This window comes from Klenkia marina (assembly GCF_900101025.1).
Lineage (GTDB): Bacteria > Actinomycetota > Actinomycetes > Mycobacteriales > Geodermatophilaceae > Klenkia > Klenkia marina.
Map to the genome: position 1 here is coordinate 226,442 of NZ_FMUH01000006.1, position 57,671 is coordinate 284,112.

Consider the following 57,671-nt stretch of genomic DNA (forward strand, 5'->3'; position numbering starts at 1 on the left):
GGAGGCCTACACCCGGCTGCGCCGCACCGCCCTCGGCCAGCGGCTGGAGCCCGTGTGGTCGCAGATGGCCCTGCACCGCCCGGCAGAGTTCAACCGCTCGCACATCCCGGCGTTCCTGGCCGACGAGGAGCCGCGCGCCTACGTGTGCGTCTACCCGTTCGTGCGCTCCTACGAGTGGTACCTGCTGCCCGACGAGGAGCGCCGCGACATGCTCAAGGAGCACGGCATGCAGGCCCGGCCCTACCCCGACGTCCGGGCCAACACCGTGGCCTCGTTCGGGCTGGGCGACTACGAGTGGATGCTCGCCTTCGAGGCCGACGAGCTGCACCGCATCGTCGACCTCATGCGTGACCTGCGCGCCTCGCGGGCCCGGCGCCACGTGCGCGAGGAGATCCCGTTCTACACCGGCGCCCGCCGGTCGGCCTCGGAGCTGGTGGCCGGCCTGGCCTGAGGTCCGGCCTAGCGCCCGACGCGGTCGGGGTGGTCGGCCGCGCCCCGGTGCCGGCCCACGACCAGCCGGTCCAGCAGCCGGCAGGTGCCCCAACCCACCAGCAGCGGCACTGCGACGCACAGCACCAGGCCGACGGAGCAGATGACCACCGCTCCCCAGTCGGTCGGGCCCGGCTCGCCCGTGCCGAGGTCGGTGCCCGAGAAGCCGGCCATGAGGCCGATGAGCATCCAGGGCCCGACGGCGAGCGCGGGCAGCGCGGTCACCCCGCCGGCGAGCACCCCCAGGACGACGGCCGGGCCGGGACGACGGCGTGCAGGATCGCTGGACATGGGTCACAGGATGCGCGACCCGTGGACGGGCGCACCTGAGCAGGACTGCTCAGGTGCGCCCGGGGATGCGGCTCAGCCCTCGGCAGGGGCCAGGGTGATGGAGACCGAGTTGATGCAGTACCGGTCACCGGTGGGGGTCTGCGGGGCGTCGTCGAAGACGTGGCCCAGGTGGCTGTGGCAGCTGCCGCACAGCACCTCCGTGCGCACCATGCCCAGCGACCGGTCGCTCTTCAGCACCACGTTGTCCGCGCTCGTCGGCTCGTAGAACGACGGCCAGCCGCAGTGCGAGTCGAACTTGGTCTCCGACCGGAACAGCTCGGCCCCGCAGGCCCGGCAGTGGTAGACGCCGACGGTCTTCGTGTCCGTGTACTCACCGATCCAGGGCCGCTCGGTGCCGGCCTGCCGGAGCACCGCGTACTCCTCGGGGGTGAGCTGGGCGCGCCACTCCTCGTCGGTCTTCACGACGCTGGGCTGCCGGTCCACGTGCTGGGTCATGCACCCGACGATACGACCGGCCCGCCACCCCGCACGCCGGAGCGCGGGGTGACGGGCCGGTGCGGGGTGGCTCAGCCGAACAGGCGGAGGAACCGGTCGACCAGCTCCTGGAAGAACGACCGCAGCGTGATCGTGGTGGTCGCGGTCTCGCCGGAGCCCCCGGTCAGGACGACCGGCTGCTCGCCCGCGCCCAGGACCACCGGCACCCGCGGCCGCAGCACGACCTGCCCGGCGTCGTCCGCCGTCCCCGACCCGGACGGGCGGCCGGCGACGGTGACCGTGACCCGCTCACCGGGGGCGAAGCCCGTGCCCGTGACGGTGACGCGGTCGCCGCGGAACGGCCGGGTCTCGTCGACGGCAGCCGTGGCCGGCTGGTCGACCGGTGCCAGCGAGACGCCGAGCACGGTCGGGTTGTGGTCGCTGGCCCGGTAGGGGTCCGGGGCGAAGAACGGGCCGTAGCCGTCGTACTGGTAGGCGTAGGACTCGACCGCGTTGGTCTGCCACACCGTCAGCCCGGTCAGCCGCTGCGCCATCGACGGCGAGGCGAACACGTGGTCCAGCGACCCGGACCCGCCGTCGAAGACGTAGCTGTACTGGTCGGGGGCCAGCACCGGGCCCATGTCCTGGTAACCGGCGGCGCGGACGACGTCCAGCGGGTCCTCGTAGCGGTAGCTGTTGAAGTCACCGGTGAGCAGGACGTCGGGGTCGCCGGTGCTGGCCTCCAGCTGCTGGGCGAAGGCCACCAGTGCGGTGGCCTGCTCGACCCGGTCGGCGTTCGAGGCGCCCTGGCCGTCGCCGGTGTCGGTGTTGCCGGCGCCGCTGCCCGAGCCCTTGGACTTGAAGTGGTTGGCGACCACGGTGAACACCTCGCCCCGTGCGGCGAAGGTCTGCGCGATCGGGCTGCGGGCGTTGTCGAAGGCGGTCAGGTCGGCCGGCACCTGCGGGTCGCCGACCGCGGTCACCGCGTCGGTGCGGTAGACGATCGCGTTGGTGATCACGTCGGTGTCCTCGTGGGCCCGCACGAACTCCCAGTCCTGCCCGTCGGCTGCCTCGATCGCGGCGACCAGGGTCTCGACCGCCCGGTAGGGGGTGGCCGGGGTGGTCACCGCGGAGTTCTCGATCTCGTGCAGGGTGATGACGTCGGCGTCCAGGGCGGTGATCCCGGCGACGATCTTGGCCTGCTGGCGGGCGAGCTCCTCGGCGTTCCCCGCCCCGCGGGACTGGCCGCCGAACGTGACGAAGTAGTTGAGCACGTTGTAGTCGGCGATGCGCAGGTCGCCGCCCACCGGCGCGGGGGCATCGGTGCGCGGGTTCGTGGCGGTGAAGGTGGTGCCGTCGGCTGTGCCGTCGGCGGGCTGCAGCCGGTACGCGTCGAAGCCGTACCCCAGCACCGAGGGCTGCAGGGCGGCCACGGTGTCACCGACCCGCACCGGGTCGGTGGCGGTCAGGTACGGCGGGGCCGCGCCGCTGGTGGACAGGTTCGCGCTGACGGCGTCGTCGACCGTGATCGACCGCTGCGCGTTCTCCGCCGCCACGGCGCGGGCGGCGTCCCCGGGCTCGACGGCCTCGGTGGGGGAGAGCAACCGGCCGCCGGAGGACACCTGCAGCTCGCCGAAGGTGTTCAGGGCGTAGACCTCGGTGACGGTGAGGTCGGCGGGGAGGGTGACGAGCATGCCCTCGAGCGCCTCGCGCTGCTCGGTGGTCGAGGGCAGCGGCAGTTCGGCGGGCTCGGGCAGCGCTCCGGTGCCGCAGACCGTGAAGGCGGGGGAGGTCAGCTGGGTGGCGGTGCCGGGCAGCTCGTCCCTCGCTGCCTTGTACTCAGCGACGGTGCCGGTCACGGTGACGACGTCGCCCAGGGCCACGTCGCGCCCGCCCGGTGCGTAGACGAACACGCCGTCGGAGGTGGCGGGGTCGCCGTCCCCGGCGTCCTGCACGTGGAAGCCGCCCAGGCCGCCGGCCTGCAGGTCGCCGACCACCGTGCCGCGCACGGTGACCCGGGTGCCGGCGACGGGGCTGGTGGCGCCGTTGCCCTGCACCGACCCGATGGTCTGCGCAGGCGCGGTGCACGCCGGCCCCGCCGGCTCGGGCTCGGGCTCCGGCTCGGGCTCGGGGGTCGTGCCCCCGGAGCCGGTCGGGGTGGGGGCCCCGACCGAGAAGTCGGCCGCGTTGGAGTCGGTGTCCGGCCCGGCGCCGCGGGAGGCCGACGTCGTCGAGCTCAGCGTGCCCGTGGGTGCGGACTCGCGAACGGCGGCGTTGCCGTAGCCGAGCAGGTCGCGCACCCTGCCGTCGGCGGCGCAGTCGGCAGCGGTGAGGCAGGTCAGCGGGGCCGTGCCCTGGACCACCGCGACCGTCCCCGAGGCGGCGGCCATCGCGGTCGTGCCCGTGGCGTCGGCGGTGGGGAGGGGGGTGGTCCCCCCGGTGCCGGCCGCCTGCTGCACGAGGTAGTTGCCGCCCGGGGCGATGCTGCCGGTCAGTGCGGTGACCTGCCAGCGGCTGGTCGCCGTCGGCGAGGCGGACAGGTACTGCACCGACCAGGTCGACAGGTCGACCGCCGTCGGGCCGTCGTTGCGCAGTTCGACGAAGTCGTTGGTCAGGGTGGCGCCGCTGTTGCCGCCACCTCCGTAGGCCTCGCCGACGACGACGTCGGGGGACACGGCGGCGGCCGGGGCGGCCGTGGCCAGCCCGGAGGCCACCAGGGCGGTGACGGCGACGCCGAGGACCGGCGCCCTTCTGCTCGTGGACACGGTTCTCCTCGCAGCTGGCCGGTGGGCCGTGGCAGGTCGGGGGTCCGCTCGATCCTGTCAGCGGGCTGTGCGCAGGTCCATGAACAACAGGTGACGACTTTTCGCACCGCTCATGAGCCCAGCTCAGGACCGGGCACCGCGTAGCGTGGCCCGGTGCCCGAGCTGCTGCCCGATTCCTGGTTCACCCGCGACCTGCCCGTGCTGCGGGCGATCGCCCGGCTGGTCGACAGCCCCGAGCACGGGGGTGCGCCGTACCTGGGCCAGGTCGTCCCGGCCAGCGGGCTGCCCCGGCCGCAGGTGGTCGCCGCCGTGCGGGGCCTGGTCGACACCGGCTACGTGGCGGCGCTGACCAACGTGGCCGGCGACGTCGTCCGGATCACGGGCATCTCCGGCGAGGCCCGCCGGCTGACCGGCCTCTGGCCCACGCCGCAGTCGGAGTGGGAGCGGCTGGGCGAGCAGCTGGCCACCCGGGCGGCGAACGCGCCCACCGACGTCGAGCGGGCCCGCTGGCAGGCCCTCGCCGACGCCGCGACCGCGGTGGGCGAGCACGACGGCGCCCTGCTCATGAGCGCCCTCATCGGCGGCTACGTCCCCCGGGCGCACTGAGGCCGGACGCAGCAGCGCCCCCCGACCCGGAGGTCGAGGGGCGCTGCTGGTGGTTCAGGTGGCTGAGGTCAGCCCCCGGTCAGGAGATCAGACCGGGTTGACGTTCGCAGCCTGCGGGCCCTTCTGGCCCTGCTCGACGTCGAACGAGATGCGCTGACCCTCGTCGAGCGAGCGGTACCCGCTGGTCTGGATCGCCGAGTAGTGGACGAAGACGTCCGGGCCGCCGCCGTCAGGGGTGGCGAAGCCGAACCCCTTCTCCGCGTTGAACCACTTCACAGTTCCTTCGGGCATTGCTCGCTCCTTGCTGAGGTCGTGCGTCGGGGTCCTGCCACTTACAGAGCCTTCCCGACGACACGAGCCTAACCACACGTGTCCAGCCCCGTCTGCACCGCACCCCCCACCGGGGTGTCCGGCGCGTCATCGGGCGGCCACCGCCACCGCCACCAGCCCGAGCACGTTGGTGGCCAGGTGCGCCGCCACGGGGGCCAGCAGGCTGCCGCTGCGCAGCCGCAACCAGGCGAACAGCGCACCCGCCACCGCCGTGGCCACGACCGTCCCGAGGACGGCCAGCGTCGTCGCCGGCGCACCGTCGACTGCGTCGGGGGTGCGGGCGGTGGACACGTGCCACAGACCGAACACGACCGAGCACCAGACCACCGCCCAGCGCACCGGCAGCCGGCGCAGCGCCATCCCGAGCAGCACGCCGCGGAAGGCCAGCTCCTCGGCCAGCACGGTGCCCAGCGGGATGAACACCAGCAGCCGCAGCAGCAGCTCGGCGGTGGTCCCGAGCTCGGCTGCGGCGTCGAGCAGCGCGTGCACCGGGGGCACGGCGAGCGCCACGAGGTAGCCGGTACCGACCACGGCCAGCACGAGGCCACCCCACCGCAGGCCCGGTCGGACGTGCCCGCGGGCCAGGCCGAGCTCGGCGCGGGGGAGCCGGGTCAGCGCCAGCAGCGCCGCCACCGCGAGGAGGTTGGCCGCCGTGCGCGCGCCGGGCCCCTCGGGCAGCAGCGGCACGACGAGCACACCCCACAGCAGCAGGGCGCCCGAGACGACGGTCAGGGGCAGGAACCGCACGCCCGGAGTCTGCCCGGCCGCTCAGCGCACGGGCTCCGGGTGCCCGAGGAGCCGCGGCTGGGTGGCTGCGGGCCTCAGTCCTCGACGCGGTTGCCGGCGTCGTCCCAGTGCGCGGCCACCTTCTTGCTGGGCTGCACGCGCGGGGGCTCGCCGGGCATCTTGGGGTAGTCGGGCGGGAAGTTCAGCTCGCCGCCGGGCAGGGTCTCCCACAGCTGCAGCAGCGGGGCCAGGTCGTGGGCGTCGTCGTCCATGCCGGCCCACGGGTCGCCGTCGGCCAGCCGCTCGGGCACGGTGTGCAGGTTCAGCGCCGCCGGGTCGTCGACCTCGGCCAGCTGCGCCCAGGTCAGCGGGGTGCTGACCGGTGCCCCGGGGCGGGCCCGCAGGCTCCAGGCGCCGGCGATCGTGCGGTCGCGGTTGTTCTGGTTGAAGTCGACGAAGACGCGCTCGCCGCGCTCCTCCTTCCACCACGCGGTGGTGACGCCGTCGTCCCGGCGCTCCAGCTCGCGGCCCAGCCCGATCGCGGCGTGCCGCACGTCCTCGAAGGAGTGCTCGGGACGGATCCGCACGTAGACGTGCACGCCGCGGTTGCCGCTGGTCTTGGCGAAGCCGCGCAGGCCCAGCTCGGCGAGCAGTTCGCGGGTGGTGTCGGCAACCCGGCGGACGTCGGCGAACGTCGTCCCCGGCTGGGGGTCCAGGTCGATGCGCAGCTCGTCGGGGTGGTCGACGTCGGGGCGGCGGACCGGCCACGGGTGGAAGGTGAGCGTGCCCATCTGCGCGGCCCACACCAGGTGGCCGGCCTCGGTGGGGCACAGCTCGTCGGCGGTGCGGCCGCTGGGGAAGGTGATCCGGGCCGTGCTGATCCAGTCGGGAGCGCCCTTGGGCAGCCGCTTCTGGTAGAAGCCGTCGGCGTCCGGGTCACGGGGGCCGGTGGCCAGCCGCATGCCCTCGTGCCACCCGTCGGGCCAGCGCTCCATGGCGGTCGGGCGGTCGTGCAGCGCGGCCAGCATGGGGCCGGCGAGCGCGGCCACGTACTCGCAGACCTGCAGCTTGGTCACCTGCGGGGTGGTCTCCGTCGCGTCGTACACGACGCGACCCGGGCTGGAGACCCGGACCTCCCGGTCGCCGACCTCGAGCACCACCGCGTCCTTGCTGCTGGCCACGGGTCGACCCTAGGCGGGCCGGGCGGGTCCGGTCAGGCGGGGCAGGTCACGTCGGCGGCCGGCGCGGTGCCGTCGACGAGGTAGGCGTCCACCGTGTCGACCACGCACTGGTTCTTCGGGTAGGCGGTGTGGCCGCTGCCCTGCCAGGTGAGCAGCACGCCGGACTCGAGGTCGGCAGCCATGTCGACGGCGCCGGGGAGCGGGGTCACCGGGTCGCCCTGGGTGCCGATGACCAGGATCGGCGCGGCGCCCTCGGCGGTCCGCTCGGGCAGCGGGGTGCGGGGGGCGTCCCACGGCGTGCAGGTGTAGAGCGACAGCGCGGCATCGGCCCCGAAGAGGGGGTACTGCGTGCCCCACGCGGCCACCAGTGCGCGGACGTCGGACTGCGAGTACGACTCCTCGGTGTCCGAGCAGCTGATGGTGATGTTGGCGTCGATGGTGTTGGTGTAGGTGCCGTCGTCGGCCCGCCCGGTGAACGTGTCAGCCAGGGTGAGCACGCCGGCGGAGTCCCCTGCCTGGGCGGACGCCAGCGACTGCGCCAGCTGCGGCCAGGCAGCGGGGTTGTACAGCGCCGAGCGCACCGCGGCCAGCACGAGGCCGGGGGTGGCCTGCCGGGTCTCACCGGCGCGGCTGCTCGGGATGGGGGTCGTCGCCGACTGCGTCAGCAGGTCGCCGACGAAGGTGCGGGGGTCGGCGCCGACGGGGCAGCCGCCCACCAGCGAGGTGCAGTTGGCGGCGAACGCGTCGAAGGCGGCCTCGAAGCCCTGCGCCTGGGCCTCGGCGGCCTCCTGGCGGTCGGCGTCGGGGTCGACCGCGCCGTCGAGGACCAGCGCACGCACGTTCTGCGGGAACAGCTCGGCGTAGGTCGACCCGAGGGTGGTGCCGTAGCTGTAGCCCAGGTAGGTCAGCTGGGTGTCGCCGACGGCCTGCCGCACCCGGTCGAGGTCACGGGCGGAGTCGACGGTGGAGAACGCGCCCAGGCCGGCGCCGTACTGGTCGACGCAGCCCTCGGCGACGTCGTCGGCGAGGGCGAAGGCTGTGTCGAGCTGGTCGGCGCTGGTGGGCCGCGGGTCGGCGGCCGTGAGCTGGTCCTTGGTGTCGGCCGGGATGCACTCGACCGGCTGGGACAGCCCGACGCCGCGGGGGTCGACGCCCACGACGTCGAAGCGGCCGAGCACGCCGTCGGGCAGGGTGAGTGCGGACTGCACGGCGGCGTCGGTGGCCGACAGCCCCGGCCCGCCCGGGTTGACCACCAGCGAGCCGATGCGGTCGGCCTGCGTGGCCGACACGGCGCGGACGGCGAACAGCGACAGCGTCGGCCCGGTCGGGTCGTCGTAGGACAGCGGCACCTCGATCTGCCCGCAGCCGAAGGTCAGCGCCCGGTCGGAGCCGGGGCGGCCGGCGATGATCGGGGCGATGTCGGCGGTGCAGTCTGTCCACTCGACCGCCTCGACCGGCAGCTCGGTCGGGGTGGTCTCAGCAGCCGACGAGCTGGTCGCGGCCGGCTCGGTGGTGTCGCCCGACGAGCACGCCGAGACGACGACGAGCAGCACGGCGAGCAGGGCCACCAGGACGGCGGGACGGCGAGGAGCGGCAGTCACGGTCGTCCACCCTAGGAGGGTCTCGTCCGTCGCGCCCGTTCCACGGGCCACAGGTGGTCAGCCTCTCAACTTCCCTGCTGCCCGCCGAGCACCTCCGCCAGGTCGTACCGCACCGGCACGTCGAGCTGGTCGTAGGTGCAGTCGGCGGCGTCCTTGTCCGGTCGCCAGCGCTGGAACTGGCCGGTGTGGCGCAACCGCTCGCCCTCGAGCTGGTCGTACCGGATCTCGACGACCAGCTCGGGCCGCAGCGGCACCCAGGAGAGGTCCTTGCCGGCGTTCCAGCGGCTCTGCGCCCCGGGCATGCGTTGCTCGCCCGTGGCCTCGACCTGCGCGTTCGCCCAGTCCTGCCACGGGTGGCCGGAGACCGCGTCGGCCCGGTACGGCTCGAGCTCGGAGACCAGCTCGGCGCGGCGCTTGGTGGTGAAGGAGGCCGCCACCCCGATGTGCTGGAGGTGGTCGCCGCGCCACAGGCCCAGCAGCAGCGAGCCGACGAGGGGGTTCTCCGGCGTGGAGGTCTTGTGCCAGCGGAAACCGGCCACCACGACGTCCGCGGTGCGGACGTGCTTGACCTTGGTCATCGTGCGCTGGTCGGGGGAGTAGGGGGCGTCGGCGGGCTTGGCGACGACGCCGTCGAGCCCGGCGCCCTCGAACTCCTCGAACCACCGGCGGGCCACCGCGGGGTCGGTGGTCAGGGTGGTGACGTGCACCGGGGCCCGGGCCCCGGCCAGCGCCTGGCGCATGCGCGCCTGGCGCTCGCGGAAGGGCAGCTCCAGCAGCGACTCGTCCCCGAGGGCCAGGACGTCGAAGGCGACGAAGGAGGCGGGGGTCTCGGCGGCGAGCTTGTCCACCCGTGACTTGGCCGGGTGGATGCGCTGCAGCAGCGACTCGAAGTGCAGGCGGTCCCCGCGCGGCACCACGATCTCGCCGTCGAGCACGCACCTCTCGGGCAGCTGGGCCTTCACCGCCTCCACCACCTCGGGGAAGTAGCGGGTGAGGGGTCGCTCGTTGCGGCTGCCGAGCTCGACCTCGTCGCCGTCGCGGAAGACGATGCAGCGGAAGCCGTCCCACTTGGGCTCGTAGAAGAAGTCGCCCTCGGGGACCTTCGTGGCCGCCTTGGCGAGCATCGGCTTGACCGGGGGCATCACGGGCAGGTCCACGGCTGCAGTCAAGCAGTGCCGAGCGGGTCAGACGAGACGGAGCCGTGCGGGCTCGGTCAGGGCTGGCTCTTCGACCGGGTCGGGCTCGACCGGTCGGCGGCCCGGCGAGAGCGCGATGACGGCACAGGTCAGCAGCACCAGGGCCCCGAACCCCTTGGGGCTGTGCACGACGCTGGCCCAGCGGCCCAGCTCGGGCACGACCCAGCGGGGGGCGCCGACGACGGAGGCCGCGGGCACCGGATCCAGGTCGTCGACGTCGTTCGCGTCGCCCCGGGTGGTGAAGGCCGGGGACCCCGAGGTGGTGTCGACGGCCACGACGCGGTGGGTGACCAACTCGCCCTGCCCACCGGGCCGCACGAAGGTGATGACGTCCCCCGGCCCGAGGGTGGCCGGGTCGACCCGCTCGGTGAAGACCATGGCGCCCACCTCCATGCCCGGTCGCATGCTGCCGCTGAGCACCGCGAGCGCCTGCCCGTCGGTGACCCGCGGGTAGAGGGCCACGAGCAGCGCGACGGAGGTCACGGCCAGCAGCACCGTGCCCAGGACGACGGTGAGCACCTGGCGGGCGAGCCGGACGGCGGAGGTCACACGCCGATGCTCACCACCCGAGGCCTCGTGCGCATCGTCTGTTTCGACGATGCGCGCCCGCGCGTGGGCATCCGAGCATGGTGCCCGTGCCCCGACGACCCCTGGCCCTGCGGGCCTGCGCGGTGACGGCCGCCGTGGCGGCGCTGGTGGTGGTCCCCGCCGGCTGGGCGAGTGCTGGGCCGCTGCTGCCCGGCGGGCAGTGGGCGACCACCGTGGACCTCCCCGACGCCTGGGCCGACCGGGCTGACCAGCTCGGGGTGACGGTCGCGCAGCTGCGGCAGCAGGAGCACAGCTGCACCCCGCCCGAGGTGCGGGCCGGCGACGACACCTGCGGGGACGACGAGGGTGAGCTCGCCGAGCAGGTGGTGGCCTCCGTGGCCGCGGGGCGCTACACCGGCGGGGACTGCGAGCCGACGACGGCGGCGCAGCCCCTGGACCTGTTCGGCGCCACCACCAGCCGGCTGACGGTGACCGGCCCCGAGTGCCTGCTGGTCGTGCTCGACTTCCCCGACGGCGAGGACGACGACCTGGCCCAGTCCGACGCCCTGGGGTTCACCCTGTCCCTCGTGGCCGGTGGGCCGGGTGGCGGCCTCACCGGCGGCGGGACGACGGGACCCACGACGTCCACCAACGGCGGGACCTCCTCCGGCGGCACCACCTCGGGCGGCACGGGCTCGGGCGGCTCCGGCTCGGGCGGCACGGGCTCGGGCGGTACCGGCTCGGTCGGCTCCGGTCCGGGCTCGGCGACCGACGGGTCCCGGGCCGGAGGAGTGGCCGCGGGCCAGCGCCCCGGCGGACCCACCGGGGGCCAGCGCGTCGACCCCCGCAGCGACCAGACCTCCTCGGCGGGCGGTGCCGTACGCGGCGGCACCGTGCGGGGCGACGTCGGCTCGACCACCGCCGACGTCGAGGTGGGCGCCGAGACCACCGAGACCGGCTCCACCCGCACGGTGCTGGACGTCCCGCTGGCCCTGGGTGCGCTGCTGCTCGGCCTGACCGCGCTGTTCTGGGTGCTCTTCCTGGTGCTGCGCCGACGTCGGAGGGAGCAGTCGTGAGCATGAGGACCACGATCGGCGGGCTGGTGCTCGGCGGGGCGCTGGCCGCTGCAGCCCTGGCGCCGACGAGCGGGACGATGGCGCTGCTCAGCGACCAGGCCACCGTCGAGTCCTCGGCCGGCGCCGGGTCCCTGGGCGTCGAGGCGGTGGCGGTGGCACCCGGTCTGGTGCTCGCCATGGGCGACCGCGGCACCGTGCAGGTCACCACGGCCGGAGACCTGGCGTGGTCGCTCCGCATCGAGTCCGTCGACAGCTCCGGCACGCCGGACTGCGGTGTCGCGGGCCAACTCCGCATCACCTCCGATCTCGGAACGCCGTCGACGCCAGCAGCGGGGGAGTGCCCGGTGCTGGTCCGGGAAGGCAGCGGGGCCACGACGGGTGCGCTGACGATCCAGCGCGACGGCGCTCCCCAGCCGCGGGTGTGGACCGGCGCGCTGCGCGTGACCCTCCAGCAGCTCCCCGGTGGGTTCAGCGACGTCGTCGACCTCCCCCTCGAGCTCGTGGCTCCCGGTGGGAGCGGCTCGGCGTCCGGCCCGCCGGCGTCCGGCGGTCCCGGCGCGCCGAGCAACGGCACGGGCCCGGGGAACGGCGCGGGCAACGGCCCCCGGCCGGGGACCGGGCCGGGCAACGGAGGCGGCGCGGGCAACGGCGGTGGCAGCGGCGGCGGGTCCCCGACGGCGGGTCGGCCGGGGGCAGCCGGTCCGCCGTCGGCCTCCGCGGGTCTGGACGGCTCGACGGCCGGTGCGGCGCCGCAGGCCGGGACGCAGAGCCAGGCGCCCGAGTCGACGGGCACGGTGCCGCCGCCGTCGGCCCCGGTCGACGAGGGAGCGCCGGAGGCCGACGCAGGCGCTGGCGTACCCGCCGAGCAGACCGCGGACGGCGGGGTCGCACCGGGGGAGCCGGCAGCCGAGGGCTGAGCCCGGTCAGGGCTCGAGGTCCAGCCACCCCGCTCGTCGGGCCAGGGCGACCGCCTGCAGCTGCGACTGCACCTCGAGCTTGCTGAGCACGGCGCGGATCTGGGTGCGCACGGTGGCCTCGCTGACGTGGGCAGCCCGAGCGATGCCGGCGGCGGCCTGGCCCGCGGCCAGCAGGCGGAGCACCTCGGCCTCGCGCGGGCTGAGCTGCTCGAAGGGCGCCAACCGGGCCACGCGCTCGTCCCGGGCTCGTCGGGCGGCAGCGAGCAGCTCGTGCCGTCGTCCGGGGTCGAGGACCTCCTCGTCGGCCTGCACCCGGGCGACCGTCGCGACGAGCACGTCGAGGTCGACGTCCTTGGGCAGCACGGCACGGGCGCCGCGCTCCACGGCGGTGCCCCACACGTCGTCGCCGCGCTCGCCGGTGAGCACCAGCACGCGGCAGTCGGCCGCCACGAGCGGTCCGACGAGGTCCAGCCCGCTCAGCGAGGGCTCGTCCCCGGCCGGCCCGAGCCGGAGGTCCAGCAGCACGGTGGCCGGCGCCGCGTCCCGCGCGGCCCGCAGGACCTCGGCGGCCGACGTCGGCGCGACGATCTGCACGACCGCGCCCGTGGACTCCAGGGCGAGCGCCACCGACTGTGCGAACAGGACGTGGTCGTCGACCACCAGGACAGGCCCGTTCACCCCGCGAGCCGCAGGCCGGGCAGGTCGGCGAGGTCGCCGGTGCCGGGGACGGGGTGCACCGGCTCGACGGCGGCGTGCAGCGGCAGGGTCAGCCGGAAGACGGCTCCGGTCGTCGACGGGCGGGCGACCAGGTCGCCGCCGTGCCGGCGGGCCAGGTCGCGCGACACGGCCAGCCCGATGCCCTCCCCGGGGCTCCCGTCGCGCCGTGCGCCGGCCTCGAAGACGCCGAGGCGTTGCAGGTCGGTCAGGCCGGGGCCGTCGTCGCCGACGGTGATGGTGAGCCCGTCGGCGACCCGGACGTCGACGGTGACCAGGGCACCCGGGGCGTGCACGAGGGCGTTGCCGAGCAGGTTGCCGACGATCACCGCGACGGCGTCGCCGTCGGCCTGCACGGAGGGGCAGTCACCCGACCGGCGCACCCGCAGCCCGCGTTCCCGGTGCACGACGACCAGGCTGCCCAGCAGGGCGTCGAGGTCGACCTCCGTGACGTGCGGCGTGCGGTCGGGCATGCGCAGCATCCGCTGGAGGCGGTGCATCTCGTCGACGGCGGCGCGCTCGAGCTGCTGGCGGCGGCGGGGGTCCGACAGCACGGCCGGGTGGTGGGTGGCCGAGGTCGCGGCCTGGATCCCGGCCAGGGCCGACCGGGCGTCGTGCAGGCAGCCACGGGTCTGCTGGAGCACGAGCTCGTGGTGGGCGAGCTGCTCGACGAGGGCGGCGACGTAGCGCTCCTGGCCGTCGAGGGCGTCCCCGATGCGGCGCAGCGCGCTGACGACGGCGACCAGCCCGGCCACGAGCATGAGGACGTCGACGAGCACCCGCACGAGGTGGCCCGGGGTGACCACCGCGGCCACGCCGGTGCACGCGGTGCCCACGGCGACGGCCGCAGCGACCAACGCGATGGCCTGGGAGGATGACCGGCCGCTGTCGCCGAGCGGGTCGACCCGGTCGGCGACCACGGCGACGGCGGCCCACAGCAGCGCCGTCCCCAGGTACCCGGCGGCGAGCACACCCTGGACGACGGCGCGGTCGGGGGAGGCCAGCAGCCCGAGGAGGACCACGGCCACCGAGACCACGCCGGCGACGAAGCCCTGCCGCACGAGGGGGCGCACCATGGGGACCAGCCCGCGCAGGGCCCAGACGGCGGCGGCGGCGATGACCGCGGCCTCGACGCCCTGGGCCAGGACGGTGCCGTCCTCGTCCAGCAGCACCCGGACGGCGAAACCGGCGGGCAGGTGCAGGCCCAGGGCGACCAGCGCGAGTCCGATCTGCCGGTTGGTGGCGTTGCCGGTGAGCCGGCTGCGCAGCAGGTGCGCGGCACCGGCGGCGAGGAACGCGAGGGCGGCGGCCACGGCGAGCAGCTGGTGCTGGTCGTCGCCGGGAGCGACGGCGAGCAGCACGAGGGCGCCGACCACGAGCGCTCCGCCCGGGCGCAGCAGCACCCGTTCGACGACCTGCCCTGCATGCGCACCGTTGCGCGCACCCCTACCGACTCGCATCGCACGACCCCCCCGTGGTCGTTGCGAACGACATCACACGTTCGGGGGACAGTCCATCAGCTGAGAGTGAGCACTGTTGATCACTGCGTCACGACGCTCGGCGAGCTCGCTGAGACGTCCACAGAACTGACGATGTGCCGCCTGTGCGCCCCGAGCCAGTCTCGATCCGTTCGCCGAGCGCAGGCCGGCGAGGAGGCGTCGCAGAGCGACGAACACGTCAGGAGAACCACCGTGAAGAAGATCGTCCTCGCGTCGGCCGCCATGGGCGGCGCTGCCCTCGTCGCCTTCGGCGCTGCCGGCACCTTCGCCGCCTTCAGCGACCAGGACCAGTTCCAGTCTCAGGTGGCCGAGGCCGGCACGCTGTTCTTGGAGCTCGACGACACCGTCCAGACGTCCGGGTTCGATGCCACCAACCTGGCCCCGGGCCAGAGCGTCACCTACACCAGCTACCTGGAGAACGGCGGCTCGCTGCCCGGGACCCTCCGCGCCTCCTACGACCTGACCAACAACGACGAGACCGGTTGCAACCGAGCTGAGGCTGCGGTCGACACGACCTGCGGCACGGCTGGCGTCGGATTCGGCGAGCTGGCCAAGGCCACCCAGATGACCGTCTACTACGGCCCCGTCGCCGACGCGGCCACCTGCGACGCCGGTGCTCGCCCAGGAGGCGTCGCGGGCCCCTTCAACGTGGCGGACCTGAACGGCAACACCATCTACGCGGACCAGCCGGTGGCGGAGGGGCAGGGCATCTGCACGGTGTACGTCTTGAACATCCCCTTGACGAACGAGAACCAGAACCAGATCCAGAGCGACAACCTGGTGTTCCGGGGGATCTTCGTCCTGAACCAGGCGACGGTCTGATCCGACGATCGGGGGTACGGCGCACACCGCACCCCCGATCGCAGGCCGGCCGGAGCAGGCGACATCGCCCCCTGGTCCGGTCGGTTCAGTCGTGGCGGGCCCGCCCAGTTCGTCGAGCCCCGAGCCTCAGTGCGTCGTCAGCACAGCGGCCGACCGAGCAGGGACCCTGACTGACCGGGCGTCGACGGTGGGGACTTCGCCGGTGCCGAACAGCACCTCGCCGGCCGCGCGGTCGAGATGGAGTTCGCGAGCCTCGCCGGCGAGGTTGGCCACCACGCGGAGCGACCCTCGGTGGACGACCAGCCAGCGCTGTTCCTCGTCGTAGGAGACCTGCACCCGGCGGAGGTCGGCGTCGGCGAGCTCGGGGTGGGTGCGGCGCAGAGCGAGCAGTTCGCGGTGCACCCGCAGCAGCCCGGCGTGGTTCGCCTGCTCCAGCTCGGACCAGTCGAGCTTCGAGCGCGTGAAGGTCTCGGGGTCCTGCGGGTCGGGCACCTCGTCGGCGTCCCAGCCGTGCTCGGCGAACTCGCCGATCCGGCCCTCGGCCGTCGCCTTCCCGAGCTCGGGCTCGGGGTGGCTGGTGAAGAACTGCCACGGCGTGCTGGCCCCCCACTCCTCGCCCATGAAGAGCATGGGGGTGAAGGGGCTGGTCAGCGTGATCGTGGCGCCCACCGCCAGCAGCTCGGGCCCGAGGGTGGCCGAGATGCGGTCGCCGGTGGCCCGGTTGCCGATCTGGTCGTGGTCCTGCAGGTAGGCCAGGAACTTCCAGCCCGGCAGGGCCGCGGTGTCCACCGGCCTGCCGTGGTGCCGCTTGCGGAACGACGACCAGTCGTCGGCGTGGAAGAAGGCCCCGGTGAGGATCTTCGCCAACCCGGCGAGCCCTGCGTCGGCGAAGTCGCGGTAGTACCCCTGGCCCTCGCCGGTCAGCACCGTGTGCAGGCTGTGGTGGAAGTCGTCGCTCCACTGCGCGGTCAGCCCCAGCCCGCCCGACGTCCGCGGGGTGACCATCCGCGGATCGTTGAGGTCGCTCTCGGCGATGAGGGTCAGCGGCCGTCCGAGCGCGACGCTCAGCGCGTCGACCTCGGCGGCCATCTGCTCCAGCACATGGGTGGCTCGCTCGTCGACCAGTGCGTGGACGGCGTCCAGGCGCAGGCCGTCGACGTGCATGTCACGCAGCCACATCAGTGCGTTGTCGACGACGTAGCGCCGCACCTCGTCGGAGTGCGGACCCGACAGGTTCACCGAGTCGCCCCAGGTGTTGGCGCCGCCCTCGCTGAACACGGGGAAGAACTCGGGCAGGTAGTTGCCCGACGGGCCCAGGTGGTTGTAGACGACGTCCTGGATCACCCCGAGCCCGCGCTGGTGGCAGGCGTCGACGAACCGCTGGTAGGCCGCCGGCCCGCCGTAGGTCTCCTGCACCGCGTACCAGGCGACGCCGTCGTAGCCCCAGTTGTGGGTGCCGTTGAACCCGTTCACCGGCAGCAGCTCGACGAAGCCGACGCCCAGGTCGACGAGGTGGTCGAGCTTGGCGGCCGCCGCGTCGAAGGTCCCCTCGGTGGTGAAGGTGCCCACGTGCAGCTCGTAGACCGACGACCCGGCGAGCTGGCGGCCGGTCCACGCGCCGTCGCCCCACGCGTGCGCGGCCGGGTCGAAGCGCCGGGACAGCCCGTGCACCCCCTCGGGCTGCCGGCGCGACCGCGGGTCGGGCCGCGCCGGGGTGGTGTCGTCGAGCAGGAACCCGTAGTCCGCCTCGGCGGCCGCGGGCACCGTGGTCCGCCACCAGCCGTCGTCGTCCCGGACCATGTCGTGGACGTCGCCGTCGACCTGCAGACGGACGCGCTCGGGCAACGGGGCCCAGACGGCGAACTCGGTGGGCTGGGTGCTCATGCTGGTGGTGGCCTTCAGTCTCGGACGAGCAGGGCGACGGGCAAGTGCTGGAGGAGCTCGGCGACGGCGGCACCGCCGACGTCGCTGACCACCCGGGTGCCGGTGAGCAGGTCACGCCAGCCACCGGCCGGCAGGGGGAGCGCGGTGTCCCGCCAGCCGCCGGCGGCGGCCAGCCGCACGGGCAGCCGGGTGGCGACGGCGACGACCCCGCCGCGGTCGAAGGCCACGACGTGGTCCGCCGCTGCGCCCGTGGCCTCGACCGGCGCGTAGCCGGCGAACGCCTCGGCGGCGTCACGGCGGTGCCGGAGCACCCGCGACACCACCAGCAGCTTCGCCGCCCCGGTCGCGTCGACCGCCGGCAGGGTGCCGGCGTCCAGGTCGGCCAGCAGCCGGCGGCGCTCGGCGTAGTCGACCGGACGACGGTTGTCGGGGTCGACGAGCGAGAGGTCCCACAGCTCGGAGCCCTGGTAGACGTCGGGCACCCCGGCGACGGTCAGCTGCAGCAGCTTCTGGGCCAGGGAGTTCGACCGGCCGGACAGCGCGATGCGCTCGACGAACGCCTCGATCTCCGCCTGGGTGGTCGGGTCGTCGAACGCGGCGTCGACCATCGACCGCAGCGAGGCCTCGAACTCCTCGTCGACGGCGGTGTAGGTGGTCGACGTCCCGGCCTCCCGGGCGGCCTTCTCGGCGTAGGCCTGCGCCCGCTCGCGGGAGATCGGCCACGCGCCGACCAGGTTCTGCCAGACCTGGTGGGCCACCGGGCGGTCACTCAGCGGGTGACGCGCCAGCCAGCCGCGCACCAGCGTCGTCCACTCCTCGGGCAGTTCGGCGAGCACGGCCAGGCGGGCCCGCACGTCCTCGCTGCGCTTGGTGTCGTGGGTGGACAGCGTGGTCATCGACGCCGACCGGTGCGTCGCCCGAGCCTGCTGGGCTGCGTGGAAGTCGGCGACCGACGTCCCGAAACGGGTCGGGTCGCCGCCCACCTCGTTCAGCATCACGAACCGCGACCAGCGGTAGTAGGCGCTGTCCTCCACGCCCTTGGCCATGACCGGGCCCGAGGTCTGCTCGAAGCGGGTGGCCAGCTCGGTGCCCGGGGTGGACAGCAGCGGGTGCAGCCCGTCGACCGCAGGGGTCAGGTCGGGACGGCGCCCGCGCACCGCCGCCACGGTCGCGTCGAGGTGCGCGCGGCCGTCGGGCAGGTAGGTGCGGTAGACGTCGAAGGTGGCCAGGAGATCGGCCAGCGCCTCGCGCACCTCGCCGTCGGGCACCCCGGGCAGGTCACCGACCAGCCGGGCCAACCGCGAGACCTCCGAGCCGAGGATGCCGTCGGTGACCTCGCGCTTGGCGGTGTGCACCAGCTCCGCGTAGTCGACCGGGTGGCCGGCGACCTCGGCGTCCAGGGCGGTGAAAGCGGCCTCGCCGGCCGGGTCGACCAGCACGCCGTCGACCTCGGCCAGGGCGTCGTAGCCCGTCGTGCCGGCGGTGGCCCAGCTCTCGGGCAGGTCCTCCCCGGGCTCCAGGATCTTCTCGACCACGGTCCACCGGTGGTCCGACAGCTCGGCCAGCCGGTCGAGGTAGCCGCGGGGGTCCGCGAGGCCGTCGGGGTGGTCGATGCGCAGGCCGTCGACGTACCCGGCCTGCAGCAGCTCGCGCACCAGGGCGTGCGTGGCGTCGAAGACCCGCTCGTCCTCGACCCGCAGCCCGGCCAGGGTGTTGATGGCGAAGAAGCGGCGGTAGTTCAGGTCGCCGTCGGCGCGCCGCCAGTCGACCAGCTCGTAGTGCTGACGGTCGTGCACCTCCTGCGGGGTGCCGTCCCCGGTGCCGGGGGCGATGGGGAAGCGGTGGTCGTAGTAGCGCAGCTCGCCGTCCTCGACGCGCAGCTCGGCCAGGTCGTCGGCCGAGCCGAGCACGGGCAGCCGCACCCGACCGCCGCCGGCGGCCCAGTCGACGTCGAAGGCGTGCGCGTGCGGGCTGTCCTGGCCCAGCTCGAGCAGGGACCACCACCACGCCGAGGCGTGCGCGTCCTCGACGCCCATGTGGTTGGGCACCAGGTCGAGCACGAGCCCCAAGCCGTGCTCGTGCAGCGCGGCCACGAACCGGTCCAGGCCCGCACGACCGCCACGCGCCTCGTCGACGTGGGCGTGGTCGGTCGTGTCGTAGCCGTGGTTGGAGCCCTCGGCCGACCGCAGCAGCGGCGAGGCGTAGGCGTGGCTCACCCCGAGGTCAGCCAGGTAACCGGCCAGCTCAGCGCCCTGGTCGAGGGTGAATTCGGCATGGAACTGCAGGCGGTAGGTGCCGGTGGGCGGTGCTCCCGTCACGAGACGCTGCGCAGGACGACCATGGCCCGGCCCTTGACGGTGATCAGGTCGCCGGCCTGGCTCTCGTTGGGCTCGACCGGGCCGAACTCGGCGGTGTCCACCACGACCGTCCAGGCCTGCGCGTACTCGGCGCTGGGCAGGGTGAACTCGATGTCCTCGTGCCAGGCGTTGAAGGCGAGGATGAAGCAGTCGTCGACCACGTCCTCGCCCCGCTCGTCGGTCGACCGGATGCCGTGGCCGTTGAGGTAGACCGCGATGCTCTTGGCGTAGTGGGCGTCCCAGTCGTCCTCGGTCATCAGCTCGCCGGCCGGGGTCAGCCACGCGATGTCGGGCACCGGGTCGCCCTCGGCCCGACGGACCGGGCGGCCGTTGAAGAACCGGCGGCGGCGGAAGGTCGGGTGGTCGTGGCGCAGGTGGGTGACCAGCTTGGTGAACTCGACCAGGCCCTCGTCGACGGAGGACCAGTCGATCCAGGTCAGCTCGGAGTCCTGGCAGTAGCCGTTGTTGTTCCCGCCCTGGCTGCGGCCGAGCTCGTCGCCGTGCAGCAGCATCGGCACGCCCTGGCTGAGCATGAGCGTGGCGATGAAGTTGCGGCGCTGCTGGGCGCGCAGCGCGAGGACCTCGGGGTCGTCGGTCTCGCCCTCGACCCCGCAGTTCCAGCTGCGGTTGTGGCTCTCGCCGTCGTTGTTGTCCTCGCCGTTGGCCTCGTTGTGCTTCTCGTTGTAGGAGACGAGGTCGTTGATCGTGAAGCCGTCGTGCGCGGTGACGAAGTTGATGCTGGCCACCGGGCGGCGCCCGGAGTGCTGGTAGAGGTCGGCCGAGCCGGTGATCCGGCTGGCGAACTCACCGACCGTGGCGTCCTCCCCGCGCCAGAAGTCGCGGACGGTGTCGCGGTACTTGCCGTTCCACTCGGTCCACAGCGACGGGAAGTTGCCCACCTGGTACCCGCCGTCGCCGATGTCCCAGGGCTCGGCGATGAGCTTGACCTGACTGACGACCGGGTCCTGGTGGACGAGGTCGAAGAACGCCGACAGGCGGTCGACCTCGTGGAACTGCCGGGCCAGCGTCGAGGCGAGGTCGAAGCGGAAGCCGTCGACGTGCATCTCGGTGACCCAGTAGCGCAGCGAGTCCATGATCAGCTGCAGCGACTGCGGGGTCGCGACGTTCAGCGAGTTCCCGGTGCCGGTGGTGTCCATGTAGAACTGCTTGTCGTCGGCCACCAGGCGGTAGTAGGCCTGGTTGTCGATGCCCTTGAACGACAGGGTCGGGCCCAGGTGGTTGCCCTCGGCCGTGTGGTTGTAGACCACGTCGAGGATGACCTCGATGCCGGCGTCGTGCAGCGTGCGCACCATGCCCTTGAACTCCTGCACGGCCATGCCGGGGCTCTGGTTGCTGGCGTACTCGTGGTGCGGGGCGAAGAAGCCGATGGAGTTGTAGCCCCAGTAGTTGCGCAGGCCCTTCTGCTGCAAGGTGTCGTCCTGCACGAACTCGTGCACCGGCATGAGCTCGATCGCGGTGATGCCGAGGTCCTGCAGGTGCTCGATGACGGCGGGGTGGGCGATGCCGGCGTAGGTGCCGCGCAGCTCCTCGGGCACCCGCGGGTGGGTCATCGTCAGGCCCTTGACGTGGGCCTCGTAGATGACCGACTTGTGGTACGGCGTGCGGGGGAGGCGGTCGCTGCCCCAGTCGAAGTAGGGGTTGATGACGACGGACTTCGGCATGTGGGCCGCGGAGTCGTCGTCGTTGCGCTCCTTGGTCTCGAAGTCGTAGCCGAAGACCGAGGGGTCCCAGTCGATGCCGCCGTCGACGGCCTTGGCGTAGGGGTCCATCAGCAACTTGTTCGGGTTGCAGCGCTGGCCCTGCTCGGGGTCGTAGGGCCCGTGCACGCGGAAGCCGTAGCGCTGACCGGGCTGGACGCCCGGGAGGAAGGCGTGCCAGACGAAGGCGTCCATCTCGGGAAGGCGGATGCGCTCCTCGTTGCCCTCGTCGTCGAAGAGGCACAGCTCGACCTTCTCGGCCACCTCGCTGAAGATCGCGAAGTTCGTGCCGGTGCCGTCGTACGTCGCCCCCAGGGGGTAGGCGGTACCGGGCCAGACCTGGGTCGTCATGTGGTGGCGTTCCTCCTGCGCTGGGCGGCCCCGGGACGTCCGGGACCGTGGGCGGTGCTGGTGCGGCGGCGCTGCGGATGCCATGACCTGCCGGGGCGGCGGTGCCCCGGGCCGGGGAGGCGTACACGCCTCGCCGGTGACGATCCGGTCACGGCGGTCGACGGCAGTCTGCCGTGCCCGGCGCCGGTCCGCCGGGTGTGCGGGGCGCAACCGTGGTCGCCGGCCCGCGGACGACGACGCCCCTCGCGGCCGGGGCCGGAGGGGCGTCGTGGACGGCGAGGACGCCGCACCTGCAGGTACGGGGCGACCGGCCGTGCCCGGGTGTGCCGGGCGGTACCGGTGGTCCCCGCTGGCCTGCACGCGCCACGGTAAGGACCCCGTCGCGCGGGCACAAGACCGCAGATCACATCCGTGTAGTTCTCCCTCACCCGGTTCTTGTCGTACCCCCGTCCTACATTCGGGGACGTGAGCACGCAGACCAGCCTCCGGCCGACCCGCGGCACCTTCCAGGTGGTCAGCGAGTTCCAGCCCTCGGGCGACCAGCCGACCGCCATCGCCGAGCTCGCGAAGGCGGTGAGGTCCGGCCAGAAGGACACGGTGCTGCTCGGCGCCACCGGCACCGGCAAGTCGGCCACCACGGCCTGGCTCATCGAGCAGGTGCAGCGGCCCACGCTCGTCATGGCGCCGAACAAGACCCTGGCCGCGCAACTGGCCAACGAGTTCCGCGAGCTGCTGCCCAACAACGCCGTCGAGTACTTCGTCTCCTACTACGACTACTACCAGCCCGAGGCGTACGTCCCCCAGACCGACACCTACATCGAGAAGGACTCCTCGATCAACGAGGAGGTCGAGCGGCTCCGGCACTCGGCCACGCAGAGCCTGCTCACCCGGCGCGACGTCGTGGTGGTCTCGACCGTGTCCTGCATCTACGGCCTGGGCACCCCGCAGGAGTACGTCGACCGGGCGCTCAAGATCGGCGTCGGCGAGGAGCGTGACCGCGACGAGCTGCTGCGCACCCTGGTCACCGAGCAGTACAGCCGCAACGACCTCGCCTTCACCCGCGGCACGTTCCGGGTGCGCGGCGACACCATCGAGGTCTTCCCGGTCTACGAGGAGCTCGCCGTCCGCATCGAGATGTTCGGCGACGAGGTCGAGCGGCTGTACTACCTGCACCCGCTCACCGGTGAGGTGGTCAAGGAGGTCGAGGAGCTCTTCGTCTTCCCGGCCACCCACTACGTCGCCGGCCCCGAGCGCATGGAGCGGGCGATCGGCAGCATCGAGGCCGAGCTCGAGCAGCGGCTGGCCGAGCTCGACAAGCAGGGCAAGCTGCTCGAGGCCCAGCGGCTGCGCATGCGCACCACCTACGACATCGAGATGATGCGCCAGGTCGGGTTCTGCTCGGGGATCGAGAACTACTCCCGGCACATCGACGGCCGCGGCGCCGGCACGGCCGGTGCCTGCCTCATCGACTACTTCCCCGACGACTTCCTGCTGGTCATCGACGAGTCGCACGTGACGGTGCCGCAGATCGGCGGCATGTATGAGGGCGACATGAGCCGCAAGCGCACCCTGGTCGACCACGGGTTCCGGCTGCCCTCGGCGATGGACAACCGCCCGCTGAAGTGGGAGGAGTTCACCGACCGCATCGGCCAGTCCGTGTACCTGTCGGCCACCCCCGGCAACTACGAGCTGGGCCGCACCGGCGGTGAGTTCGTCGAGCAGGTCATCCGCCCCACCGGGCTGGTCGACCCCGAGATCGTCGTCAAGCCGACCAAGGGCCAGATCGACGACCTGGTGCACGAGATCCGCACCCGCACCGAGAAGGACGAGCGCATCCTCGTCACCACGCTCACCAAGAAGATGAGCGAGGACCTCACCGACTACCTGCTCGAGCTGGGCATCAAGGTGCGGTACCTGCACTCCGAGGTCGACACCCTGCGCCGGGTCGAATTGCTGCGCGAGCTGCGGCAGGGCGAGTACGACGTCCTGGTCGGCATCAACCTGCTGCGTGAGGGGCTCGACCTGCCCGAGGTGTCGCTGGTGGCGATCCTCGACGCCGACAAGGAGGGCTTCCTCCGCTCGGGCACGTCGTTGATCCAGACGATCGGTCGCGCCGCCCGCAACGTGTCGGGCCAGGTGCACATGTACGCCGACAAGATCACCCCCTCGATGGCCCTGGCGATCGACGAGACGGCGCGGCGTCGCGAGAAGCAGATCGCCTACAACAAGGAGAAGGGCGTCGACCCGCAGCCGCTGCGCAAGAAGATCGTCGACATCCTCGACGGCATCTACAAGGCCAGCGAGGACGCCGAGAAGGCCACCGAGGAGTTCGGGGGCTCCGGGCGCCAGCAGTCCCGCGGCAAGGCCCCGGTGCCGGGTCTGTCGTCCAAGGCGAAGGGCAAGGCCAAGGCGGGCTCGATCGACGTCGACGGCCTGCCCCGGGCCGCGCTGGCGGACATGATCACCGAGATGAACGACCAGATGCTGGCCGCCGCCCGCGAGCTGCAGTTCGAGGTCGCCGCCCGCCTGCGCGACGAGCTGAACGAGCTCAAGCGCGAGCTGCGCCAGTTCGACCAGGCCCACGCCTGACCCGGTGAGCTGAGGCCGCGTCCGCGGCTGCCGTCGAGGGTCGGACGCCCGCTGTCCGTTCCCGACGTGGGAGCGGCCGCGGGCGTTCACCGCTGCCGCGCGGAGACCTCGGCCGTGGGCTCGCCGGGGGCGCGGTGGACAGCGTGCGCTGAGCGTCGAACGTCCGCGGCCCGTTCCAGGGGTCGGAACGGGCCGCGGACGTTCGACGGTGCTGCGTGGGTGCCGGGTCTCACCCGGGTCCGGGACCGCCTGGGCCGGGGCCGGGGCCGGGGCGACCACCGGGTGGGCCTGCCTGGCCGGCCGGACCGTTCCCCGCGGGCGGCCGTTCGCTCGCCGAGCCGGCCGGGCCGGTGCCGCCGGTCGTGGCATCGGCATCGGCGTCGGCGTCGGCGTCGGCGTCGGCGTCGGCGTCGGCGTCGGCGTCGGCGTCGGTCGAGCCTCCTGGCCCGGCACCGGTGTCGCTGCCTCCGCCGTCCCGGTCGGGGCCGGTCGACGGACCGGCCCCGGCCGAAGGCTCGGCAGGGACGCGGTCGACGCCGCCGCTGTCCTCGCCGCTCCCGCCGTCCACCACGCCCGCCGTGACCGAGCCGGTCGAGCCGGTCGAGCCGGTCGAGCCGGTCGAGCCGGCTGAGCCGTCGTCCAGCCCTGCGCCGAGGGCCACGCCCCCGGCGCCCAGCACGACCGCGGCAGCCAAAGCGGCGGCGGCGAGGACTGCCCTCCGACGACGCGGATCGGCCGTCGAGGTGCGCGACGCCGCCGAGCCGGTGGGTGCCCCTGCCTCCGGGGCGCCGGCCGCACCGCCCTGGCCGCAACCGGCCGGCGGGCCCGCTGTCGGCGAGACGAACTCGGCGGTGGGGTCGTCCCGAACACCCAGTGCCCACGGCCCCACCACGTGGGTGGGCCGGCGGTTGCCCGGGAGCCCGTCCCCGACCGCGGGGAACTCTGCAGTGTCGCCGTCCCGCCAGCTCATCGCGGCCCGCTGACGGCGGGCAGCGGCACACCCGGCGCCTGCGACCGGACGACGTGCAGCGCCTGGTCGGCGGCGGAGGAGGCCCAGCCGCCGAGCTGTGAGTCGCGGGCCGTGGCCAGCCACGGGCCGCCGGTACCGGGGTCCAGCGTGAGCACCGACAGCACCACCCCGAGCAGGACGAAGGCGAGCACGAGGCCGCCCACGGCGCCCGCCGCCCGGTCCAGCACGGTGAGGTGCAGCCGGGCGACCACACCGGCCAGCAGACCGCCCGCCGCTCGGCCCAGCGCGGAGCCCACGGCGGCCACGACCAGCACCCCGAGCACGGTCACGACGACGCGCGTGCCCGCCCCCAGGCCGGCGGTGACCAGCGGCACCAGCGCGGTGCCGACGGCGAGACCCAGCAGCAGCCCGGCGACGGACCCGGCCAGCCGCAGCCCGCCCCGCCGCCAGCCGGCGAGCGCACCGCCGGCCAGCAGCAGCACGAGCACGAGGTCGACCCAGAGGGCGGGGGTCATCGCGGCGCGTGGTCCGACTCGTCGGCGACCACGGTCCGGCCGTCCTCGCCGACGGTGCCGTGCAGGTGCACGTCATCACCCACGGCGGGCACGGCCGGGAGCGCGCCGGCGTCGACGTCCACGCGCAGACCGGGGGTGGTGACCACGGTGAGGTCGGTCCCGTCGACGGCCACGACGGTCCCGTCGAGCGTGGCGTGCACCTCACGGACCGCCAGGGCGGTCCCGTCGGAGACCCGCACCTCGACCCGGTCACCGACCGCGAGGTCGTCCGCGGCGCCCACCTCGCGCGGTGCAGGGGCGTCGGCCGGGGCCGGCACGCCGTTGCCGTCCACGGGGGCCGGCGGGGTGGTGCCGTCCTCGGGGGCGGGCGGGGTGGCGTCGTCTGCGGGGGCGGGTGGGGTGGACCCGTCCGAGGGGGCGGGCGGAGCGGTGCCGTCGGCGGGGGCGGGCGGGGTGGACCCGTCCGCGGGGGCAGGCGGGACGGACCCGTCCGAGGGGGCTGCCGGCCCTGATGCGTCGCCGGGCGCGCCGGGCGCCTCCGGCGCACCGGAGCCGTCTGCGCCCGAGCCGTCAGCGCCCGAGCCGTCAGCACCCGAGCCGCCAGCGCCCGGGGCCCCGGCACCCGGCTCGCCCGCGCGGGGGCCGCCGGCCTCGGGGCCACCTGCGCCGGGGCCACCTGCGCCGGGGCCACCGGCACCCGGGCCACCGGGGCCGCCGAAGCGCGTCTGGTCGGTCAGCGCCACGTCGTGCGAGGTGCCGGTGTCGTCGGTGAGGGTCAGCGAGTCGTCGGAGACGGCGGTGATCGTGCCGACCAGGTGGTCGTCGGCCGGGGCCGGCGCGCCGGTGCCCGAGCCGCCGGGGACGGTGCTCGATCCGGTGTCGGAGCCGGGACCGTCGGCCAGGGCGATGCCACCGCCGAGGAGCACGGCGCCGGCGGCGCCGCCGACGACGGCGGCGGTCCACCGGCGGGAGCGGGTGGTGCGGGCGGAGCTGTTCACGGTTCCTCCTGGTGCACAGGGCCACCTCCGTGCCGGGGTGGCGATGACCCCACCGTGGGCGGCGACCCTGAACCCACCCTGAAGCGGCGGGCTTCTTCAGCGCGGCTTCAGCCACCGCGGTGCACCATCGCTGCCGTGCGCACCGACCGGACCCCCCGCCCCCGCGTGCTGGTCGTGGAGGACGAGGCCGCCATCCGGGACGGCGTGGTCACCGCGCTGGCCGACGAGGGCTGCCTCGTCGAGGGTCGTCGCGACGGCGCGACCCTGGCCGCCGACCTCGAGGGGTTCCGGCCCGACCTGGTGGTGCTCGACGTGATGCTCCCCGGCCGCGACGGGCTCGAGCTGGCCGGTGACGTGCGGCGGGCCGGGGACGCGGGCATCGTCGTCCTCACCGCCCGCGACGCCGTGCCCGACCGGTTGGCCGGGTTCGCCGCCGGCGCCGACGACTACCTGGTCAAGCCCTTCGCGATGGCCGAGCTGGTCGCCCGGGTGCGGGCCGTGCTCAACCGGCGCGGCCGCTGGCCGTCCGCGATCGAGGTGGGCGACCTGGTCGTCGACGAACCCGCGGGCACCGCCACGCGGGCGGGGGCCAGGCTCGACCTCACCGCCACCGAGCTGCGCCTGCTGGCCTACCTGGTCGGCAACCGCGGCCGCACGGTGTCCAAGACGCAGATCCTCACCCAGGTGTGGGGCTACGGGGACTACGACCCCAACCTGGTCGAGGTGCACGTCAGCGCCCTGCGCAGGAAGCTCGAGGCGCACGGCGACCGGCTCGTGCACACCGTCCGCGGCCTGGGCTACACGGTGCGCCCGTGACCGCACCGCACCTGCGCACGGCCTCGCTGCGCCGCCGGCTCAGCCTCTGGGTGCTCGGCCTGCTCGCCGTGCTGCTCGTCGTCCTCGGGGTCACCGTCGACCTCGTGCTCGGGGCGAACCTGCGCAGCGAGCTGCGTGACCGGCTCGCGGACCGGGCCGAGATCGCTGCCGGCCTCGTCGAGCAGGGCCGCTCCGACGCCGAGGTCCTGGAGGCGGTCACCGGCGACACGGTGCAGGCGCAGCTGCAGACCGCCGACGGCGAGGAGGTCGGCAGCATCCCCGACCCGCCCGCGCCCGCCCCGGCGCCCGGACCCGGCGGCCGTCCCGGACCGGCCCCGCCGGCCGGGGCCGTCGTCGACACCGGGGACGCCTACGTGCTGCAGACCGAGCTGTCCGACGGGTCGCGGCTCACCCTGGTGGCCGACCAGTCGCCGATCACCGACGCGGTGACCCAGCTGCGCTGGATCCTCGTGCTGGGCTCGGCGGTCACGTTGCTGCTGGCTGCCGCGCTGGTCAGCGCCACCGTCGGGCTGGGGCTCCGGCCGCTGGACCGCATGACCGCCCTGGCCCGCTCGATCACCTCGGGCGACCGCGGCCGGCGGCTGCGCCCGGACCGTCCGACCACCGAGCTGGGCAGCACCGCCGCGGCCTTCGACGACATGCTCGACGAGCTCGAGGGCGCCGAGCGCGCTGCCCGCCGGGCCGAGGCCGGGATGCGCGACCTGCTGGGCGACGCCGCCCACGAGCTGCGGACCCCGCTGGCCGCCGTCCAGGCCTCGGTGGAGACCGTGCTGCGCACCGACCCCGAGCGGGGACGCCGGGAGGAGCTGCTGGCCGGCGCAGTGCGCGAGCTGCAGCGCTCGGGCCGGCTGGTCGCCGACCTGCTCGACGTCGCCCGCTTCGACAGCGGTGACCCCCCGACCCTGCACCCTCGACCCACCGACCTGCTCGAGCTGGCCCGGGCGAGTGCCCGCCGGGTCGGCGGACCGGTGGAGGTCACCGGGGACGTCGTGCACGCCGCCGTCGACCCCGACCGCGTCGGGCAGGTGCTGGACAACCTGGTGCGCAACGCCGTGCGGGCGGCCGGGCCGAGCGGGCACGTGTGGGTCGACGTCGCGGGGGAGGGGACGACGGCGCTATTGGTGGTCACCGACGACGGTCCCGGGGTGCCAGCCGACCAGCGCGAGCGCATCTTCGACCGGCTGGTCCGGCTGGACGCCGCCCGGGTGCGCGACGGCGGCGCGGGGCTGGGCCTGCCCATCGCCCGGGCGCTGGCCCGAGCGCACGGCGGCGACGTGGTCTGCCTGCCGGCCGAGCGGGGGGCGCGCTTCCGGGTCCAGCTGCCGGTGACGTCGATCACCGGCTGACCCGGGAACCGTGGGGGAGTGGTGCTCGTTCACCCCCACGAGTCGGTCGTGGTGATGGTTGCCGTTTGCACACGGCCTCGATCGCGCACAACCGGCTCGCGTGGAGGGGAGTATCCCCCGCGGCAGCTGTCGTCAGCACGAGGTCGCCATCGGCCTCCGGCACTGCCGGCCGTCCCCCCGGGGGCGGTGGGAGAGACCTCCGGCGTTCTGCACCAGACACCGGAGGAACACGTTGGACGTCCCCTTCTGGGTGTGGGCTGTCACGGTGGCCGCGATCGTCGGAATGATCGTCTTCGACTTCGTCGGCCACGTGCGCACCCCTCACGCCCCCTCGCTCAAGGAGTCGGCCACCTGGTCGGCCATCTACGTGGGCATCGCGATCCTGTTCGGCCTCGGCGTGCTCGTCTTCGCCGGCGGCACCTACGGCGGTGAGTACTTCGCCGGCTACGTGACCGAGAAGGCCCTGTCGGTCGACAACCTGTTCGTGTTCGTGCTGATCATGGCCAGCTTCGGGGTGCCCCGTGAGCTGCAGCAGAAGGTGCTGCTGTTCGGCATCGCGTTCGCCCTGGCCCTGCGCACCGTCTTCATCTTCGTGGGCGCCGCGGCCATCGAGAACTACAGCTGGGTCTTCTACCTCTTCGGCGCCATCCTCATCTACACGGCCGTCGTGCAGGCCCGCAGCGGCGGCCACGACGACGACGAGGAGTACAAGGAGAACGGGGTCCTCAAGCTCGTCCGCAAGGTCATCCCGACCACCGACGAGTACCACTCCGACAGGCTGACGACGAAGATCGACGGCAAGCGGTTCATCACCCCGCTGATGATCGCGCTGATCGCCATCGGCACCGCCGACATCATCTTCGCCGTCGACTCGATCCCGGCGATCTTCGGTCTGACCCAGGAGACGTTCCTGGTGTTCACCGCCAACGCGTTCTCCCTGCTGGGCCTGCGCCAGCTGTTCTTCCTCATCGACGGCCTGCTCGACCGCCTGGTCTACCTGGCCTACGGGCTGGCGGTGATCCTCGGGTTCATCGGCATCAAGCTCGTGATCCACGCGCTGCACACCAACGAGGTGCCGTTCATCAACGGTGGTGAGCACATCACGCTCATCCCGGAGATCCCGACCTGGCTCTCGTTGCTGGTCATCCTGTTCACCCTGGTCGTGACCACGGTGCTCAGCCTGCGGAAGAACAAGAAGGACGCCGCGGCCGGGCACGCCAGCCCGACCGGCCTGGAGGACAAGGGTGCCGGCCGTGACGGTCTGCAGGCCGAGGGTCCGGGCAACCGCGACGGCAGCCCGGCCGGGGCCCGTGGGGACGCCCCCGCCACCGGTCGCACGGCCGGCGTGACGGACGGCCGCTCCGACAGCTGACCGCCAGGACCACCCGAGGGGCCCACCGGACGAGCAGTCCGGTGGGCCCCTCGTCGTGGTGCGGTCGTGTGCGGCGGACACCACTGCCGACCGCACAGCGCCCACAAAGCCGGAGCCGTACTGTGGCCCGACGTGGAGCTCCCGGTCTGGTTCGAAGTCGGCACGTTCATCGCGCTCACGGTCCTGCTGCTCGCCGACCTCGCGCTGGTGGCCCGCCGCCCGCACGAGCCGTCGGTGCGCGAGGCCAGCATCTGGGTGACCTTCTACATCGCGCTCGCCCTGGTGTTCGGGCTCGTGCTGCTGGTGGTCACCAACGGCGACTACGCGACGCAGTTCTACGCCGGTTGGCTCACCGAGTACTCGCTGTCGGTGGACAACCTCTTCGTCTTCGTGATCATCATGGCCCGCTTCAAGGTGCCCAGGAAGCTGCAGCAAGAGGTCCTGATGGTCGGGATCATCATCGCGCTGGTGCTGCGCGGGATCTTCATCCTGCTCGGCGCCGCCGTCATCGAGCGCTTCACCTGGGTCTTCTACATCTTCGGCGCCTTCCTCGTCTACACGGCGATCAACCTGGTGCGCAGCCACGGCCAGGAGGAGGACTACGAGGAGAACGCCCTCATCCGGCGGTTGAAGAAGGTCCTGCCGATGACGGCGGAGTTCCACGAGAACAAGCTGCGGGTGCACCGCGACGGCAAGCGGCTCTGGACGCCGATGATCGTCGTGTTCCTCGCGCTCGGGACGACGGACCTGCTGTTCGCGCTGGACTCGATCCCGGCCATCTTCGGGTTGACCCGCGAGGCGTTCATCGTCTTCACGGCCAACGTCTTCGCCCTCATGGGCCTGCGGCAGCTGTACTTCCTGCTGGGCGGGCTGCTCAAGCGGCTGGTCTACCTGTCCTACGGCCTGGCGGTCATCCTCGCCTTCATCGGCGTCAAGCTGGTGCTCGAGGCGGTGCACGAGAACTCGCTGCCCTTCATCAACGGCGGCCAGCCCATCGAGGCCGTGCCCGAGATCCCGATCTGGCTGTCCCTGGCCGTCATCCTCGGCGTCCTGGTCATCGCCACCGTGGCCTCGCTGCTCAAGACCCGGGGCCAGCTGCCGCCGGCCGAGGGCACCGGGGTCGGCCCCGCGGAGCCGTCGTCCGACGAGCACACCGCCTCCCTCGAGGCCAAAGCCCGCGCGCAGCGGGGCGGCACCGAGCAGTAGCGGACCGGCAGAGGCTCAGGCGGCCGGGTCGGCGACCCGGCCGCCGGCCACCACCCGCTCGCCGTCCTGCCACACCTCGCGGACCCGCCCCGCCAGGCCGGACAGGTCGTCGGGGGCGCCCTCGAGCACCACGACGTCGGCCCGCTTGCCCGGCTCCAGCGAGCCCAGCTCGTCGTCCACCCGCAGCAGCCGTGCCGCCGACAGCGTGGTGGCGTGCCAGACGTCCTCGGTGGACATCCCCCGGTCGGCCATCAGCTGCAGCTCGCCGAGGTTCTCGCCGTGCGGGCCCACCCCGGAGTCGGTGCCCATCGCGATGCGCACCCCGGCCGCGTGCGCCCGCGACACCGACTCGTCGTGCTGCGCCTGCACCGCCACGGCCTTGTCCACGACGGCCTGCGGAAGCGCGGCCCCGGCCGCGACGGCGGCGAGCACGGCCCGGGGCGCGGACAGCGTCGGCACCAGCCACGTGCCGTGCTCGAGCATGAGGTCGACGGCCTCGTCGTCGAGGAAGATGCCGTGCTCGATCGAGCGGACGCCGGCCCGGACGGCGTTCTTGATCCCGTCGGCGCCCTGGGCGTGCGCCATGACGGCCAACCCAGCCGCGTCGGCCTCCTCGACCAGGACGGCGAGCTCGGCGGGCCGGAAGTGCGGGTGCCGGGGATCGTCGCGCGGGGACAGCACGCCGCCGCTGGTCGCCACCTTGAGCACGTCGGCGCCGGCCCGGACCAGGGTGCGCACGGTTCGGCGCACCTCGTCGGGCCCGTCGCAGATGCCGCTGGGGCGTCCGGGGGTGGGCGGCAGCAGCGGGGTCTCGGCCCCGCAGACGTGCCAGTCGTCGGCGTGCCCACCGGTCTGGCTGATCATCGCCAGCGAGATCTGCATCCGGGGACCGCGCACCAGCCCCGAGCGCACCGCCTCGGCGACCCCGAGGTCGGCACCGGCGGCGTCGCGCACCGACGTGATGCCCAGGGCCAGGGTGCGGCGGAGGTTGCGGACCGCCTCGAAGTACACCTGGCTGTAGGGGGTCTGCAGCTGGCGGAGGGTGTCCACCCCGCTCATCAGCACGTGCACGTGGCAGTCGAAGAGGCCCGGCAGCACGGTGGCCCCGGTGCAGTCGACCGCCTCGTCGCCGTCCAGGTCCGGTCCGACGTCGACCACGCGCCCGTCCTGCACCGCCACGTCGGCGGGCGCGGCAGCCGCACCCGTGCCGTCCACGACCAGGCCGCCCACGAACACGCGTCGCGTCATGCCCGCACCCTAGACAGTTAGCACTGCTCATCGACAGTCCTGGGTTAGCGTCTGCGCCATGCGGCCCGCCGACCTCGACCTCCTGCGCGCGCCCGGGGTGGCCACGGTGTCCCCGGACGGCTCCACCGCCGTCGTCGCGGTCACCCGGCTGGACCTCGACGCCGACGAGTACCGCAGCCAGCTGTGGGCGGTCCCCACCGACGCGTCGGCGCCGGCACGACCGCTCACCCACGGCCACCGCGACACGGCCCCCGTCTTCTCGCCGGACGGCCGGTGGTTGGCCTTCCTGGGCGCCGAGAGCGGCGGCACCCCGCAGCTGCACCTGCTGCCCACCGGCGGGGGCGAGGCCCGTCGCCTCACCGACCACCCGCTCGGTGCCGGTGCTCCGGTCTGGGCGCCGGACTCGACCCGGCTGGCCTACACCGCGCGCGTCCCGGAGCCGGGCCGGTACGGCACGGCCGACGACGTCGACGCCGACGCGGAGGCGCCGCGGCTGATCACCACGCTGCACTACCGGTCCGACGACGTCGGCTTCACCACCGACCGCCGCCGGCACGTGTTCGTGCTCGACCTGCCGGGCGCGGACGACGACGTGGTCCCCGTCCCGGAACCGGTGCAGGTGACCTCCGGGGACCACGACGACAGCGACGTCGCCTGGCACCCGGCCGGCACCGAGCTGGTCTTCGTGTCGGCGCGGCACGCCCGGGCCGACCGCGACCTGGTCACCGACCTCTTCGCCTGCCGTCCCGACGGGTCGCACCTGCGCCGGGTCACCGAGTCGCGCGCGGCGTGCTCGGCGCCCACCTACGACCCCGACGACCCGCAGGGCCGCACGATCTACCTCGCAGCCCAGGTCGACCTCGGCCCCGACGGCGTGGACTTCGTCGCGCGCAACACCACCCTGTGCCGGGTCGACGCGGCGGGCGGCCACCCCCAGCCGCTCCTGGACCCCGAGTGGCACGACCTCGGTGCCGACTTCGGCCGGGTCGTGGTGGCCGACGGCGACGCGTTCGTCGCCGTCCAGAAGCAGGGCGCGGTCGAGCTGCTGCGGGTGCCGCTGGCCGGGGGCGAGCCCGAGCCGCTGGTCGACGGCCCCTTCACCACCCGCGGCATCGGCGTGGGCGGCGGGGTCGTCGTGGGCACCGTGGCGCACGACCGCTCCGCCGGTGAGCTGCTGGCCATCACGCCCGGGCGTCGGCGCCTGCTCACCGCGTTCGGCAGCCGGCTGCAGGCCACCGGCCGGCTGCACGCGATGCGCGAGAAGACCGCCACGGCCCCCGACGGCTACCCGGTGCACGGCTGGATCACCACGCCGTCCGGGCCGGGGCCGCACCCGGTGCTGCTCACCGTGCACGGCGGGCCGTACAGCCAGTACGGGTGGTCGCTGCTGGACGAGACCCAGGTGTACGTCGAGGCCGGCTACGCCGTCCTGCAGTGCAACCCCCGCGGCTCGTCGGGCTACGGCCAGGAGCACGGCCGCGTGGTCAAGGAGCACCTGGGCGAGCTCGACGCCGAGGACGTCGTCGCCTTCCTCGACGAGGCGCTGCAGGAACCCGACCTCGACGACACCCGGGTCGGCATCATGGGCGGCTCCTACGGCGGCTACATGACCACGCTGCTGCTCGGTCGCACCCAGCGGTTCGCCGCCGGCATCAGCGAGCGGGCGTTCAACGACCCGGTGAGCTTCGTCGGGTCCAGCGACATCGGGTACTTCTTCGCCGACCAGTACGTCGGCACCGACCCCGAGCGCATCGCGGTGCAGTCGGCACTCGCCGGTGCGCACCGGATCACGACCCCCACCCTGGTGATCCACTCCGAGGAGGACTGGCGCTGCCCGCTCGAGCAGGGCACCCGCCTCTACGTGGAGCTCAAGCGTCGCGGCGTGCACACCGAGCTGCTGCTGTTCCCCGGCGAGGGGCACGAGCTGTCGCGGTCGGGTCGCCCGCGGCACCGCCTGGCCCGGCTGGAGCACGTGCTGCGCTGGTGGGGCCGGTGGCTGCCGACCCCGGGCAACTCGACCGCGGCGGCCCTGCCCGCCGGCTCGGAGCCGGAGCCGACCGCGTCCTGACCGGTGACCTGGGCACCGGCTGTGCGCGGACTCGCCGGGTCCGATACCGTCCCCGGGCGACCGCCGACCGAGGAGGAACTGCCGGGTGACCGAGGCACTGCTGGTCCTGCTGCTCAGCGCCGCCGTGGTGGTCATCGTCGTCCTGGTGCTGCGCGGGCGACGGCCCCGCCGTCCGGCGCCGGGGCGGGTCGACCCGCTGGCCGGCCAGCCCGACACCTGGGACCCGATGCGCATCGGGCCCGGCGACGTCATCGGCTACGCCGGCATCGACCACGTCGTGCGCGGCACGATCACCCTCAGCGAGGGCGGCACGAGCTGGTACGAGCACCTGCTCGACGGCTCCACCGGGCGGCGCTGGCTGACCGTCGAGGACGACGAGGGCGACCTCGAGCTGACCCTGTGGCAGCGGGTCGAGGGCACCCACCTGACCCCCGACGGCGAGGTCGTGGTCGACGACGTCGTGCACCGCCAGCTCGAGCGCGGGCGGGCCAGCTTCACCGCGCAGGGCACCACCGGCACGCCGGCCAGCGGCACCATGGACTACGCCGACTACGCCACCCGCGACAAGGTGGGGCTGCTGGCGTTCGAGCGCTGGGCGCCCACCCAGTCCTGGGAGGTCTCGCGGGGGCGTCGCGTCACCCCCGCCGAGCTCACCGTCTACCACGCCGCGCCCGAGGCATGAGCTCGCTCCAGCTCGCCGTCCCACCCCGCGACGTCGCGGCCGCCACGCTCGGACTGCTCCTCGACGCCCCGGCGCCCGAGGCGCTGGCCACCCTCGAGGTGCCCGGCGAGCACGGCAGCCTCGTGCTCGCCGTCCTCGGTGCCTCGCACGTGGTCACCGCCACGCGCGGCCCGCACCGGCTGACCGAGCAGGTCTCGTGCGACGCCGTGGCCGCCGGCGGGGTCCCGCTGCCCACCCGCACCGACCGGCCCGGCTACCGGTTCACCGCCACCGTCGAGCGCCTCGCGGCGACCGACCTCGCGGCCACCGCGGCCCAGCTGCACGAGGAGTCCGCAGGTCGCCCGGACCGGATCTGCGCCGGTTTCCCGGGCCACCCGGCCGCCGTCACGGCTCTGGCCGGCCGGTCCACGGCCACCGGCTGGGCCTGGCGCACCTGGCACCTCTACCCGGGGGCCACCGCCGGCGAGCTGGTCACCACCGACACCGACTGGAGCCCGGCATGACCCCGCGCCGACGTCCGCTGACCACCCTGCTCGCCGTCCTGCTGGGCGGCGGCGCCGTCCTGACCGGGTGCGGCGCGGGGGACCCGGACGACTTCATCGAGGACACCTACCGCTCGACCGGGCGGGACTCCGACGGCGAGACGTTCACCTCGCCCGACCCGGTCGGCACCACCGCGGCGGACATCGCCGACGCCGTGCCCCCGTCCGCCCGGCAGAGCGACGGCGGCGCCGAGTACCTGCGCTACGACGACGACATCGTGATCGTCTCGGCGGCGGCGACCGGCAGCACCGTGCGGGTCGAGGACGTCGACGGCCGCTACAGCCGCGGTTACTACAGCTACCTGGGCTCCGGGTTCCGGCCCGGCTCCCCGGCGTCCTCCGGGGGCGACGGCGGCCCCGGTGACGGCAAGTGAGCACCCCTCCCACCCCCGAGCGCAGGAGCACCTCGTGACCTTCGGTTCCCTGGACGGCAGCACGCTCGTCGACGGCGTGGTGGCCACGCTGCTGTACTTCGTGGTCGGCGTCGGCGTGCTCGGCCTGGGCTTCCTAGCCCTGGACCTGCTCACACCGGGCAACCTGCGCAGCCAGGTCTATACCCAACGCAAGCCCAACGCGGCCATCCTGCTGGGCGCCAACCACCTGGCCCTGGCCGTCATCGTGACCACGGCGATCATGACCAGCTCGGACTCGCTGCTGCAGGGGCTGGTCGACTCGGCGGTGTACGGCGTCCTCGGGGTGGTCCTGCAGGCGGTTGCGCTGCGGGTGCTCGACGCCTTCGTCCCCGGCCACCTGCGGGCGCTGGTCGACGAGGAGCGCATGAGCGGTGCGGCGTGGGCGGTGGCGGCCAGCCTGCTGGCCATCGGCGTCGTGAACGCCGCTGCGCTTTCCTGACCCGCTGATGGCCGTGCTCGACCGTCCGGCGTCGCGCCGGGCCTGGACCCGACCGCTGCTGCTGGCCGCCGTCGCGGTGTGCGCGGCGTGCGGGCTGGTCTACGAACTGGTGCTGCTGACGCTGTCGGCCAGCCTCGCGGGGGGCGGGATCACGCAGACCTCGCTCATCGTGGCGGGGTTCGTCGCCGCGCTCGGCGTCGGGGCGCTGCTGGTCAAGCCGTTCCTGGGCCGGGCGGCGGTCACCTTCGTCGCCGTGGAGATCGCGCTCGGCGTGGTCGGGGGCCTCTCCGCCGTCACCCTCTACGTGAGCTTCAGCTTCTACGGTGCGGCCAGCCCCGTGCTGGTGGTGGGCACCGCGGTCATCGGCATGCTCGTGGGCGCCGAGGTCCCGCTGCTGATGACCCTCCTGCAGCGCGGCGCCGACCGGGTCGACGCCGAGGGCAGCGGCCGGTTGCTCGCCGACCTCAACGCCGCCGACTACGCCGGCGCGCTGATCGGCGGTCTCGCCTGGCCGTTCCTGCTGCTGCCGCTGGCCGGCCAGGTGCGCGGCGCGGCCGTCGCCGGCATGGTCAACCTGCTGGCCGCCGCCGTCGTCGCGGGGCTGCTGGTGCGCGACCAGCTGGGCCGCCGGGCCCGGCGCGCCTCGGCGGTGGCGCTCCTGCTGGCCGCGGCGCTGCTGGCCACGCTGCTGGTGCAGGCGCGCGACATCGAGCTCGGCGCGCGCCAGCGGCTGTACGACGACCCGGTCGTCGCCGCGGTGCGGTCGGACTACCAGGAGATCGTCGTGACCGAGCGCGGGGACGACGTCCGCCTCTACCTCGACGGTGACCTGCAGTTCTCCAGCGTCGACGAGTACCGGTACACCGAGTCGCTGGTGTTCCCCGTGCTGGCGCGCGACCCGCAGCGGGTGCTGGTGCTCGGGGGCGGGGACGGGCTGGCCGCCCGCGACGTGCTGCGCCACCCCTCGGTCACCGAGGTGGTGCAGGTCGAGCTCGACCCGGCCGTCCTGGAGCTGGCCCGCACCCGGCTGGCCGACCTCAACGAGGGTGCCCTCGACGACCCCCGGGTGCAGGTCGTGGTCGACGACGCGTTCCGGTGGCTGCGCGACCCGCCGTCCGGGCTGTTCGACGCCGTGGTCGTGGACATGCCCGACCCGGACGTGCCGGCGCTCGGGCGGCTGTACTCCACCGAGTTCTACGGCCTCGTGCGCGGCGTGCTGGCCCCCGACGGTCTGGTGGCGGTGCAGGCGGGCAGCCCGTACTCCACGCCCACCGCCTTCTGGCGCACGGTGGCCACCGTCGGCAGCGCCGGGCTGGCCACCACGCCGTACCACGTGGCGGTGCCCAGTTTCGGCGACTGGGGGTTCGTGCTGGCCGGGGCCGGCAGCGCGCCGCCCCCGCTGGCCCTCGCCGCCGACCGGCCCGACCCGCGCTTCCTGGACGACGCGGTGCTGGCCACCGCCGCCGTCTTCCCACCCGACCGCCCACCGCTGGACCTCGCGCCGAGCACGCTGGACCGTCCGCTCGTCGTCGAGGACCTGCGCCAGGGCTACCAGGACTGAGGAGGTCCACCGTGCTCGCTCGTGCCACGACGGCGCTGATCGCCTGCGCCAACCGCACCCCGCTGGCCATCGCGGTCTACCTGACCGTCGTGCTGCTGTCGGCCGTCTCGGTCAGCGCCCTCGAGGGCTGGGGCATCGGTGAGTCGGTCTGGTGGGCGTTCGTCACCACCACGACCACCGGCTACGGCGACCTGTCGCCGCTCACCGTGCCCGGCCGGGTCATCGGCGTGCTCACCATGTTCGCCGGCATCATCGGCATCGGCGTGATCGTCGGCCGGATCGCCGCCGTGGTCATCCGCACGCACGACGACTTCACGCACGAGGAGCAGGTCGAGCTCTCCCAGGAGTCCGACGAGCAGCTGCGGCTGCTGCGCGAGATCCGGACCCAGCTGCGCGCCGACCGGGCCGACCCGGCGACCTGACCCCGGGGGCGCCGCCCGAGCGTCGCGGGCCCGCCTGCCCTAGCGTCGTCGGCGTCCGCCCCGACCCCAGGAGTCCTCCCCGTGGCCACCCCCTCGCACGACCCCACGTCCACCGCCGCCTGGACGGCGCTGCTGGCCCACCGCGACGCGCTGACCCCCGACCTGCGCGGCTGGTTCGACGCCGACCCCGGCCGGGCCGAGCGCTTCACGCTGGACGTCGCCGACCTGCACGTCGACCTGTCGAAGAACCTGGTCACCGACGAGACCCTGGGCCTGCTGCGCGAGCTGGCCGAGCAGACCGGTGTCACCGACCGGCTGCAGGCGATGTTCGCCGGCGAGCACATCAACGTCACCGAGGACCGCGCGGTGCTGCACACCGCGCTGCGCCGCCCGGCTGGTCTCGACCCGCTGCACGTCGACGGGCAGGACGTCGACGCCGACGTGCAGGCCGAGCTGGCCAAGGTCTACGCCTTCGCAGAGAAGGTGCGGTCGGGGGAGTGGACCGGGGTGACCGGCCGGCGCATCGCCACCGTGGTCAACATCGGCATCGGCGGCTCGGACCTCGGCCCGGTGATGGCCTACGAGGCGCTGGCCGCCTACCGGCAGCAGGGCCTGAGCTGCCGGTTCGTCTCCAACATCGACCCCACCGACCTGGCCGAGACCGTGCGCGACCTCGACCCGGCCACGACTCTGTTCATCGTCGCCTCGAAGACCTTCGGCACGCTGGAGACCCTCACCAACGCCCGGCTGGCCCGGCAGTGGCTGTGGGACGGCCTGGGCACGCCGGACTCCGACGACGAGCGCCGCTCGGCCGTGGCCAAGCACTTCGTCGCGGTCTCCACGGCGCTGGAGAAGGTCGCCGACTTCGGCATCGACACCGAGAACGCGTTCGGGTTCTGGGACTGGGTGGGCGGCCGCTACTCGGTCGACTCGGCCATCGGCACCTCGCTGGCCGTGGCGATCGGGCCCGAGCGGTTCGCCGAGTTCCTGGCCGGCTTCCACGCCGTCGACGAGCACGTGCGCACCACCCCGCTCGAGCGCAACGTGCCGCTGCTCATGGGGCTGCTCAACGTCTGGTACGTCAACTTCCGCGGCGCGCACACCCACGCGGTGCTGCCCTACAGCCAGTACCTGCACCGCTTCCCGGCCTACCTGCAGCAGCTCACGATGGAGAGCAACGGCAAGGGCGTGCGCTGGGACGGCGAGGCCGTCACCTGCGACACCGGGGAGATCTTCTGGGGCGAGCCCGGCACCAACGGCCAGCACGCGTTCTACCAGCTCATCCACCAGGGCACGCGGCTCATCCCGGCCGACTTCCTGGCCTTCGCCACCCCGCAGCACCCGCTCACCGACGGCGACACCGACGTGCACGCCCTGCTGCTGTCGAACTTCTTCGCGCAGACCAAGGCGTTGGCGTTCGGCAAGACCGCCGACGAGGTGCGCGCCGAGGGGACGGCGGAGGACGTCGTCCCGGCGCGGGTGTTCACCGGCAACCGGCCGACCACCTCGATCATGGCCCCGTCGCTGACGCCGTCGGTGCTCGGTCAGCTGATCGCGCTGTACGAGCACATCACCTTCACCCAGGGGGCGGTGTGGGGCATCGACAGCTTCGACCAGTGGGGCGTCGAGCTGGGCAAGCAGCTCGCCCTGCAGATCGCCCCGGCGCTCACCGGCGACGACGAGGCCCTGCGGTCGCAGGACTCGTCGACGAGGGCGCTGATCGGCTGGTACCTGCAGCACCGGCGCTGAGGGCCGGCCGGGGTGGCCGGACATCTCCTGCGGTGTGCGCCTACCGACGTGCGCACACCGTCGGGGACGTCGGGCCACCCCCCGGCGTCACCAGCCGCGGGCCCGCCACTCGGCCAGGTGGGGCCGCTCGGCGCCGATGGTGGTGTCATTGCCGTGGCCCGGGTAGACCCACGTCTGGTCGGGCAGCGTGCCGAACAGCCGCTCCTCGACGTCGTCGACGAGCTGGGCGAAGCGCTCGGGGTCCTTCTGCGTGTTGCCCACGCCGCCGGGGAAGAGCGAGTCGCCGGTGAAGACGTGCGTGCCGGCCTCGCCGCCGCGCCACACGAGCGCGATCGAGCCCGGCGTGTGGCCGCGCAGGTGGACGACGTCGAGCACCTGGTCGCCGACGGCCACGGTGTCGCCGTGCTCGACGGGGTGGCTGACCGGCACGGGGAGGTCGGGGGCGTCGGCGGGGTGGGCCATCGTGGCCGCGCCGGTGGAGGCCACGACGTCGGGCAGGGCGCGGTGGTGGTCCCAGTGGCCGTGGGTGGTGACGACCGCGGTGACCCGGGCGTCGCCGATCAGCGACCGGAGCGCCTCGGGCTCGGCCGCCGCGTCCACCAGCACGCTGTCGCCGGTCGCGGTGCACGTGAGCAGGTAGGCGTTGTTGGCCATCTCGCTGACCGCCAGCTTGGTGATGGTGAGGCCGGGCAGCTCGCGGGTGTCGGCCGGACCGCCGACCTCGACGTCACCGGTGTAGCTCGGCACTGGCTCGCTCCGATCTGAGAGTGTCGGTGGGTCCGTCTAGGTTCGACGGCATGGACGCCAACCTAGTGACGGCCGGCCCGCACGGCTCGGGGGAGCGGTCCCGGCAGCTGGTCGGGCTGCCCGCCGTCGAGCTCGCCGCCCGGGTCCGCCGGGGCGAGGTCAGCGCGGTCGAGGTCGTCCGCGCACACCTGGCGCACATCGCCGCCGTCGAGGCCCGGGTGGGTGCCTACCGGGTGGTTCGCACCGAGGCCGCGCTCGCCGAGGCCGCCGCGGTCGACGCCCACCCCGACCGCGCCCGGCTGCCCCTGGCCGGGGTGCCGGTCGCCGTGAAGGACAACGTCGCGGTGCGCGGCGAGACCGCCACCGACGGCACGGCGTTCCCCGGGCCGCCGGCCACCGCCGACCACCCCGTCGTCGCCCGCCTGCGGGCCGCCGGCGCCGTGGTCGTGGGCATCACCCGGGTGCCCGAGCTGTGCGTCTTCGCCGCCACCGACGGCCCGGGCACCGTCAGCCGCAACCCCTGGGACACCGCGTTGTCCCCGGCGGGCTCGTCGGGGGGCAGCGCGGCCACGGTGGCCTCGGGTGGCGTGCCCTTGGCGCACGGCAACGACGGCATGGGGTCCCTTCGGCTGCCCGCCGCGGCCTGCGGGCTGGTCACGCTCAAGCCCGGCAGCGGCGTCGTCCCGGCCGGGCTGGGCGCCGACTCGTGGTCGGGCATGGCCGAGAACGGCGTGCTGGCCACCACGACCGCCGACCTCGCGCTGGGCCACGCCGTCCTGGCCGAGGCGCCGGCCGCCGAGCCCCTCGACGACGACTCCGCCGCCCTGGTCGTGGCCGTCTCCACCCGGTCGGCCGTCCCCGGGGCACGGCTCGACGCCGAGGGGCGGGCCGCCGTCGAGGCCGTCGCCGCCCGGCTGCGCGAGCTCGGGCACACCGTGGTGCACCGCGACCCGCCGGTGCCCACGTCGGCCGCCGTGGCGGTGCTCGCCCGGTGGTTCGCCGGTGCCGCCGACGACGCCGAGCACCGCGGCCTGCACCCGCACGACCTGCAGCCGCGCACCCGGGTGCACGCGCGGTGCGGCCGGTGGGCACGCCGGGCGGGCCTGGTGCGCCCGGCCTCGGCCCGGCGCTACCGGGCCCTCGTCGAGGCGTGGTTCGCCGGGTCGGTGGCCGCCGCGGACCCGGGCGTCGACCTCCTGCTGACCCCGGTCACCACGGGGCAGCCGCTGGGTGCGCGGCCCTGGCACGAGCGGGGGTGGCTCGCCAACGTCACGGCCAACGCCCGGTGGGCGCCGTGGACGTCGGGGTGGAACCTCGCCGGCCTGCCGGCGCTCGTGCTGCCGGCCGGTGTGCGGTCCTCGGGCACCCCGCTGGCGGTCCAGTTCGTGGGCCCCCCGGGCGCCGAGACGCGACTACTCTGGATCGCTGCGGAGCTGGAGCGCCACGAACCCTGGCGTCGGCACGCCCCCGTCTTCGACCCCGCCGCCGGCGGCTGAGCAGAGCTCTGCCCGGCGGCACCCCGCACTGCTCTCCCACGACCACACAGACAGGGACCCACATGGACCGGCTCGTCGTCCGCGGCGCCCGCGAGCACAACCTCAAGGACGTCCAGCTCGACCTCCCCCGCGACGCGATGATCGTGTTCACGGGGTTGTCCGGGTCGGGCAAGTCCAGCCTGGCCTTCGACACCATCTTCGCCGAGGGCCAGCGCCGCTACGTCGAGTCGCTGTCGGCCTACGCCCGGCAGTTCCTGGGCCAGATGGACAAGCCCGACGTCGACTTCATCGAGGGCCTGTCCCCGGCGGTGTCCATCGACCAGAAGTCGACCAACCGCAACCCCCGGTCGACCGTCGGCACGATCACCGAGGTCTACGACTACCTGCGCCTGCTGTACGCCCGGGCCGGGCAGCCGCACTGCCCCAACTGCGGCAAGCCGATCGCCCGGCAGACCCCGCAGCAGATCGTCGACCAGGTGCTCGAGATGGAGGAGGGCACCCGCTTCCAGGTGCTCGCGCCGGTCATCCGAGCCCGCAAGGGCGAGTACGTCGACCTGTTCTCCTCGCTGCAGACCCAGGGCTTCTCCCGGGTCCGGGTCGACGGCACGGTGCACTCGCTGACCGAGCCGCCGAAGCTCAAGAAGCAGGAGAAGCACACCATCGAGGTGATCGTCGACCGCCTCACCGTGAAGGAGAGCGCCAAGCGGCGGCTCACCGACTCGGTCGAGACCGCGCTCGGCCTGGCCGGTGGTCTCGTGCTGCTCGACTTCGTCGACCTCGACGAGGACCACCCCGAGCGCGAGCGCACCTTCTCCGAGCACCTGGCCTGCATCGACGACGGGCTGAGCTTCGAGGCGCTCGAGCCCCGGTCGTTCTCCTTCAACTCGCCGTTCGGTGCGTGCCCCGAGTGCACCGGCATCGGCACCCGCAAGGAGGTCGACCCCGACCTCGTCGTGCCCGACCCGGAGAAGAGCCTGGCCGACGGCGCGATCGCCCCGTGGGCGGGCTCGATGAGCAACGAGTACTTCATCCGGCTGCTCGGTGGCCTGGCCGACCAGCTCGGATTCTCCATGAAGGACCCCTGGGAGCGGCTCCCGGCCAAGGTGCACAAGGCCGTGCTGCACGGGTCGCCCGAGCAGGTGCACGTCCGCTACAAGAACCGCTACGGCCGTGAGCGCAGCTACTACGCCGCGTTCGAGGGCGTCCTGCCGTTCCTCGAGCGTCGGCACGAGGACACCGACTCGGACTTCATGCGGGACAAGTACGAGGGGTACATGCGCGACGTCCCCTGCCCGGTCTGCCACGGCACCCGCCTCAAGCCCGAGATCCTGGCCGTGAAGCTCGACGGCCGGTCGATCGCCGAGGTCACCGGGTTGTCCATCGGCGACGCCTCCGAGTGGTTGTCGGCGCTGGTCCTCGGCGAGCGCGAGCGGGCCATCGCCGACCGGGTGCTCAAGGAGATCCAGGCGCGGCTGTCGTTCCTGGTCTCGGTGGGCCTGGACTACCTGTCCCTCGACCGGCCGGCCGCCACCCTCGCCGGCGGCGAGGCCCAGCGCATCCGGCTGGCCACGCAGATCGGCTCCGGGCTGGTCGGCGTGCTGTACGTCCTCGACGAGCCCTCCATCGGGCTGCACCAGCGCGACAACGTCCGGCTGATCGAGACCCTCGTGCGGCTGCGCGACATGGGCAACACCCTCATCGTCGTCGAGCACGACGAGGACACCATCAAGCAGGCCGACTGGATCGTCGACATCGGGCCTGGCGCCGGGGAGCACGGCGGCGAGGTCGTGGTCTCGGGCACCTACGACGACCTGCTCGCCAGCGAGCGGTCGCTGACCGGCGCCTACCTCTCGGGCCGCAAGGAGATCGCCATCCCGGCCGAGCGGCGGGTGCCTACCCCCGGCCGCGAGCTGGTGGTCAAGGGCGCCCGCGAGCACAACCTGCGGGGGGTCGACGTCACCTTCCCGCTCGGCATGCTGGTCGCGGTCACGGGGGTCTCGGGTTCGGGCAAGTCCAGCCTGGTCAACGACATCCTCTACACCGTGCTGGCCAACCAGCTCAACCGCGCCCGCATGGTCCCCGGCCGGCACCGCACCGTCACCGGCCTCGAGCACCTGGACAAGGTCGTCGGCGTCGACCAGTCGCCCATCGGTCGCACCCCGCGCTCGAACCCGGCCACCTACACCGGCGTCTGGGACGCGATCCGCAAGCTGTTCGCCTCCACCGAGGAGGCCAAGGTCCGCGGGTACCAGCCGGGCCGGTTCAGCTTCAACGTCAAGGGCGGGCGCTGCGAGGCGTGCTCCGGCGACGGCACCCTCAAGATCGAGATGAACTTCCTGCCCGACGTGTACGTGCCTTGCGAGGTCTGCAAGGGCGCCCGGTTCAACCGGGAGACGCTCGAGGTGCGCTACAAGGGCAAGACGGTCGCCGAGGTCCTCGACATGCCGATCGAGGAGGCCGCCGAGTTCTTCGCCCCGATCAACAGCATCGCCCGGTACCTCACCACCCTCACCGAGGTGGGCCTGGGCTACGTGCGCCTGGGCCAGCCGGCCACCACGCTGTCCGGTGGCGAGGCGCAGCGGGTCAAGCTGGCCAGCGAGCTGCAGAAGCGGTCCAACGGGCGCACCATCTACGTGCTCGACGAGCCGACCACCGGCCTGCACTTCGAGGACATCCGCAAGCTGCTGCTGGTCATCCAGGGCCTGGTCGACAAGGGCAACTCGGTCATCGTCATCGAGCACAACCTCGACGTGATCAAGAGCGCCGACTGGCTCATCGACATGGGCCCCGAGGGCGGCTTCCGGGGCGGCACGGTCGTGGGCGAGGGCACCCCCGAGCTCATCGCCGGCATCCCCGAGAGCCACACCGGCCGGTTCCTCGCCGACATCCTCGACCCCGCCCACATCGCCGCGGCGGGCAAGAAGAAGCCCCGCAAGAAGGTCGCGGCGGCCCGGTCCGACGCCGGCGTCACCGGCACCGTCGCGGGCTGATCGGGGAGCCGTGCCCGATCCGTCCACCTACCGGCCGGCCGTCGGCAGCATCCCGGAGTCCCCGGGGGTCTACAAGTTCCGCGACCCGAACGGCCGGGTCATCTACGTCGGCAAGGCCAAGAGCCTCCGCCAGCGCCTCAACAGCTACTTCGCCGACATCGCCGGGCTGCACCCGCGCACCCGGCAGATGGTCACCACGGCCGGGTCGGTGGAGTGGACCGTCGTCGGCACGGAGGTCGAGGCCCTCCAGCTCGAGTACAACTGGATCAAGGAGTTCGACCCCCGGTTCAACGTCCGGTACCGCGACGACAAGAGCTACCCGTCGCTGGCCGTCACGCTGAACGAGGAGTACCCGCGGCTGCAGGTCATGCGCGGGCCCAAGCGCAAGGGCGTGCGGTACTTCGGGCCCTACGCCCACGCCTGGGCGATCCGCGAGACGCTCGACACGCTCACCCGGGTCTTCCCGGCGCGCACCTGCTCCACCGGGGTGTTCAAGCGGCACGGCCAGATCGGCCGACCCTGCCTGCTGGGCTACATCGGCAAGTGCTCGGCACCCTGCGTCGGCAAGGTCTCCGCCGAGGAGCACCGCGACATCGTCGACGACTTCTGCGACTTCATGGGCGGGCGCACCGAGCAGATCATCCGGCGGCTGGAGAAGGACATGGCCGCCGCGGCAGAGGCCATGGAGTACGAGCGCGCCGCCCGGCTGCGCGACGACCTCGGGGCGCTGCGCCGCGCGCTGGAGAAGCAGGCCGTGGTCCTCGGCGACGGCACCGACGCCGACGTCGTCGCCTTCGCCCAGGACGAGCTGGAGGCCGCGGTCCAGGTCTTCCACGTGCGCGGCGGCCGGGTCCGCGGCCAGCGCGGCTGGATCATCGACAAGGTCGAGGACGTCGGCACCGGCGAGCTGGTCGAGCAGTTCCTCCTGCAGGTCTACGGCGGGGTCGACGAGCAGACCGGCGTCGGCGAGGCGGGGGAGGCCGTGCCCCGCGAGGTGCTGGTGCCCGAGCTGCCGGCCGAGCACGAGGTGTACGCCGACCTGCTCAGCGAGCTCCGCGGGTCGCGGGTCTCGCTGCGGGTGCCCCAGCGCGGGGACAAGCGCTCACTGATGGAGACCGTCGAGCGCAACGCGAAGGAGGCCTTCGCCCGGCACCGGGTCAAGCGGGCCGGCGACCTCACCGCCCGCTCGCTGGCGCTGTCCGAGCTGCAGGAGGCCCTCGACCTGCCCGACGCACCGCTGCGCATCGAGTGCATGGACGTCAGCCACGTGCAGGGCACCAACGTGGTGGCCAGCATGGTCGTGTTCGAGGACGGCCTGGCCAAGAAGAGCGACTACCGCCGGTTCCAGGTCGCCCAGGGCACCGACGACACCGCGGCGATGGCCGAGGTCGTGCGCCGCCGCTTCGCCCGCCACCTCAAGGACGAGGAGGACCGCAGGGACGAGCAGGGCGTCGCCGCCGAGGAGGGCCGCCCGCGCAGGTTCGCCTACCCGCCCAACCTGCTGGTCGTCGACGGCGGGCAGCCCCAGGTGGCCGCGGCGGCCCGCTCGATGGCCGAGCTCGGGGTGCACGACGTCGCGGTCTGCGGGCTGGCCAAGCGCATGGAGGAGGTCTGGCTGCCCGACGACCCCGACCCGGTCATCCTGCCGCGCACGTCCGAGGCGCTCTACCTGCTGCAGCGGGTGCGCGACGAGGCCCACCGGTTCGCCATCACCTACCACCGGCAGAAGCGGTCGGCCGGCATGCTCGTCTCGCTGCTCGACGACGTCCCCGGGCTCGGCGACACCCGGCGCAAAGCGCTCATGAAGGAGTTCGGGTCGCTGAAGCGGCTGCGCGCGGCGTCGGTCGACGACCTGACCCGGGTGCCGGGCATCGGGCGTCGCACGGCCGAGGCGGTGCTGGCCGTGGTGGCCGAGCCGCCCACGGGTTCGGTGGCCGAGCCGCCCACGGGTTCGGTGGCCGAGCCGCCCACGGGTTCGGTGGCCGAGCCGCCCACGGGTCCGGTGGCCGACCCGGCAGGGGATGATGGCGCTCCGACCGTCCCGCAGACCACCGGAGCCGTGCCGTGACCGATCTGCCCGAGACCAGCGCGCCCGACGAGCCGGCCGGTGGTCCGCTCGAGGTCGTCGTCGTCACCGGCTTGTCCGGTGCCGGCAAGAACAGCGCCGGCCGGGTGCTCGAGGACCTGGGGTTCTTCGTCGTCGACAACCTGCCGCCGGCGCTGCTGGCGCCGATGGTCGAGCTGGGGTCGCGCGGCGACGTCCGACGGTTCGCCGCGGTCGTCGACGTCCGCAGCCGGGCGTTCTCCAGCGACCTGGCCGAGGCGATCCGCGGTCTCAGCGAGGCCGGCCACCGCCCCCGGGTGGTGTACGTGCACGCCCGCGACGAGGTCCTGGTGCGCCGCTACGAGTCCAACCGCCGCGAGCACCCGATGCAGGGGTCGGGGCGGCTCTCCGACGGCATCGCCGCCGAGCGCGCCCTGCTGACCGGGATCGCCGGCGAGGCCGACCTGTGGGTCGACACCTCCGACCTCAACGTGCACCAGCTGCGCGCCACCCTCGAGGCGGCGTTCCTCAGCGAGGGCGCGGTGCCCGAGCTGACGGCGACGGTGCTGAGCTTCGGCTTCAAGTACGGCTTGCCGCTGGACGCCGACCTCGTGGTCGACGCCCGGTTCCTGCCCAACCCGCACTGGGTGCCCGAGCTGCGCCCGCTGACCGGTCGCGACGCCGCCGTGCGCGACCACGTGCTGGGCGCCGCCGACGCCGAGCAGTTCCTCGACCGGTACCTCGAGGTGCTGCGCCTGCTCGTGCCGGGGTACCGCCGCGAGGGCAAGAAGTACCTCACGCTGGCCGTCGGCTGCACCGGCGGCAAGCACCGCTCGGTCGCCATCGCCGAGGAGTTCGCCCGCCGGCTGGCCGCCGAAGGGGTCACCGCCAGCGCCCGGCACCGCGACCTGGGCCGCGAGTGAGCGCCCGCCCGGCGGTGGTCGCGTTGGGCGGGGGCCACGGCCTCGCCGCGTCGCTGGCCGCCTGGCGCCCGCTGGCCGGTGAGCTCACGGCGGTCGTGACGGTCGCCGACGACGGCGGGTCCTCCGGTCGCATCCGCCGTGAGATGCCCGTGCTGCCCCCCGGTGACCTGCGCATGGCGCTGGCGGCCCTGGCCGGCGACGACGCCCGGCTGCAGGAGCTCGCCGCGTTGATGCAGCACCGGCTGGGCGGCAACGGCGTGCTGGCCGGGCACCCGGTGGGCAACCTGGTGCTCACCGGCCTCACCGAGATGCACGACGGCGACGCGGTGCGGGCCCTGGACACCCTGTGCCGGCTGCTGGGTGCCCGGGGGCGGGTGCTCCCGATGGCCGACGTGCCGCTGGACCTGGTCGCCATCGTCGACACCGTCGACCCCGACGACCCGCAGCGCTCCCGGCACATCCGCGGCCAGGTGGCCATCGCGGCCAGCCCCGACCGCGTGCGGTCCATCCGGGTCACCCCGGCCGACCCGCCGGTGCACCCGGACGTGCTGGCCGCCATCGCCCGGGCCGACGTCGTGTGCCTGGGCCCGGGCTCCTGGTACACCTCGGTGCTCCCGCACCTGCTGGTGCCGCGGCTGCGGGCGGCGCTCGCGGACACCTCGGCGCACGTCGTCGTCGTGCTGAACCTCGAGCCGCAGGCGGGGGAGACCGACGACTTCTCGCCCGAGCAGCACCTGCGCGTGCTGCACGACCACCTCCAGGGCGTGCCGTTGCACACCGTGGTCGCCGATGAGTCGTCGGTGGTTGACCGCCGTGGTCTGCTGTCAGCTGTGCGGGAGTTCGGGGCGGAACTGGTGCTGGCGCCGGTAGCTGCGGTGGACGGGCCCCCGAGGCACGACCCGGGGCTGCTCGGTGCGGCCCTGACCGCCGTGCTGCCCGGCGTGGTGCCGGAGGTCCGGCGGTGAACCCGGAGGGCCCGTGCCGGCCCCGGGTGCGGCAGTATCGGACCTCGACGGTCGCGCCCGGGGTCGCCGCGCACCCCGTGCGGCCGGCGGGGGCCGGACCGACCGAGGGGGAGAGGGGCAGCGCATGGCGATGACGGCGATGGTCAAGGACGAGCTCTCCCGCGTGGAGTGCACGAAGACCTCCGAGCGCAAGGCCGAGGTGACCGCGCTCCTGCGCTTCTCCGGCGGCCTGCACATCGTGGGTGGACGGGTGGTCATCGAGGCCGAGCTCGACACCGGCTCGGTGGCCCGCCGTCTGCGCCGCGACATCAGCGAGGTCTACGGCTACACCAGCGGGGTCAGCGTGCTGGCCGGCGGCAACATCCGGCGCGGAGTCCGCTACCTGGTCCGCATCGCCAAGCACGGCGAGGGGCTGGCCCGGCAGACCGGGCTGGTCGACCAGCGGGGCCGGCCCGTCCGCGGCCTGCCCCCGGCCGTCGTGTCCGGCGGGCTCAACGACGCCGAAGCCGCGTGGCGCGGGGCCTTCCTCGCCCACGGCTCGCTCACCGAGCCCGGCCGGTCCTCCTCCCTCGAGGTCACCTGCCCCGGCCCTGAGGCCGCGATGGCGCTCGTGGGCGCTGCCCGCCGGCTCGGCATCGCCGCCAAGGCCCGCGAGGTGCGGGGCGCCGACCGGGTCGTCGTCCGCGACGGCGACGCGATCAGCGCGCTGCTCACCCGCATGGGGGCGCACGAGGCCGTGCTCACGTGGGAGGAGCGGCGCATGCGCCGCGAGGTCCGCGCCACGGCCAACCGGCTGGCGAACTTCGACGACGCCAACCTGCGCCGCTCGGCGCGGGCCGCCGTCGCCGCCAGTGCCCGCGTCGAGCGGGCGCTGGAGATCCTCGGCGAGGACGCCCCCGAGCACCTGCTCGTGGCCGGCCGCCTGCGCCTGGAGCACGGGCAGGCCTCGCTCGAGGAGCTCGGCCAGCGGGCCGACCCGCCGATGACCAAGGACGCCGTCGCCGGGCGGATACGGCGCCTGCTGGCGATGGCCGACAAGCGCGCCAAGGACCTCGGCATCCCCGACACCGAGTCGGTGGTCACCGACGACATGATCGGTCCCTGACCGACCGAGCACGGTGGACCTCACCCGGGTGGGTCGACCGGGTGGCGCTGCGCTCCTGGTCGGGCGCCGGGATGCCGACGTGTGGTGACGAGGACCGCGCCGAACCACGGCAGCGGGGACGGGGGACGACGCGGTGGGCGCGCTGTGGGTGCTGGCCTACGGGCTGGCGGCGCTGCTGACCACCGTGGTCGGCAGCGCGGCCTGGAGCCGTCGCCGCGACAACCCCGGTGCCCGGGCGCTCGCCCTCACCCTCGCCGGCTCCACCGGGTGGTCCCTGGCCAACGCCTGGATCACCGCACCGGTCCCGGAGGCGCAGCGGGCCCTGGGGTACCCACTGGTCTTCGTGTCCGTCGGCGCCACGGTGGTGGGGTTCTGGGCGCTGTCCCAGCTCATCGCCGACCCCCGGTGGCGCCTGCGCCGCGGGGTCGCGCTGCTCCTGGCCGCGGAACCGGTCGCGCTGGCGGTGCTCGCGGTGCTGCCGGCGACCGCCGACCTGGTGCTCGGGCGCACCGACCTCACCGCCGCCACGGGTGAGGTACAGCTCGTGGGCGGCCCGCTGTTCGCCGTCCACACCGTGTACAGCTACCTGCTCATCGCCACGTCCCTCCTGCGGCTGGTCCGCGCCGCCCGCACCGGCCCGCCGGTGGTCCGCCGCCAGGCCGTGGTGATGCTGGCCTCGGCTCTCCCGCCGGTGCTGGGCAACGTGGTGATGACCGCGGGCATGCGCGGGGACGGCGTCGTCGACCTGACCCCTATCTTCTTCGCCGTGACCGGCCTGGTGGCGGGGTGGGCGGTGCTGCGGGCCGGCCTGCTCGACGTCGTCCCGGTGGCCCGCGACCAGGTCGTGGAGACGATGACCGACGCCGTGCTGGTCAGCGACCGGCTCGGTCGGCTGGTCGACCTCAACCCCGCCGCCCGGCGCCTGCTGCAGCAGCTGCGCCCCGCCGCCGGTCCCGACGTGCTGGGGGCGGACTTCAGCGCGCTGGTGGGCCCCGAGCTGCTCGCCGCCGTGCTGCCCACCGGCCCGGCCGCCGACGGCACGTACGCGGCCGGGCACGCCGTCGTGCAGGCGGGTGCGGACCTCTGGCTCGACGTGCAGACGGTGCCGGTCGGCCGCGGACGTCGTGCGGGGAGGCTCACCGTGGTGCGCGACGTCAGCACCGAGCAGCGCCGCGAGGCGGACCTGCGTCGGCTCAACGAGGAGCTGGCCCAGCACGTCGCCACCGTCGACCGGCTGCGCGCGACGCTGGCCGAGGAGGCCGTCCGCGACCCGCTCACCGGCCTGCACAACCGCCGGCACCTCGACCGGGTGCTCGGCCGGGCGCTGGCCGACGCCGAGCGGTCCGGGGAGCCCGTCGCGCTGGTCGCGGTCGACGTCGACCACTTCAAGTCGGTCAACGACCGGTTCGGGCACGCGGCCGGGGACGACGTCCTGCGGGCCGTGGCCGACGAGCTCCGCGCGGCGGCCCGGTCGGGGGACACGATCGCCCGGGTCGGCGGGGAGGAGTTCGTGCTCGTCCTCGTCGGCGCCGACGAGGACGCGGCGCTGGCCCGCGCGGACGAGCTGCGGGCGCGCTGCGCGGACCGTGCGCACCCGGTGGCGCCCGACCCCCTGACGTTGACCGTGAGCGCCGGTGTCGCCGTCGTCCGGTCGGCGGCCGTGGGGGCCGACGGCGCGCTGGCCCGCGCAGACCAGGCGCTCTACGCCGCGAAGGCGGCCGGCCGCGACCGGGTCGAGCTCGCGGCACCCGATGCCGTGCCCCCGGCGGCCCGCCAGGTCGGCGCCGCAGACGTCCACGACGTCTTGTCCCCGTCCTGACCAGCGGGGACGGTCCTGTACTGCGCTGTCGGTGGCGACGGCTAGGGTTCTCACCGAGGCGGTGTCGCGCACCCCCGCGCGGCCCCCCGACGCCAGCAGCAGTGCACACCACAGAGCACCCACAAGGCACCCACGGAGGTCCCAGTGACGGTACGGGTCGGCATCAACGGGTTCGGTCGCATCGGCCGCAACTTCTACCGCGCGGTCGCCGCCAGCGGCCAGGACATCGAGATCGTGGCGGTCAACGACCTCACGAGCAACGACGTCCTCGCGCACCTGCTCAAGTACGACTCGGTCCTCGGCAAGTTCCCCGAGGAGGTCTCCTCGACCGCCGACGGCATCACGGTCGGCGGCAAGACCATCACCGCGCTCGCCGAGCGCGACCCGGCCAACCTGCCCTGGGGCGACCTGGGCGTCGACGTGGTCATCGAGTCCACCGGCTTCTTCACCAAGGCCGCCGACGCCCGCAAGCACGTCGAGGCCGGCACCAAGAAGGTCATCATCTCCGCGCCCGCCACCGACGACGACATCACGATCGTCATGGGCGCCAACCACGAGCTGTACGACGGCTCGCAGACCATCATCAGCAACGCGTCGTGCACCACGAACTGCCTGGCCCCGCTGGCCAAGGTGCTCAACGACGCCTTCGGCATCGAGCGCGGTCTCATGACGACGATCCACGCCTACACCGCCGACCAGAACCTGCAGGACGGCCCGCACAAGGACCTCCGCCGCGCCCGCGCCGCCGCGCTGAACATCGTCCCCACCTCCACCGGTGCGGCCAAGGCCATCGGCCTGGTGCTCCCGGAGCTCAAGGGCAAGCTCGACGGCTACGCCCTGCGCGTCCCGGTCCCGACCGGCTCGGCCACCGACCTCACCGTCACGCTGTCCCGCGAGGTCACCGTCGACGAGGTCAACGCCGCCTACAAGGCCGCCGCCGAGGGCCCGCTGGCGCCCTACCTGGTCTACACCGACGCGCCGATCGTCTCCTCCGACATCGTCACCGACCCGGCCTCGTGCATCTACGACTCGGGCCTGACCAAGGTCTTCGGCGACCAGGTCAAGGTCGTCGGCTGGTACGACAACGAGTGGGGCTACTCCAACCGCCTCGTCGACCTCACCGCGCTCGTCGGCTCGAAGCTCTGAGCATGCGCACCGTCGACGAGCTCATCGCCGAGGGTGTGCGGGGTCGGCGCGTGTTCCTGCGCGCCGACCTGAACGTCCCCCTCGACGACTCCACCGGCGAGCGGGTCATCACCGACGACGGTCGCATCCGGGCGAGCCTGCCCACCCTGCAGGCCCTGCGCGAGGCCGGCGCCCGCGTCGTCGTGGCCGCCCACCTCGGGCGGCCCAAGGGCGAGCGCGACGACCGGTACAGCCTGGCCCCGGTCGCGGCGCGGCTGTCCGAGCTGCTGGGGGTCGAGGTCCCGCTGGCGACCGACACCGCCGGCAGCGGCGCCCAGGCCGCGGTCTCCGCCTTGAGCGACGGCGACGTCTGCCTGCTGGAGAACGTCCGGTTCGAGGCTGCCGAAACAGCGAAGGACGACGACGCCCGCGGCGCACTGGCCGACCGGTTCGCCGCCCTGGCCGACCTCTACGTCGACGACGCCTTCGGTGCGGTGCACCGCAAGCACGCCTCGGTCTACGACGTCGCCACCCGGCTGCCGCACGCGGCGGGCCGGCTGGTGGCCGCCGAGCTCGACGTCCTCACGAAGCTGACCGAGGACCCGCAGCGGCCCTACGTCGTCGTGCTGGGCGGGTCGAAGGTCAGCGACAAGCTGGCCGTCATCGAGGCCATGCTGCCCAAGGTCGACAAGCTGCTCGTCGGCGGCGGCATGTGCTTCACCTTCCTGGCTGCCCAGGGCCACGGGGTGGGTGACTCGCTGCTCGAGTCCGACCAGGTCGAGACGTGCCGGCGGCTGCTGGCCGAGGCCGGGGACAAGATCGTGCTGCCGGTCGACGTCGTCTGCGCCGAGGCCCTGGTGGCCGACGCCCAGGTCAAGGTCACCCCGGTCGACGCGATCCCCGACGGGCTCAAGGGGCTCGACGTGGGCCCGAGCACGGTCGAGCTGTTCGCCGGCCACCTGGCCGACGCGCACACCGTGTTCTGGAACGGCCCCATGGGCGTCTTCGAGCTGGCGCCGTTCACCCACGGCACCCGGGGTGTGGCCACGGCCGTGGCCGCCGTCGACGGGCTGTCCGTCGTCGGCGGTGGCGACTCGGCCGCCGCCGTCCGCCAGCTGGGGCTCGACGAGGACGGCTACGGCCACATCTCCACCGGGGGCGGTGCGTCCCTGGAGTTCCTCGAGGGCCGCGAGCTGCCCGGCCTGGCCGTGCTGTCGGGCGGGGCCTCCTGATGGCCCGCACGAAGTCCGGGAAGGTCTACGAGGGCCGGCGTCCGCTCATCGCGGGCAACTGGAAGATGAACCTCACCCACCTCGAGGCCATCGGCCTGGTGCAGAAGGTCGCCTTCGGTCTGAAGGAGCCCGAGCTCGAGGCGGCCGAGGTCGTCGTCGTCCCCCCGTTCACCGCGATCCGCAGCGTGCAGACGCTGGTGCAGGGCGACAAGATCGAGATCGGCTTCGGCGGTCAGGACCTCTCGACCGCCGACTCCGGTGCCTACACCGGTGAGGTCAGCGGTGCGCAGCTCAAGGCGCTGGCCTGCACCTACGTCGTGGTCGGGCACAGCGAGCGGCGGGCCCTGCACGCCGAGACCGACGAGGTCGTCGCCACCAAGGTCCGCAAGGCCCTGGAGCACGACCTCGTCCCGATCCTGTGCGTGGGGGAGGGGCTCGACGTCCGCAAGGCCGGCGAGCACGTGCCCCACACCACCGCGCAGGTCGACGCCGCCCTCGACGGTCTCGACGCGGCGACGGTGGCGGGCATCGTCATCGCCTACGAGCCGGTGTGGGCCATCGGCACCGGCGAGGTGGCCACTCCCGACGACGCGCAGGAGGTCTGCGGGGCGATCCGTGCCCGGCTCGCCGAGCGTTTCGGCCCGGAGACCGCCGACGTCGTCCGTATCCTCTACGGGGGTTCGGTGAAGGCCGGCAACACCGCAGGCATCCTCGCCGGACCCGACGTGGACGGGGCACTGGTGGGCGGCGCGAGCCTCGACGCCGACGAGTTCGTCTCCATCTGCCGCGCCGCAGCCGAGAGCCGCTGACCCGCAGGGGCGGCGGCCCACCCACCGGAGGACCGCCGCCCCCGTGAGGCCCCACCCGCACCGGTTGCGTGCCGCCCTCGCCCTGCTCCTGCTGGTCGCCCTGCTGGCCGGCTGCAGCGGGGGCGACCCGGCCGACACCGCCGTCCCCACCCAGTCCGGTGCACGCGACGGCGGACTGGACGGCGTCCGCGCACCGTCGGACGCCGCCGGCGGCACGCTGCGGCTGGTCACCTCCCAGGTCGACAGCCTGGACCCGCAGCGCTCGTACGTGCCGGCGGTGTGGAACCTCATGCGGCTCTACACCCGCACCCTGGTCACCTACTCCAGCGAGCCGGGCAGCACCGACCAGCTCGTCCCCGACCTCGCCACCGACCTCGGGACGACGCCCGACGGCGGGCGCACGTGGACGTTCACCCTGCGCCCCGGCGGCACCTTCGAGACCGGCCGCGCCATCACCAGCCGCGACCTCAAGTACGGCATCGAGCGGTCGTTCGCCGTCGACGTCGTCAGCGGCGGGCCCAACTTCGTGCTGGACCTGCTCGACCCCGACAGCCTCTACGCCGGCCCCTACCAGGACGAGTCGCCGGACAAGCTCGGGTTGACCACGATCTCCACGCCGGACGACGCGACCATCACCTTCACGCTGTCCCGGGCCGACCCGGACTTCCCGTACGTGCTGGCGCTGCCGTCGTCGAGCCCGGTGCCGGTCGAGAACGACACCGGTGCGGCCTACGGCGCCGACCCGGTCTCGTCGGGGCCGTACGCGATCACCTCGGTCGACGCGCTCACCGGCATCGTGCTCGACCGCAACACCGCCTGGAGCCCCGACAGCGACCCGGTGCGCACGGCGCTGCCCGACCAGGTGGTGGTGCGCACCGGGCTGACCGGGCTGGACCGCGACCAGGCCCTGCTGGCCGGCTCGGCCGACGCCGACCTGACCGGCAACGGGGTGCAGGAGGCGACGCTGAACCGCTTCGCCGACGACCCGGGCCTGACCGACCGGGTCGACGACCTGGCCACCGGGTCGCTGCGCATGCTGGCCCTGCCCACGACGGTGGGCCCGATGGCCAACCCGGACTGCCGCGCCGCGGTGGCCGCGGTGGTCGACCGCGCAGCCGTGCAGGAGGAGCTGGGGGGCCCCGACGACGCGCTGCGCCGCTCGGTGCTCTGGCCCAGTGCGCTGCCCGGTGGACCGGAGGACACCGACGCGGCGGCCGACCTCGACGCCGCCCGTGCCTCCTTGACCTCGTGCGGCACCCCGGAGGGCTTCGCGGTGACCATGGCGGTGCCCGACGTCGTGGGCACCCGGAAGGTCGCCGACGCCCTGGTCGGGCAGCTGGCCCAGGTGGGCATCGTGGTCACCGTGCAGGCCCTGGACCCGGCGACGTTCTACACCGCCGGGGTGGGGTCGCCGGCTGCCATCGCGGCCGGTCCGTACGCCATGGTGCTGGCCACCTACGCCGCCGTGCTGCCCACCCCCGCGTCGTTCCTGGTGCCGCTGGTCGACGGGCGGTCGATCTCGCCCGAGGCGGGCAACGCCAACTACGCGCTGCTCGACGACCCCGCGGTGAACGCGGCGGTGGACACCGCGACGGCCGGCGGCGACCCGGCCGCCTGGGCCGCGGTGTCCACGGCCGCCCTGGCCACCCACGCCTTCGTGCCGCTGGTGGAGAACCGGGCCCAGCTGCTGGCCGGGCAACGCCTGCGCAACGGCGTGGTCATGCTGCCCTACAACGGCTACGACGTGGCCACGGCCGGTGTCGGCGGCGGCTGAGCGCCGTCGGCGTAGGCTGATCCGTCGCTGCCCGCTCGGAGTGGAGAACCTGTGATCGAGATCGTCCTGAACGTGCTGCTGGTGCTGACGAGCCTGCTGCTCATCGTGCTGATCCTGCTGCACCGCGGCAAGGGCGGTGGGCTCTCGTCGATGTTCGGCG

The 57,671-nt window shown here is 73.9% G+C and carries 49 protein-coding genes (2 of these 49 running past the window's edge); 30 read left to right on the top strand and 19 right to left on the bottom strand.

Going from position 1 to position 57,671, the window contains the following annotated elements; translation table 11 throughout:
- Positions 1 to 451, top strand: partial view of a hydrogen peroxide-dependent heme synthase gene (gene hemQ, locus BLP29_RS17410; protein ID WP_092806849.1) — the 3' portion only. The gene continues 266 nt to the left of window position 1, outside the view; 451 of the gene's 717 nt are visible here — the last part of the coding sequence; its start codon lies off the left edge, out of view; the stop codon is at positions 449 to 451.
- 8 nt (positions 452 to 459) lie between these two features.
- Here hemQ and BLP29_RS17415 read toward each other — a convergent pair whose 3' ends face one another.
- From BLP29_RS17415 to BLP29_RS17425, 3 genes are all read right to left on the bottom strand, one after another.
- Positions 460 to 780: a hypothetical protein gene (locus BLP29_RS17415; RefSeq protein ID WP_133379248.1), complete on the bottom strand. Its 321-nt coding sequence runs from the start codon at positions 778 to 780 to the stop codon at positions 460 to 462.
- Between the two features lie 72 nt (positions 781 to 852).
- Positions 853 to 1,275, bottom strand: a complete 423-nt coding sequence (gene msrB, locus BLP29_RS17420) for a peptide-methionine (R)-S-oxide reductase MsrB (protein WP_092806853.1) — start codon at positions 1,273 to 1,275, stop codon at positions 853 to 855.
- A gap of 71 nt (positions 1,276 to 1,346) precedes the next feature.
- Positions 1,347 to 4,019 (bottom strand): ExeM/NucH family extracellular endonuclease, encoded by a 2,673-nt coding sequence (locus tag BLP29_RS17425; RefSeq protein WP_092806855.1) that lies wholly within the window; start codon positions 4,017 to 4,019, stop codon positions 1,347 to 1,349.
- Between the two features lie 153 nt (positions 4,020 to 4,172).
- Here BLP29_RS17425 and BLP29_RS17430 point away from each other — a divergent pair, with 153 nt between their 5' ends.
- Positions 4,173 to 4,625: a hypothetical protein gene (locus BLP29_RS17430; RefSeq protein ID WP_092806857.1), complete on the top strand. Its 453-nt coding sequence runs from the start codon at positions 4,173 to 4,175 to the stop codon at positions 4,623 to 4,625.
- Positions 4,626 to 4,712: 87 nt separating this feature from the next.
- On the opposite strand, the gene BLP29_RS17435 is transcribed toward BLP29_RS17430, so the two are convergent.
- The 6 genes from BLP29_RS17435 to BLP29_RS17460 all read right to left on the bottom strand — a co-directional run bounded on the left by BLP29_RS17435 (position 4,713) and on the right by BLP29_RS17460 (position 10,208).
- The gene (locus tag BLP29_RS17435; RefSeq protein ID WP_055766945.1) at positions 4,713 to 4,916 is read right to left on the bottom strand and encodes a cold-shock protein; all 204 of its coding nucleotides are present in this window, start codon (positions 4,914 to 4,916) and stop codon (positions 4,713 to 4,715) included.
- Positions 4,917 to 5,042: 126 nt separating this feature from the next.
- Positions 5,043 to 5,702, bottom strand: coding sequence for a CPBP family intramembrane glutamic endopeptidase (locus tag BLP29_RS17440; RefSeq protein ID WP_243470063.1), 660 nt, complete (start codon positions 5,700 to 5,702; stop codon positions 5,043 to 5,045).
- Between the two features lie 74 nt (positions 5,703 to 5,776).
- The gene (locus tag BLP29_RS17445; protein WP_092806859.1) at positions 5,777 to 6,862 is read right to left on the bottom strand and encodes a DNA polymerase domain-containing protein; all 1,086 of its coding nucleotides are present in this window, start codon (positions 6,860 to 6,862) and stop codon (positions 5,777 to 5,779) included.
- A gap of 32 nt (positions 6,863 to 6,894) precedes the next feature.
- On the bottom strand, positions 6,895 to 8,463 hold the full coding sequence (locus tag BLP29_RS17450; protein WP_243470064.1) for an alpha/beta hydrolase: 1,569 nt from the start codon (positions 8,461 to 8,463) through the stop codon (positions 6,895 to 6,897).
- A 65-nt stretch (positions 8,464 to 8,528) separates the two neighbouring features.
- The gene (locus BLP29_RS17455) at positions 8,529 to 9,620 is read right to left on the bottom strand and encodes an ATP-dependent DNA ligase (RefSeq protein ID WP_092806861.1); all 1,092 of its coding nucleotides are present in this window, start codon (positions 9,618 to 9,620) and stop codon (positions 8,529 to 8,531) included.
- A gap of 27 nt (positions 9,621 to 9,647) precedes the next feature.
- Positions 9,648 to 10,208 (bottom strand): signal peptidase I, encoded by a 561-nt coding sequence (locus BLP29_RS17460; protein ID WP_165839426.1) that lies wholly within the window; start codon positions 10,206 to 10,208, stop codon positions 9,648 to 9,650.
- Between the two features lie 86 nt (positions 10,209 to 10,294).
- Here BLP29_RS17460 and BLP29_RS21340 point away from each other — a divergent pair, with 86 nt between their 5' ends.
- Positions 10,295 to 11,263, top strand: a complete 969-nt coding sequence (locus tag BLP29_RS21340) for a hypothetical protein (RefSeq protein WP_207798569.1) — start codon at positions 10,295 to 10,297, stop codon at positions 11,261 to 11,263.
- Positions 11,260 to 12,180, top strand: a complete 921-nt coding sequence (locus BLP29_RS17470; RefSeq protein ID WP_133379250.1) for a hypothetical protein — start codon at positions 11,260 to 11,262, stop codon at positions 12,178 to 12,180. The genes BLP29_RS21340 and BLP29_RS17470 overlap by 4 nt, the downstream gene beginning before the upstream one ends.
- Positions 12,181 to 12,186: 6 nt before the next feature.
- Here BLP29_RS17470 and BLP29_RS17475 read toward each other — a convergent pair whose 3' ends face one another.
- Both BLP29_RS17475 and BLP29_RS17480 read right to left on the bottom strand, forming a co-directional pair.
- Positions 12,187 to 12,858, bottom strand: a complete 672-nt coding sequence (locus BLP29_RS17475) for a response regulator transcription factor (protein WP_092806869.1) — start codon at positions 12,856 to 12,858, stop codon at positions 12,187 to 12,189.
- Positions 12,855 to 14,297 (bottom strand): sensor histidine kinase, encoded by a 1,443-nt coding sequence (locus tag BLP29_RS17480; protein WP_165839427.1) that lies wholly within the window; start codon positions 14,295 to 14,297, stop codon positions 12,855 to 12,857. Before BLP29_RS17480 ends, BLP29_RS17475 begins: the two co-directional genes overlap by 4 nt.
- A gap of 288 nt (positions 14,298 to 14,585) precedes the next feature.
- On the opposite strand from BLP29_RS17480, the gene BLP29_RS21100 reads away from it, so the two are divergent.
- A complete protein-coding gene (locus BLP29_RS21100) occupies positions 14,586 to 15,215 on the top strand; it encodes a TasA family protein (protein WP_165839428.1) in 630 nt (209 codons plus the stop codon).
- A gap of 126 nt (positions 15,216 to 15,341) precedes the next feature.
- Here BLP29_RS21100 and treZ read toward each other — a convergent pair whose 3' ends face one another.
- The 3 genes from treZ to glgX are packed head-to-tail and all read right to left on the bottom strand — an operon-like array spanning position 15,342 to position 21,525.
- Positions 15,342 to 17,099, bottom strand: a complete 1,758-nt coding sequence (treZ, locus tag BLP29_RS17490; protein ID WP_092806875.1) for a malto-oligosyltrehalose trehalohydrolase — start codon at positions 17,097 to 17,099, stop codon at positions 15,342 to 15,344.
- A 14-nt stretch (positions 17,100 to 17,113) separates the two neighbouring features.
- Positions 17,114 to 19,417 (bottom strand): malto-oligosyltrehalose synthase, encoded by a 2,304-nt coding sequence (gene treY, locus BLP29_RS17495; RefSeq protein ID WP_092806878.1) that lies wholly within the window; start codon positions 19,415 to 19,417, stop codon positions 17,114 to 17,116.
- Positions 19,414 to 21,525 (bottom strand): glycogen debranching protein GlgX, encoded by a 2,112-nt coding sequence (gene glgX, locus BLP29_RS17500; protein ID WP_092806880.1) that lies wholly within the window; start codon positions 21,523 to 21,525, stop codon positions 19,414 to 19,416. The genes treY and glgX overlap by 4 nt, the downstream gene beginning before the upstream one ends.
- 465 nt (positions 21,526 to 21,990) lie before the next feature.
- Between glgX and uvrB the strand changes: the two genes are divergently transcribed.
- Positions 21,991 to 24,114 (top strand): excinuclease ABC subunit UvrB, encoded by a 2,124-nt coding sequence (gene uvrB, locus BLP29_RS17505; RefSeq protein WP_092806882.1) that lies wholly within the window; start codon positions 21,991 to 21,993, stop codon positions 24,112 to 24,114.
- Positions 24,115 to 24,343: 229 nt separating this feature from the next.
- Here uvrB and BLP29_RS21105 read toward each other — a convergent pair whose 3' ends face one another.
- Genes BLP29_RS21105 through BLP29_RS21345 form a run of 3 tightly spaced genes read right to left on the bottom strand, consistent with a single transcriptional unit; the run spans position 24,344 to position 26,597 of the window.
- On the bottom strand, positions 24,344 to 25,084 hold the full coding sequence (locus tag BLP29_RS21105; protein ID WP_165839429.1) for a hypothetical protein: 741 nt from the start codon (positions 25,082 to 25,084) through the stop codon (positions 24,344 to 24,346).
- A complete protein-coding gene (locus BLP29_RS17515; RefSeq protein WP_092806884.1) occupies positions 25,081 to 25,599 on the bottom strand; it encodes a CvpA family protein in 519 nt (172 codons plus the stop codon). Before BLP29_RS17515 ends, BLP29_RS21105 begins: the two co-directional genes overlap by 4 nt.
- Positions 25,596 to 26,597: a hypothetical protein gene (locus BLP29_RS21345; protein WP_092806886.1), complete on the bottom strand. Its 1,002-nt coding sequence runs from the start codon at positions 26,595 to 26,597 to the stop codon at positions 25,596 to 25,598. Before BLP29_RS21345 ends, BLP29_RS17515 begins: the two co-directional genes overlap by 4 nt.
- Positions 26,598 to 26,732: 135 nt before the next feature.
- On the opposite strand from BLP29_RS21345, the gene BLP29_RS17525 reads away from it, so the two are divergent.
- From BLP29_RS17525 to BLP29_RS17540, 4 genes are all read left to right on the top strand, one after another.
- Complete coding sequence (locus BLP29_RS17525) at positions 26,733 to 27,413, top strand: response regulator transcription factor (protein WP_207798570.1); 681 nt, start codon at positions 26,733 to 26,735, stop codon at positions 27,411 to 27,413.
- Positions 27,410 to 28,780 (top strand): HAMP domain-containing sensor histidine kinase, encoded by a 1,371-nt coding sequence (locus BLP29_RS17530; protein WP_092806888.1) that lies wholly within the window; start codon positions 27,410 to 27,412, stop codon positions 28,778 to 28,780. The genes BLP29_RS17525 and BLP29_RS17530 overlap by 4 nt, the downstream gene beginning before the upstream one ends.
- Before the next feature lie 265 nt (positions 28,781 to 29,045).
- A complete protein-coding gene (locus tag BLP29_RS17535; protein ID WP_243470065.1) occupies positions 29,046 to 30,152 on the top strand; it encodes a TerC family protein in 1,107 nt (368 codons plus the stop codon).
- A 132-nt stretch (positions 30,153 to 30,284) separates the two neighbouring features.
- On the top strand, positions 30,285 to 31,358 hold the full coding sequence (locus BLP29_RS17540) for a TerC family protein (RefSeq protein ID WP_092806892.1): 1,074 nt from the start codon (positions 30,285 to 30,287) through the stop codon (positions 31,356 to 31,358).
- Between the two features lie 15 nt (positions 31,359 to 31,373).
- Here the strand turns inward: BLP29_RS17540 and BLP29_RS17545 are convergent, their stop codons facing one another.
- Entirely contained in the window at positions 31,374 to 32,606 is a 1,233-nt protein-coding gene (locus BLP29_RS17545; RefSeq protein ID WP_092806894.1) for a metal-dependent hydrolase family protein, read from the bottom strand.
- Between the two features lie 58 nt (positions 32,607 to 32,664).
- On the opposite strand from BLP29_RS17545, the gene BLP29_RS17550 reads away from it, so the two are divergent.
- The 8 genes from BLP29_RS17550 (at position 32,665) to pgi (ending at position 40,482) form a co-directional block, all read left to right on the top strand.
- The gene (locus BLP29_RS17550) at positions 32,665 to 34,674 is read left to right on the top strand and encodes a S9 family peptidase (RefSeq protein ID WP_092806896.1); all 2,010 of its coding nucleotides are present in this window, start codon (positions 32,665 to 32,667) and stop codon (positions 34,672 to 34,674) included.
- 85 nt (positions 34,675 to 34,759) lie between these two features.
- Positions 34,760 to 35,356, top strand: a complete 597-nt coding sequence (locus tag BLP29_RS17555; RefSeq protein WP_092806899.1) for a DUF4178 domain-containing protein — start codon at positions 34,760 to 34,762, stop codon at positions 35,354 to 35,356.
- Complete coding sequence (locus BLP29_RS17560; RefSeq protein WP_092806901.1) at positions 35,353 to 35,859, top strand: DUF2617 family protein; 507 nt, start codon at positions 35,353 to 35,355, stop codon at positions 35,857 to 35,859. Before BLP29_RS17555 ends, BLP29_RS17560 begins: the two co-directional genes overlap by 4 nt.
- On the top strand, positions 35,856 to 36,272 hold the full coding sequence (locus tag BLP29_RS17565) for a DUF4247 domain-containing protein (protein WP_092806903.1): 417 nt from the start codon (positions 35,856 to 35,858) through the stop codon (positions 36,270 to 36,272). Before BLP29_RS17560 ends, BLP29_RS17565 begins: the two co-directional genes overlap by 4 nt.
- 34 nt (positions 36,273 to 36,306) lie before the next feature.
- Positions 36,307 to 36,750 (top strand): DUF350 domain-containing protein, encoded by a 444-nt coding sequence (locus BLP29_RS17570; protein ID WP_092806905.1) that lies wholly within the window; start codon positions 36,307 to 36,309, stop codon positions 36,748 to 36,750.
- A 7-nt stretch (positions 36,751 to 36,757) separates the two neighbouring features.
- Entirely contained in the window at positions 36,758 to 38,311 is a 1,554-nt protein-coding gene (locus BLP29_RS17575; RefSeq protein ID WP_092806907.1) for a polyamine aminopropyltransferase, read from the top strand.
- Between the two features lie 11 nt (positions 38,312 to 38,322).
- Positions 38,323 to 38,733 carry a potassium channel family protein gene (locus BLP29_RS17580; protein ID WP_165839430.1) on the top strand — a complete coding sequence of 137 codons (411 nt, stop codon included), beginning with the start codon at positions 38,323 to 38,325 and terminating at the stop codon, positions 38,731 to 38,733.
- Positions 38,734 to 38,814: 81 nt separating this feature from the next.
- On the top strand, positions 38,815 to 40,482 hold the full coding sequence (gene pgi / locus BLP29_RS17585; RefSeq protein WP_092806909.1) for a glucose-6-phosphate isomerase: 1,668 nt from the start codon (positions 38,815 to 38,817) through the stop codon (positions 40,480 to 40,482).
- A gap of 87 nt (positions 40,483 to 40,569) precedes the next feature.
- Here pgi and BLP29_RS17590 read toward each other — a convergent pair whose 3' ends face one another.
- Positions 40,570 to 41,229: an MBL fold metallo-hydrolase gene (locus tag BLP29_RS17590; RefSeq protein ID WP_243470066.1), complete on the bottom strand. Its 660-nt coding sequence runs from the start codon at positions 41,227 to 41,229 to the stop codon at positions 40,570 to 40,572.
- A gap of 50 nt (positions 41,230 to 41,279) precedes the next feature.
- On the opposite strand from BLP29_RS17590, the gene BLP29_RS17595 reads away from it, so the two are divergent.
- The 12 genes from BLP29_RS17595 to secG all read left to right on the top strand — a co-directional run.
- The gene (locus BLP29_RS17595) at positions 41,280 to 42,725 is read left to right on the top strand and encodes an amidase (protein ID WP_092806911.1); all 1,446 of its coding nucleotides are present in this window, start codon (positions 41,280 to 41,282) and stop codon (positions 42,723 to 42,725) included.
- Positions 42,726 to 42,787: 62 nt separating this feature from the next.
- Positions 42,788 to 45,715, top strand: a complete 2,928-nt coding sequence (gene uvrA / locus BLP29_RS17600) for an excinuclease ABC subunit UvrA (protein ID WP_092806913.1) — start codon at positions 42,788 to 42,790, stop codon at positions 45,713 to 45,715.
- A 10-nt stretch (positions 45,716 to 45,725) separates the two neighbouring features.
- On the top strand, positions 45,726 to 47,783 hold the full coding sequence (gene uvrC, locus BLP29_RS17605; RefSeq protein ID WP_243470067.1) for an excinuclease ABC subunit UvrC: 2,058 nt from the start codon (positions 45,726 to 45,728) through the stop codon (positions 47,781 to 47,783).
- The gene (gene rapZ / locus BLP29_RS17610) at positions 47,780 to 48,682 is read left to right on the top strand and encodes an RNase adapter RapZ (RefSeq protein WP_092806915.1); all 903 of its coding nucleotides are present in this window, start codon (positions 47,780 to 47,782) and stop codon (positions 48,680 to 48,682) included. Before uvrC ends, rapZ begins: the two co-directional genes overlap by 4 nt.
- The gene (locus tag BLP29_RS17615; RefSeq protein ID WP_207798571.1) at positions 48,679 to 49,647 is read left to right on the top strand and encodes a gluconeogenesis factor YvcK family protein; all 969 of its coding nucleotides are present in this window, start codon (positions 48,679 to 48,681) and stop codon (positions 49,645 to 49,647) included. Before rapZ ends, BLP29_RS17615 begins: the two co-directional genes overlap by 4 nt.
- A gap of 124 nt (positions 49,648 to 49,771) precedes the next feature.
- Complete coding sequence (whiA, locus tag BLP29_RS17620) at positions 49,772 to 50,752, top strand: DNA-binding protein WhiA (protein ID WP_092806917.1); 981 nt, start codon at positions 49,772 to 49,774, stop codon at positions 50,750 to 50,752.
- A 133-nt stretch (positions 50,753 to 50,885) separates the two neighbouring features.
- Positions 50,886 to 52,571 (top strand): diguanylate cyclase, encoded by a 1,686-nt coding sequence (locus tag BLP29_RS17625; RefSeq protein ID WP_092806919.1) that lies wholly within the window; start codon positions 50,886 to 50,888, stop codon positions 52,569 to 52,571.
- A gap of 144 nt (positions 52,572 to 52,715) precedes the next feature.
- Positions 52,716 to 53,717 (top strand): type I glyceraldehyde-3-phosphate dehydrogenase, encoded by a 1,002-nt coding sequence (gene gap, locus BLP29_RS17630; protein ID WP_092806921.1) that lies wholly within the window; start codon positions 52,716 to 52,718, stop codon positions 53,715 to 53,717.
- Between the two features lie 2 nt (positions 53,718 to 53,719).
- On the top strand, positions 53,720 to 54,928 hold the full coding sequence (locus tag BLP29_RS17635; protein WP_207798572.1) for a phosphoglycerate kinase: 1,209 nt from the start codon (positions 53,720 to 53,722) through the stop codon (positions 54,926 to 54,928).
- Positions 54,928 to 55,737 carry a triose-phosphate isomerase gene (gene tpiA, locus BLP29_RS17640; RefSeq protein WP_092806923.1) on the top strand — a complete coding sequence of 270 codons (810 nt, stop codon included), beginning with the start codon at positions 54,928 to 54,930 and terminating at the stop codon, positions 55,735 to 55,737. Before BLP29_RS17635 ends, tpiA begins: the two co-directional genes overlap by 1 nt.
- 43 nt (positions 55,738 to 55,780) lie before the next feature.
- On the top strand, positions 55,781 to 57,511 hold the full coding sequence (locus BLP29_RS17645) for an ABC transporter substrate-binding protein (protein WP_243470068.1): 1,731 nt from the start codon (positions 55,781 to 55,783) through the stop codon (positions 57,509 to 57,511).
- A 51-nt stretch (positions 57,512 to 57,562) separates the two neighbouring features.
- Positions 57,563 to 57,671, top strand: partial view of a preprotein translocase subunit SecG gene (gene secG / locus BLP29_RS17650; protein ID WP_279385464.1) — the beginning only. It continues 125 nt past the right edge of the window; only the first 109 of its 234 coding nucleotides appear in the window; it begins with the start codon at positions 57,563 to 57,565; the stop codon falls past the right edge of the window.

What these genes read in the sequence shown, in the direction of transcription:
- tpiA (WP_092806923.1), top strand. Translation starts at nt 54,928, where the DNA reads ATGGCCCGCACGAAGTCCGGGAAGGTCTACGAGGGCCGGCGTCCGCTC.
- BLP29_RS17415 (WP_133379248.1), bottom strand. Translation starts at nt 780, where the DNA reads ATGTCCAGCGATCCTGCACGCCGTCGTCCCGGCCCGGCCGTCGTCCTG.
- BLP29_RS17515 (WP_092806884.1), bottom strand. Translation starts at nt 25,599, where the DNA reads ATGACCCCCGCCCTCTGGGTCGACCTCGTGCTCGTGCTGCTGCTGGCC.
- BLP29_RS21105 (WP_165839429.1), bottom strand. Translation starts at nt 25,084, where the DNA reads ATGAGCTGGCGGGACGGCGACACTGCAGAGTTCCCCGCGGTCGGGGAC.
- uvrA (WP_092806913.1), top strand. Translation starts at nt 42,788, where the DNA reads ATGGACCGGCTCGTCGTCCGCGGCGCCCGCGAGCACAACCTCAAGGAC.
- BLP29_RS17595 (WP_092806911.1), top strand. Translation starts at nt 41,280, where the DNA reads ATGGACGCCAACCTAGTGACGGCCGGCCCGCACGGCTCGGGGGAGCGG.
- msrB (WP_092806853.1), bottom strand. Translation starts at nt 1,275, where the DNA reads ATGACCCAGCACGTGGACCGGCAGCCCAGCGTCGTGAAGACCGACGAG.
- BLP29_RS17550 (WP_092806896.1), top strand. Translation starts at nt 32,665, where the DNA reads ATGCGGCCCGCCGACCTCGACCTCCTGCGCGCGCCCGGGGTGGCCACG.
- BLP29_RS17635 (WP_207798572.1), top strand. Translation starts at nt 53,720, where the DNA reads ATGCGCACCGTCGACGAGCTCATCGCCGAGGGTGTGCGGGGTCGGCGC.
- treZ (WP_092806875.1), bottom strand. Translation starts at nt 17,099, where the DNA reads ATGAGCACCCAGCCCACCGAGTTCGCCGTCTGGGCCCCGTTGCCCGAG.
- whiA (WP_092806917.1), top strand. Translation starts at nt 49,772, where the DNA reads ATGGCGATGACGGCGATGGTCAAGGACGAGCTCTCCCGCGTGGAGTGC.
- BLP29_RS17565 (WP_092806903.1), top strand. Translation starts at nt 35,856, where the DNA reads ATGACCCCGCGCCGACGTCCGCTGACCACCCTGCTCGCCGTCCTGCTG.
- glgX (WP_092806880.1), bottom strand. Translation starts at nt 21,525, where the DNA reads ATGACGACCCAGGTCTGGCCCGGTACCGCCTACCCCCTGGGGGCGACG.
- BLP29_RS17435 (WP_055766945.1), bottom strand. Translation starts at nt 4,916, where the DNA reads ATGCCCGAAGGAACTGTGAAGTGGTTCAACGCGGAGAAGGGGTTCGGC.
- BLP29_RS17575 (WP_092806907.1), top strand. Translation starts at nt 36,758, where the DNA reads ATGGCCGTGCTCGACCGTCCGGCGTCGCGCCGGGCCTGGACCCGACCG.
- BLP29_RS17560 (WP_092806901.1), top strand. Translation starts at nt 35,353, where the DNA reads ATGAGCTCGCTCCAGCTCGCCGTCCCACCCCGCGACGTCGCGGCCGCC.
- BLP29_RS17545 (WP_092806894.1), bottom strand. Translation starts at nt 32,606, where the DNA reads ATGACGCGACGCGTGTTCGTGGGCGGCCTGGTCGTGGACGGCACGGGT.